Raw genomic sequence first — 56,183 nt, forward strand, 5'->3', positions numbered from 1 at the left:
GAAGCTGACGCGTGCGCCGACGCGGATCGAGTAGAGAGACGAACCGTTCACGGTGATCAGCTGATCAGCCAGGAAAGAGTCGGTGCTCGGCGCCGAATAGGTGTATTGCGCGCAGGCGTTGGTGCCGACCTGCTTGCACGCCACCTTAGTGACCACATCGGTGTACGGGAAGAAGTTGCGCAGCTGCTCGCCCCATTTGTGGTTGATGAGGTTGGGCAGATTTTCGATGTCGGCAAAAACCGAAATCCGCGACTTGCCAACGAACGTCGGAATTTCCTGCTCGAGGTGCAGATCGAGCTTCGTGAACCACTTCGAGTTGAAGGCATTTCGCGGCGCGATCTGACCACGGTACTTGGCCAGGCCGGTCGAATTGATGATCTGATCAATCCGAGCCGCCACCTGATCCGCCGTCTGCGTGACCACCCCACCGACGACCGTCGGCGCGTAAACGATCTTCGGGTCGTTAACCCCAGTCGGCACGTAGAACAGGAAGCGGCTGGTGTTGCCGGCCGTGCCGAACGTCTGACTACGCCCGCTGACCGTTCCCGCGTCCTGCATGGTGTAGCTGTATGGCGAGCCGATCCGGGTTTCGCCGAACAGGTTGACCCTGGTCTTGTAGTCGCCGAAGAAGGCATGCTCGAAGCCGAGGTTGTACTTGAACGAGTAGCGAACTTCGTCGTTCGAATGGCCGAATGCGGCGCCATTCGCGTCGAGATAAGCGGTGTTGCCATAGTTCGACGACGCGATCGACGAGGTGGTTGCTGTCTGGTCCCACACGTCCTGATAGGTGAAGCTGCCGAACAGGTTGAGGCCGAAGTCCCATTTCTTGGCGAGGCTGACGACGCCGATATAGCCATGGCCGCGCGTGGTGTTGCCAAGAATGGTATCAGCGTTGCCCGAGACGCCACCCTGGCTGACAGGGGTAATGTCGAAGTAGCGCTGGCGGCCGTCGGGCGTCAGCGCGCTGTCGCCGACGATCGGGTGATCGCGGCCATCCCTGTACAGAATGCCCTGGCGGGTCTTCGAGATGAGGACATTGGCCGCGAAGATCCAGTGATCGCCCATCCCGCCGAGGTTGAAATCATAGGTGGCTGACAGCGACCCGCGCCACTGCGACGCGATCTTGAAGTTCGGATCAAGGGCCGCGACCGGGGCGTTCTTCGTCCCGTTCAGCGCCGCGGTAGCACCTGCCGGGACCTGGGTGAGGCTCACATTGTTCAGATACGCGGGGTTGGTGGCGGTGCTGAACAGTACGGGCTGGACGCCGCTCGAGGAGAAGCTGTTGCCGATATACACGTCGGGCGTGCCGCCACCGAAGATGCCCACGCCGCCGTGGATGTTGAAGCGCGGTGTCGCCTTCCAGTCGAAGCCGACACGCGGCTGGAACAGGCCGCGCCCGCTGAGGAACGCGGTGTTCGCGAAACCTTCGCGGTCATAAAATGCCTGGTTGAACAGCGGACGATCATGGCCGGCAAACAGGTCGTAACGCGCACCGTAGTTGATCGTCAGCGTCGAGTTAACCCGCCAATCGTCCTGGAGGCCGAAGGTGTGCGTCGCATAGCTGAAGATCGCGGCGGCGTCGTTCGGATTGCCCGTCGTCGCGTTGGCATAGCCGAACTCCTGCGCGATGCCGGCCTGGAACGCAGCGATCGAGTCGAAGTAATAGGCGCCATAAGCACCGGACGAGATGCCGGTGCTGCCCGGGTTCGCCGTCTGGCCGATGAACAGATTATAGTTGGATACGTGCTGATAGTCGTACAGCAACCGGATATTGTGATCGCCGAGCGAGACGCGGACCAGTTCCTGTGCGTCGAATGTCTTGGTGCGCAGAATGTTGGTTTGCGCCGAGCCGAGCGGCCCGACGGCGAGCGTGCTCACGTTAGACGAACACTGTGTCGCGTTGGAGCCGACGGTGATCGCCCCGGCCGAGCCCGCGTCGGTGCAGATCAAGGCCATCGCCGTTTTCGCGAGGATAGGATTCTGGCCGCTCTGATAGTTCTTGTACATGACGCGGGTTTCGGTCGAGACGACGGGTGACCAGGTCGAGTTCAGCGTCGCGACGGCGGCCCAAAGGCGGTTCGGCTTCACATAGTCGTTCGATTCCGTCGACTGGGCAGTTGCCGAGTTGAAGCCCAGCGTGTTGATCTGGTCCTTCGTGTAGATTCCGGTGATCGAGAGACGCTGCCCATCGGTGATGTTGGCATCGATACGGCCGACGATGCGATCGTCCTTGTCACCCTGATTGGTCAGCTTGCCGCCGGCGTCCACATTGTACTTAGTCTTGGCAATGCTGACGATCTGGTCGAACTGCGCCTGAGTGATAGAGCTTGCGGCGACGTTGAATGGATTGTCCGCCCGCACGCGCTCGGCCGCCACCATGAAGAACAGCCGATCCTTGATGATCGGGCCGGACAGCTCGATGCCATAATCCTGGCTCTTGAACTTCGGTTGATTGGCGACGCCCGTAGGATTCGAGATGTAGGGCTTGAGTCGCGAACCCGTCAGCCCGTCCGTATTGATGCTGTAAAAACCCGTGCCCTGGAATGAGTTGGTGCCTGAGCGCAGAATGGCGTTGATGACACCGCCCTGGAAGAAACCTTCGCGGATGTCGTACGGCGCGACCTTGGTCTGGAACTCGCCGATGGAATCGATCGGCACCGGGCCACGGCGTGACGGCAGTGCGTCAGGGTTGAGGCCGAAGCTATCGGTGATCGGAACGCCGTCCACGGTGAAGCGGTTGAAGCGCGGGTTGGTGCCGGCGAAGGTGACCTGGCGACCGGTGGACTGTGACGTGTCGAGGGTCGCGAACGGGTCGCGGCGCATCAGGTCGCGGATGTCGCGGTTGACCGATGCGACATTCGCAATGTCGTTCGCCGTGAGAACGGTCGCGGGTCCGGAGCCGATGACGCCGGCGCCCTTGATGTGCGAGGCCGTGACGACGACGTCGGCGGTCGTCTGCGCAGCGATGTCGATCGGCAAGTTGAAGGGCTGGCCCGCGACCGTGTAGATATCGGTGACGGTGCTGTTGCCCTGGGTGCTCGTCACTTCGACTGTGTAAGGCCCACCGGGACGAAGGCCGGAAAAGGTGAAATTGCCATCGGTACCGGTTACGGTTTCCGACCTCGTGCCCGAGGGAACGTTGGTCGCGACCACTTTCGCGCCGGAAACGCCGGCGCCGTTCGCCGTGACTGCGCCGCTGATGACTGACGTTGTCTCCTGCGCGCTTGCCGCAGCCGGAATGACGAGCGCGGCGATAGCCACACCCAAGAAAAGATTATGTCGCATGGTTTTCCCCTTTGAGGCTCAGTCGATGGAACTGCGGTGATTTCACCGTTGCTGGCCCCATGCGACTCGAACATTTCGGATAAATGACAACGGGGAATCTTCAAGTAGTGCGCAGCATTCGCTCATGCTGCGTTGCAAAAAGGCATCACTCAGCAGTTGCGACGATCTGGGCCCATTCAGCCTCGTCGATCACCCTAACCCCCAGTTCTGCCGCCTTTTTCAACTTCGATCCGGCACCGGGCCCGGCGACGACGAGATCGGTTTTGGCCGATACGGACCCGGCCACGCGGGCACCCAGCGCCTCAGCTTGGGCTTTGGCCTCATCGCGGCTGATCGTCTCCAGCGAGCCGGTGAAGACAAGCGTCTTTCCGCTCACCTGGGACTCGCGGATTTGGGAAACATAGGGCGCCGGACTGACTTCGGAGAGCAGGTCGGCCCAAGCCTCGCGATTATGCCCCTCGGCGAAGAAATCGACCAGCGCCTCGGCGACGACGGGGCCGATCCCGTCGATCGCGATCAGCTCGGCACGCGCCTCTTCGTCGGTTGCGGCGCGGGTCGCGACCTCGGCGACGCGTTCGACCGTCCCGAATGCCTTGACCAGATCGCGCGCGGTGACGCTGCCGACATGGCGGATGCCGAGCCCGAACAGGAAGCGCGCCGGATCGGGCGTGCGCTTGGCCGCGATCGCGGCGAGCAGATTGGCCGACCAGACGCGCCCGTCCTTCTTGCGGGGGAGCAATTGCTCCTCGGTCAGGCGGAAGATGTCGGCCGGGCTGTGGATCAGGCCGTCGTGGAAGAAATCCTCGATCTGCTTGAGGCCAAGGCCTTCGATGTCGAGCGCGCCACGGCTGACGAAATGACGCAGGCGCTCGATGCGCTGCGCCGGGCAGATCAGCCCACCGGTGCAGCGGACATCGACCTCGCCCTCCTCGCGCACGGCGTCCGACTGGCATTCGGGGCAGACGGTCGGAAAGGGCCAGGTGCCGCGGCTCTCGTCGCGCGACAGATTCTCGGTGATCTGCGGGATGACGTCGCCGGCACGCTGCAGCACGACGCGGTCGCCGGGCCATACATTGAGCCGCTCGATCTCATGCTCATTGTGGAGTGTCGCGTTGGTGACGACGACGCCGCCGACGGTGACCGGCGTGAGCCGGGCAACAGGCGTGAGCTTGCCGGTGCGGCCGACCTGGATGTCGATCCGCTCCAGCGTCGTCTGGGCGCGCTCTGCGGGGAATTTATGGGCAAGCGCCCAGCGTGGTGCCTTGGCCACCGCGCCGAGCCGCGCCTGCCAGTCGAGCCGGTCGACCTTGTAGACGACGCCGTCGATGTCGAAGGGCAGGTCGGCGCGCTCTGCCTCGATGGTGCGATACTGCGCCAGCGCTTCAGTGATGCCGTTGACGCGGACGAGCATGTCGCTGACCGGCAGGCCCCAGCCGGCAATCGCCTGCATCACGCCATATTGGGTGTCGGCCGGCATCGCGCTCGTCTCGCCCCAGCCATGGGCGAGGAAGCGCAGCGGGCGGCTCGCGGTGACGGCGGCGTCCTTCTGGCGCAGCGATCCGGCGGCTGCGTTGCGGGGATTGGCGAACTGGCGCGCCTTGAGCGGATCTTCTGCCTCGGCCAGCAGTCGGGCGTTGAGCGCGGCGAAATCGGCCTTGGCCATATAGACCTCGCCGCGGATCTCGAAGAGGTCGGGCGCTGCGCCGACGAGCTGCGCCGGGATATCGGCGATGGTCCGCACATTCGCGGTCACGTCCTCGCCAACGGCACCGTCGCCGCGGGTGAGCGCCTGGACCAGCCGCCCGCGTTCGTAGCGCAGCGAGCAGGACAGGCCGTCGATCTTGGGCTCCGCCGTCAGCGCGACCGGAGTATCTTCGGGCAGGTTGAGGAAGCGCCGCACGCGAGCAACGAACTCGATCGCCTCGTCATCGGCGAAGCCGTTCTCGAGGCTCATCATCGGCCGGGCATGCGCCACCTTGGCGAGATGGGTCGAGGGCGCGGCGCCGACCTTCGCGTTCGGCGAGTCAGCGCGAATCAGGTGGGGAAAAGCCGCCTCGATCGCACTATTGCGGCGGACGAGCGCGTCGTAATCGGCGTCCGAAATCTCGGGCGCGTCGTCAGTATGATAGAGCCGGTTATGGTAGGCGATCTCTTCCGCCAGTCGCGCCAGTTCGGCGGCGGCTTCGTCGTCGGTCGTGGGCAGCGGCTCAGTCATCATCCCCGCGCTAGCGGAGCGCGGGGGATCGGATCAAGGCCCGCCCGAGCATTTTCCCGTCGGGTTGAAGTGCCTGACGATCGGGAAAAATGCGCAAGAAGCAACGGTCAGTCGTCGGCCATCATCTCGGCGATCATCTTCGCCTCTTCATTGACCGATCGCCGCTCGGCGGTCTTTTCCGCCCGGGTCGCCATCTCGTCCCAGGCCTTGGCGGCGCGCATCCAGCGCGTGCGCACATTGTCCAGGGTCGCTGCATTCGCATCGGCTTCCGCCTGACGGGCGCGATCGCGATAGAACAGGGCGGTGGTGTTCGTTGGACTGCTCCCAGGCGGAGGGGCGGGCTGGGAAGGGGCGCCGACTTCGTCGGCGCCCACCCCTGGCTTATGCTGCAGCGAGATTGACCGCGGACATCTTGCCGCGGCGATCCTGCTCGAGCTCATAAGACACGCGCTGCTCCTTATCGAGCGTGCGCATCCCGGCTGCTTCAACCGCGCTGATGTGGACAAAGGCGTCGTTCCCGCCGCCCTCAGGCGCGATGAAACCATAACCCTTGTCGGCGTTGAAGAATTTTACGGTGCCGATCGGCATAGTCATTTCCTTGGGTAGCCCGGTGGTGGCAGCGCCTTGCACCGGTTTGGGGCCGAGAAGAGAGAGCGGAGCACCGTCCGGCCCCGGCCGGCGCATCCGAACACGGTCGCGCTATTCCGCGAACACGGAAGCGGTGCGAAAAAGGACAGGGATGAGGACCAAAGGACGTTCCAGCAGCTTTACAAGCGGGAGCGCGAAGGTCTCTCAGTCACGCGATGCTTGTAGGGGAATCGCGAGATACAGGGATCTTAGCACGGTTCTGCGAAAAAGTCGCATTCTAAAAGGCCGCTCGATTGTCGCCACAATGCGCCGCTAGCAACGTTGGGCAAATTGGAGACGGGCCACATGATGGCGGCGACGCTGATAATGCTCCAGTCAGCGCTTCGGGCCTCGGTCGAGGAAGCAAAGCCCTATAGTCCGCGCGTGACTCACACCACGTGCTCGAGCCAGGGCGACGCGGGCAGCGATATCGTGGTCTGCGGTCATGTCGATGCCGATGAGCGATATCGGCTCGAGCCGCTCACCCATCAATATGATCCGGTCGGAGCCCCGGCCTCGGCACGCACGTCGGCGCCGGGCAGGCCAATCTTTACACGACCGGCCAGAAGAGCCCCGACGGCAAGCCCGACAAGCGCATCATGGTGACGCTGAAGCTGCCTTTCTAGCGGTGAAGCGGCTCGGCCCGGTTCGGTCGATTCAACCCATCCGGCGATCATGGGACGCAACGGGCTGGCGCACGGGTTGCGTCCGTCTCGCTCTTTGACATGACCGAAAGATATCAGGCCGCGGTCGCCGCTGTTATTCCGACAGGCTAGCTGTTCTTCCTGCTGTTCCCCGCTGTTTTTTCCGCTGTTCCGCCGCTGTTATTCAATAACAGCGAGATTTGCCGTAAGATACTTAGAAAAAAAGAAAAAATAGGCCGGTAAATCCAACATAACAGCGGCGAAAAAGTTTTTCCGGAATAACAGCGGGGAACAGCGGGAAAAGTGTCGCGGCGCCGTACCCGATGGCTGGCGGATGCCTTGCTCAGGCGGCTTCCAGCAACCGCTCCGCCTGCGCGCGGGCCTCGTCCGTAATCGTCGCGCCGGAAAGCATGCGCGCGATTTCCTCGCGGCGCTGCTTCTCGTCGAGCAGGGTCACGTCAGTGCGGGTGACGATGCCGTCATGGCTCTTGGCGATCAGCAGGTGATGCGCGCCGCGCGCCGCGACCTGCGGGCTGTGAGTCACCACCAGCAACTGGGTGTTCGCCGCCAGCCGCGCCAGCCGCTCGCCGATCGCGCTCGCGACTGCGCCGCCGACGCCGCGATCGATCTCGTCGAAGATCATCGTCGCGGCGCTGCCCTGCTCGGCGAGCGCGACCTTGAGGGCGAGGATGAAGCGTGACAGCTCGCCGCCGCTGGCGATCTTGGTGAGCGGCGCGAAGGAGGCGCCCGGGTTGGTCGAAATCTCGAACTCGACCCGGTCCTTGCCCGAGGCCGCCCAGTGATCGGCGCCCAGGTCCGCGACCACGGTGCGGAAGCGTGCCGCGTCGAGCTTGAGCGGCGCCAGCTCGCCCTTGACCGCGGCGTCGAGCCTTGCTGCCGCTTCGATGCGCGCCGCGCTCAGGGCGTCGGCCGCCGCGCCATAGGCTGAAGCCGCCTCAGCCACCGTGCGTTCGAGCGCCGCGATACCGGCGCCGCCGCTCTCGATTCGCTCGAGCCGTGCGCCGAGCTCGGCCGCCAGCGTCGCGAGATCGTCGGGCTGCACCCGGTGCTTGCGAGCCAGCGCACGCAGCTCGAACAGCCGGGTTTCGTCGGCCTCGAGTTGCGCCGGATCAAAGGCGAGCGCTTCGGCCGCTTCGTCGACCTTTTCCTGCGCGATTCCGCCCTCGATGATCGCACGGTCGATCGCGGCGAGCGATTCGGCCAGCGCTTCATGGTCGTCCGCGATTCGCTCGATCACACGCGCGGCCTGCCGCAACCGGGCGAGCCCGCCCTCGGAGCCTTCGAGCAGGTCAGCGATCGCCTGCAGATCGGCGGTGATCTTCTCGCCGCGCTGCATCGCCGCGCGCCGGGTCGCCAATATCTCCTCCTCGCCGGGCTCGGGGCCGAATCGCACAAGTTCCGCGACCGCATGCTCGAGCCATTCCTGGTCGCGCGCGACGGTGTCGAGTTCGGCCCGCGCCACCGCCAGCGCGTCCTCGGCCTCACGCCAGGCGCGATGCGCGCGCGCGACCGGGCCGGCATCGAGCCGGCCAAAGGCATCGAGCAACGCCCGGTGGCCACGCGGGTTGAGCAGGCCGCGATCGTCATGCTGGCCGTGAATCTCGACGAGATGCACCGCCAGCTCGCGGAGCAGGCCGGCCGACGCGGGCTGGTCGTTCACAAAGGCGCGGCTGCCGCCATCGGACTTGACGATTCGGCGGATGATCAGCGGCTCGCCCGGCTCGACGTCGAGGCCGTTCTGCGCGAGCAGCGATGCGATCGGGCCCTGCCCGTGCGGCGTATCGAAGCTGGCGCTCACCACGGCCTGGGCCGCGCCCTGACGCACCAGCCCGATCTCGCCGCGGGCGCCCAGCGCAAGGCCCAGCGCATCGAGCAGGATCGATTTGCCCGCCCCGGTCTCGCCCGTGAGCACGCCGAGACCATCGCCGAAATCGAGGTCGAGCGCCTCGATCAGGACGACGTCACGGATGGAGAGCGAGGTCAGCATTCAAGGCGGACCCGGGAGGCGAGAATGGGGTGCTGGAGGGGAAGCGGCATAAGCGCCGCGTCAGGCGCCCGTCTTGGCCGGTGCCGCCGCCGGCACCGGATGCTCCTGCATCAGCTTGTATGCGTGGCTGTACCAGTCAGTGCCGGGATAGTTCGCACCGAGCACGGCCGCTGCCTTGTTCGCCTCGTCGGGAACGCCGAGCGCCAGATAGGTCTCGGTCAGCCGCATCAGCGCCTCGGGCACATGAGTCGTCGTCTGATAGTCGTCGACCACGCGGCGGAAGCGCAACGTCGCCGCCAGCCATTGCCCGCGCTTCTCGTAGAAGCGGCCGATCTCCATCTCCTTGCCGGCGAGGTGATCGCGGACCAGATCGATCTTCAGCCGGGCATCGGCGGCATATTTGGAATTGGGGAAGCGCCGCGTCAGCTCGCCCAGCGCGTCGAGCGCCTGCTGGGTGATCTTCTGGTCGCGGGTGACGTCGCTGATCTGCTCATAATAGCCGAGCGCGACGAGATAATAGGCATAGGGCGCATCGCGGTTGCCCGGATGGACCGAGATGAAGCGCTGCGCCGACTGGATCGAGTTGGTATAGTCCCGGTCGAGATAATAGGCGAAAGCGCTCATCAGCTGGGCGCGGCGCGCCCAGATCGAATAGGGATGCTGGCGCTCGACCTCGTCGAAGATCAACGCCGCTTCCTTGTAGCGGTGCTGGTCGAGCCGCTTCTTCGCCATCGAATAGAGCGTGCCGACGTCGCGCGCGACATAGGGCAGGTCGGTCTTCTTGTTACGGCCGCCGGCGCAGCCGCTGACCGAAAAAGCCGAAGCGGCAATAAGCGCAAGCGCGATCGAGCGGGACATGGGGATACGCATCGCCGGCATCCTTAGCGCAAGGCTTCGCGCCCGAACAATGTTTTTCGCATGAACGCGTGCAGGGATCGGATGGCGCGATCGACGCGTTGGCGCTACCTTGCGCCATTCCGAGGGGACCGCCCATGACCGCCACCTTGCTCGCCACCAAGCGCGTCGAAAAGCCATGGGGCAGGCATGTTCTTTGGCCCGGTTTCGCCGACCCGGCAAAGGACGGCGCCGCGATCGGCGAGGTCTGGTTCCAGACGCCGCATGCAGCCGAGCCCGAGCTCCTGATCAAGTATCTCTTCACCAGCGAGAAGCTGTCGGTCCAGGTCCATCCCGACGATGCGGCGGCGCGGGCGGCCGGCTATGCGCGCGGCAAGGACGAGGCCTGGGTGATCCTCGCCGCCGAGCCGCATGCGACGATCGCGCTCGGCACCAAGGCGCCGATGACGAAGGAGGAACTGCGCGCGGCGTCGCTCGACGGATCGATCGAGCATCTGCTCGACTGGAAGCCGGTCAAGGCCGGCGACTTCTATTACTCGCCGGCGGGCACCATCCATGCGATCGGTCCGGGACTGACGCTGGTCGAGGTCCAGCAGAATGTGGATCTCACCTACCGCCTCTATGATTATGGCAGTGATCGCGAGCTGCATCTCGATGCGGGCGTCGCGGTTTCGAATCCCGTACCGTTCGTGCCGCTGCCGTCTCCGGGCAAGGTTTCGGACGATCGGACGATCCTTGCCGAGGGGCCGAAATTCGTACTCGAACGCTTGCCCGGCGGCCACCGCGTGGTGACGCTGCCGGCGGGCATGACAGGCTGGTTCGTTCCGCTGAGCGGCGAGGGCGCAGCTGACGGCGTCGCGTGGCGCGCGGGCGAGTGCCTGACGCTGGAGGGCAGGGTGGAGATCATGGCGTCAGTGGATAGCGATCTGTTGCTTGCCTATCCGGGCGACAAGCGGATCTGATCCCGTAGCGAGGATGGGCAGCGCGGCTTTAACCTTCGCACGCTAGAGGTGCGTCATGCTCCGCGTGCTGACCCTCTCGACCCTGTTCCCCGATGCGACGCGGCCCAATTTCGGGGTGTTCGTCGAACGGCAGACGCTTGGGCTCGCGGCGCATCCTGGCGTCGATCTGCGCGTCGTGGCGCCGCTCGGCTTGCCGCCCTGGCCGCTCGCCCTGCTCTCGCACCACCGCGCGCTCCGCACGGTACCCGAACGCGAGACCTGGAGGGGCCTTGATGTCCGGCGCCCGCGCTTCACCACCATCCCCGGCACCGGGGCGCGCTTTCATGGTTCGGCGCTCACCAGGCGCCTGATCCCCTTGCTGGCTGAAATGCGCGGCGACTTCGCCTTCGACGTGATCGATGCCGAGTTCTTCTTTCCCGATGGCCCGGTTGCGGTCGCGCTTGGCAGGCATTTCGGTGTACCCGTCTCGATCAAGGCGCGGGGTGCCGACATCCATTTCTGGGGTCACGCAGCTGGGACCGCCGCGTCGGTACGCAGGGCGGGGCTCGAGGCTGATGGCCTGCTTGCGGTATCCGAAGCGATGAAGGCGGATATGGTCGCGATCGGCATGCCGCCGGCCGATATCCGCGTCCACCACACCGGCGTCGACCTCGCCCGCTTCGCACCGCGCGAGCGCGAGGCGGCAAAGGCCGGGTTCGGCGTCGCCGGTCCGTTGATCGTTTCGCTGGGTGCGCTCATTCCGCGCAAGGGCCATGAGGTGGCGATTGGCGCCGTCGATGCGATCCCGGGCGCCACGCTGCTGATCGCCGGCGAAGGGCCGGTGCGGCCGGCGCTGGAGGCGCAGATCGCCGCCCAGGGGCTGTCCGATCGCGTCCGGCTGCTCGGCAGCATGCCGCATGCCGAGCTTCCCGCGCTGCTCGCCGCCGCTGACGTGATGGCGCTCGCCTCGGCGTCGGAGGGGCTCGCCAATGCCTGGGTCGAAGCGCTTGCCTGCGGCACGCCGATCGTCATCACCGATGCGGGCGGCGCGCGCGAAGTGGTCACCGAGCCGGCGTTCGGCCGCATCGCCGCGCGCGACCCGCAGGCCTTCGCCACCGCGATCAGCGCGCTACTCGATCATCCGCCGGCACAGGCTGATGTCCGCCGCGGCGCCGAACGCTTCACCTGGGAAGCGAACAGCGCCGCCCTGGTCGATCATCTGACCAGCCTGGTGGCTCACTTCTTGTAGGGCACCCCGCGCCAGGCAGCCGCCTGGTGGTCGGCCAGGTCGACGAGGTTGCCCATCGCGATCGGTATGTCGAGCAGGTGCAGCCCCCAGTCCTTCAGCACGGCGCCGCCCACTACCACGTCGCCGACGATGGTGTCAGTGCGCGGGTCCTTGGGATCAGCGTTCACGGTGACGGCGAGATAGTCGAAGCCGCCCTGCGAGACGCATTCGGCCGAGATCAGGCCCGGCACCTTGACGAAGTCGGTGGTGACCGGCGCATTGTCGGTCGTCCACGGCCCCATCGGCGCGCTGCCCGGGCCGGCGCTCTTTGCGCCGAGGATCGCATCGGTCACTGCCTTGCCGCCGCCGAGCGCGGCGGGATTGGTGCAGCCGGCGACCATCCCTGCATCGGGCACCTTGCCGAAGCGGCTGTTTGCCGGCGGCGGCGAATCCGCCCTGAAGGTGACATAGGTGACCACACAGCCATATTGCTGGTCGCTGCGGCAGAGCGGCATCCGCTTGAAATCGCCACCGACATCCTTGCCGGCGGGCACCGCGACATTGGTACCGAGCAGCATCACCGAGATGATGTTGCGCCGGATCGGCTGGGTCTCGATCGCCTGTGCCACCAGGGACTTCAGGACGAGCGACCCCTGGCTGTGCCCGATCAGCACGACGCCGCGCCCCCCATTGTCGCGCGCGAGGTAGTCGTTCCAGGCCGCGGTCACGTCGGCGAGCGGCGTGTCGCGGTCCATCGTCACCGGCTGGCCGGTGATGAACGCCTTCAGCGCGGTCAGCGTGACCTGGCGATAGAGGGGTGCGAACACCCGGCATTTCGACGCGAAGCGCGCCGCCTGGGTCGCGGCGACGAGATTCTCCTCGGGGCCGGGGTTCATGTCGCTGTTTGGCGTCGGGTCGTTCGAAACGGTCGGATAGACGTAGAAACAGTCGAACTGCGGCGCCACCGCCGGCTTGAACTTCTCGATCTTCCGCTTGCCGTTCGCCTGGATGACGGTGACGTCCTGGTTCGCGGAACAGGCATCGGTGCGACCGGGGCGGCAGAGCCAGGCGGAATCCTGCCTGTAATCGGGCGCCGGCGCCGTGCTTGCCGAGGGAGCGGCTTGCGCCGCGGCGGAAACGGGCAGGACGGGCACAATCAGGAGTGCCATCGCAGCGAGCAGCTTCATCTCATTCTCCCCCAGCTTTAAGCCGATGGCATGATAGGCCCGCGCCCCCTGGCGGTCAAAGCGGATAGAGCGCGGCGGCGATCCAGCGGCCCTCACCGCGCAGCACTGCCCAGGCGCGCGCCGCAGCACGGCTGTCCATTGCCTCGATGCCGAGCCCGCGAGCCTCGATCGCGCGGACGAAAGGCAGGGGCGGGCGGACCAGCAGCGGGCCGGTGCCGAGCAGCAGGAATTCGGGGAGCGGATCGAGCGCGAACAGCGGCGCCACATCGTCCGCGCCGAGCGCGGCAATGGGCGGCGGGGACCAGCCATCGGCCCGCTGCGGGGTGATCAGCAGGGCGCGGTAGACGCCGTCATCGACCTTGAACCCGCCGCCGGAAAAGCCCGAGATGATCGGGCCGTCGGTCAGCTGGTTCTTGTCCATCCTCACGATCGGTCCGCGCGCTCTTTACGGGATGTCCTTGAACGCCACCCGTTCGGCCTTCGCGGCGGCTGCGGTGGCCGTCGCTTCCCCCTTCGGCTCGGCGCGCAGGCCGAGGGAGATCAGCAGCGACGACGACACATAGATAGACGAATAGGTGCCGACGAACACGCCGAGGATCATCGCCGCCGTAAAGGCGCGCAGCACATGCCCGCCGAAGATCAGCAACGCGAACAGCGCGAGCAGGATCGTCAGCGAGGTCATGACCGTGCGGGGAAGCGTCTCGTTGACCGAAAGATCGATGATCTGCGGCATCTCCATCTTGCGGTAGCGGCGCATATTCTCGCGGATACGGTCGTCGATCACGATCTTGTCGTTGATCGAATAGCCGATGATGGTCAGCACCGCAGCGACGATGTTGAGATCGAATTCGAGCTGGGTCAGCGCGAAGAATCCGAGCGTCATCAGCACGTCGTGCACGATCGCGACCACGGTGGAGACGCCGAATTGCCATTCGAAGCGGACGATCGCGAACAGGCCGATGCCGAGCACCGCCAGCACCACCGCCAGAATGCCGTTCTGGATCAGCTCGCCCGAAACCTTGCCGCTGACCGCATCCTGCTTGGAGAATGTCGCGTCGGGATAGACCTTGTTGACGGCCACCTGAACTGCCTGGACCACCTTGTTGGTCGCGTCCTTCTCATTGCTCTTGGGCGGCGGCAGCTTGATCGAGATGGTCTTGCCGTCGGTCCCCACGGTCTGCAGGCGTGCTTCGCCGAGGTTGAGCCGGTCGACCGCCTGGCGCAATTTGTCGGTCGATGGCGGGCTCGAGAACTTCTCCTCGATCATCAGCCCGCCGACGAAATCGACGCCGAGATTGAGGCGCTGCGTGAACACCAGGGCGATGGCGGCGATGGACAGCAGCATGGTCAGCGCGAACGCCCATTTGCGCAGCGAGACGAACGGGAGGTTCGTGTTGTCGGGAACGATTTTCAGGAGACGCATATGCTGTCCGCCGATCAGATATTGAGGTGGGTGGGGCGCGTACGGCGGACCCAGAGCACGACCAGCATGCGGGTGAAGACCACGGCGGTGAACACCGATGTCACGATGCCGATCAGCAGCACCACGGCGAAGCCCTTCACCGGCCCGGAGCCGAGCAGCAGCATGATGACCGCCGAGATGGCGTGAGTCACGTTGGCCTCGAAGATGGTGCGGCTCGCTTCCTTGTAGCCGAGCTCGACCGACTGGATCACGGTGCGGCCGCGCCTTTGCTCTTCGCGGATCCGCTCGTTGATCAGCACGTTCGCATCGACCGCGGTGCCGATGGTCAGCACGAAGCCGGCGATGCCCGGCAGGGTGAGCGTGCCGTTCAGCAGCGCGAGCACGCCCATGATGACCACCACGTTGATCACCACCGCATAGTTCGCATAGATGCCGAACCGGCCATAGGTCACGAACATGAAGGCGATCACCAGCACGACCGCGATCGCCGACGCAGTGATGCCGGCATGGATCGAATCAGCGCCAAGTTCGGGACCGACGGTGCGCTCCTCGATCACCTTCAGCGCGACGGGGAGCGCGCCCGAGTTGAGCTGGATGGCGAGATCGGCGGCTGACTGGACGGTGAAATTGCCCTCGATATAGCCGCTGCCGCCGAGGATCGGCGTGTTGATCGTCGGCGCCGAGATCACCTTGCCGTCAAGCACCACGGCGAAACGCTTGCCGGTATATTCCTGGGTGATCCGGGCGAATTTCTTGCCGCCCTGGCTGTCGAACGTGAAATTGACGATCGGGCGGTTGTCTTCCTGCTTGAAGCCCTGGCTTGCCGAGACAAGCTGCTCGCCGGTCAGGATCGCCGGCCGCTTGACCAGGATCGTCCCGCCGCCTTCGACATAGGGAAGCAGCTGGGTGCCGAGCGGGGTGATTCCGCTCTTGATCTGGTCGGGGGTCAGGACGGTATCGTCGACCATCTTGAATTCGAGCTTGGCAGTTTCGCCGAGCAGCTTCTTCAGGGCGGTCGGGTCCTGCAAGCCCGGCACCTGAACGACGATCCGGCTGTCGCCCTGCCGCACGATGGTCGGCTCGCGCGTGCCGAGCTTGTCGATGCGGCGGCGGATGACGTCGGTCGCTGCGTCCATGGCGGTGCTGACCGCCTGGTTGAGGCCGGCCTGGGTCGGCGCGACGACGAAGCGGCTCCCGTCAACGACGCTGATATCCCAGACGCGCTTGCCGGTCAGGCCGACGCCGCTGCCGGTGATCGGCAGCAGCCGCTCGCGCGCAGCATCGACCTGGGTCACGTCGCGCACGAAGAAGCTGAGCTTGCCGCCTTCGCTCGAGATGTCGCCGATCTCGATCTTGGGATTGCCGCGCTTCATCTCGGCCGCGATCTGACCCTTCATCGAATCGAGCCGCGAATTGGCGAGATCGTTGGTGTCGGCTTCGAGCAGCAGATAGCTGCCGCCGGCGAGATCGAGGCCGAGATTGATCCGGGGGTGCGGAATCCAACCCCATTGCTTGGTCTGGCTCTCGGGGAAGAAGCTGGGGATCGCCAGCGTCATCAGCGCGGCGATCAGCACCAGGATCGAGACGACCTTCCAACGCGGGAAATCGAGCATGGGACTAATCGTTCGCCGGCTTGGTGGTGCCCGGGGCGGTCACCTCGGCGAGAGTCGACTTGACCACGCGCACCTTGACGGTGGGGGCGATCTCGACCTCGACGAACCGGTCGTCGACCTTGGTCACCTTACCGGCGATGCCGCCCGCCGTGACGACCGAATCGCCCTTCTTGACTGAATCGATCCTCGCCTGATGCGCTTTCATGCGCTGGTTCTGAGGCCGCCACAGGAGAAAATAGCCGACGAACGCCACGGCGATCATCGGAAGAAAGAAGTTCAGCGTGGCGGACAGCCCGGCCCCGGGGGCGGTGCCGGCGGTGGCTGCGGCAAGGGCGATGGTTGCGAACATGGCATCCTGAATGGCTTGGCCAAAAATGGCTTGGGGTGGCGGGACCGGTACGGCCCATTTCTACAAGGGCCGCGCGCTATCACTTGTCCGGTGGACGCGCAACAATCGCTTGGGTGCGGGGCGCTTGCGAGGGCGGGGATCTGCGGTCTCCTCCGGATTGGCATGAGCTTGTGTAGCGGCGCGGCGGTTGGGGTTGAATCAGACGATATCGTCAGGAATGTCATGAGGGTTGCTGACATTTTGCGCGGACGGCATGACCAATAATAAGTATTTATAATCAAATAATTATGAGAAAGTTGAAGCGAAACGGCCTCCTTTCGGTTCGCCCTGGCCTGACGGCCGTCCGCACTGCGCGTTGCGCCAATGGAGGCTGGACAGAGGAGCCCCGCGATCCGGAACCGGAATCTTGATCGAATGGGGTATGCTGGCCTCGAGCAGACCGAACATTGCGCACCCGCGCCACGGCGCTTGCATCGCGCGCGCCACGCGCATATGTGCCCCACCCTCGGTCGGGGCGTAGCGCAGCCTGGTAGCGCATCACACTGGGGGTGTGGGGGTCGCAGGTTCGAATCCTGTCGCCCCGACCAAGAATTTCCGCAGCGTTACAGCCACTGCTCCGTTGGCGGCGTCGATGAGCGGAGCGAACGGGGGGAAACCGCGCGTGGCCCCCGGCGACCGGGTGCCACTTTCTCCCCCGAGCGAGCCGCGCTACGAACCGGCAATGAAATCCGACACCTCCGACGACCTGTTGCGGCGCGCCGTCCTATGGGTCGCGATGCTCAACCTTGCCTATTTCGGCATCGAGTTCGCTGTTGCGCTGGATATCGGATCCGTGTCGCTGTTCGCGGACAGCGTCGATTTCCTCGAAGATTCGCTGGTGAATATCCTGATCCTCACCGCGCTTGGGTGGAGTGCGAGGAACCGGGCGCGGGTGGGCATGGTGCTTGCGGCGATCCTGCTGGTTCCGGGCCTGGCGACGCTCTGGACGGCATGGACGAAGGTCAATCTGCCCGTGCCGCCGGCCCCGTTCGCCTTGTCGATCACCGGAACAGGGGCGCTCGCCATCAACCTGTTTTGCGCATTCCTGCTGGCGCGGCACCGCCATCGCAGTGGAAGCCTTACGCGCGCCGCGTTCCTGTCAGCGCGCAACGACGCCTTTGCCAATGTTGCGATCATCGCGGCGGGGCTGGTTACCGCCTTTGCCTGGCGTTCGGCATGGCCCGATATCATCGTCGGCCTCGCTATCGGGGTGATGAATGCCGATGCCGCGCGTGAAGTGTGGCAAGCGGCGCGCGAGGAACATAGTGCGGCGGCTTAGGGCCGGTCGGATTTCGCCGCTCCGTCGCAGCGACACTTCGCGCCGGGCCGAGACAGGAAGAAACAACCTGGGAGTGGCCTACCGAAGGTCCCGGGAGCTTTGTTTCACCCCCGGTATAGGTATTTTCCCGATGCAGTGGCCAAAGGACTTCGCAACAGGTCTTCTCCTAGAAGGGGGAGCACAGTCCTGGCCTCGCCCCCCGAGGTCGAGGCTGCGCGCGTCTGTATCGTTCGACAGACTGGGCGACGGTCGATAATCCCCCCCATCGACCGTCGCCACCCTTCCTGCGAGACCCGATCTACGTCGCGCCGAAAGGCGGTGACATGAGCCGCGGTGAAGCAGTGAATATCCCGCAAGACAGCCGCGCGCCGAGTATGGCGGCCGCTTATCACGCCCGCGCCTGCGTGGCCTGGGTGCCTTGCCGAAAACATGATCAACGAATTGTAAACAAGTCGTTGATAAGAAGGGGGGGCGCAGCTTCAGACCCCACCCCCCTCGGGATCGAGGATGCGCGTGTCTGTGTTGTCATCAGACGAGGCGGCGGTCGATTGATTCCCCCCAAAAGGCCGCCGCCACTTCTCCGCGCCCATTTGGGAAATCCTCGTTTCCGGCCTGCTTCAACCTCGTGCGCCTTGCCGCGTGCGGCGCAATCGCTACAGATCGTCAGCGGGGGCTTGATGAGGGATGATCCGGGGCAATATGAACTGCGCTCCCCGGCCGCGGTTGCGCAACCGGGATCGCCGATGCCTGTCTATTTCCTCCATCTCTGGGAACTTGCCGCGACCCAGGCCGAATGGGCGGAAATCGTCGCGGGAGGGGCGCCGCGGGTCCTGAACGCGCTTCCGCCGCGGCGCCGGGCCGCGCTGTTCGGCCGCGCGCTGCCGTTCCGGGTAGTGGTCGTGAACGGAGATTGCTGCCCCGTCCTCTTCATTCAGTCCGACATAGTGACGGATCTCGCCGCGCATCATGGGCGGCTGAACGACAGGGAATCGATGCCGTAAAGGCTCCCCCTTTGGAGGGCGAGCCGGCCTCAGGGAATGGCGGGATCGCGCCGCTCCGGCGTCGGCGCGCCCTCCCAGCCGCCGCCCAGCGCCTTGAACAGACTGACCTGCGCATCGGCCACCGCAGCGTCCGACGCGGCAAGCGCGGCGCGGGCGTCGGCCCGGTCGCGTTCAGCTTCGATCAGCAGCAGGAAGCTGTCCGCGCCGTAATCGAAGCGCAGTTTGGAGAGCTTTGCCGCGTCGGTGCTCGAAGCCTCGGCGCGGCGGAGCGCTGCGTTGCGGTCGAGTGCACCGGCATAGCGTGCCAGTGCCTGCTCGACTTCCTTGAGCGCGGTCAGCACCGTGCCGTCGAAGCGGGCGAGCGATGCGTCCGCGCCGGCGCGGGCCTCACGGACCTTGGCGCGGGCGATGGTCTGGTTGGGGAAATTCCACGAGATCAGCGGCCCGATCGACCAGGACAGGCTTGGCGACTTGAACACATCGCCTGCCTTTGGCGCGCCGAGGCCGATCGAGCCGAGAAGCTGGATCGAGGGATAAAGGGCGGCGGTCGCGACGCCGACTCGCGCCGTGTCGGCCGCCAGGGTGCGTTCGGCAGCGCGGACATCGGGGCGGCGGGCGAGCAGCGCAGCGCCGTCGCCGACCGGCATGGTGGCGGCGACGCGCGGCGGGGCGGTGCATTTGTCCGCATCGGCATCGATCGCTTCGGGCGCGTGGCCGGTCAGGACGGCAAGCGCATAAAGCGATGCGCGGCGCTCCGCCTCGAAGGCGGGAATTTGCGCCTGGGTGTTGGCGAGCAGCACATCGGCGCGCTGCACGTCGCGGCGGGTGCCGCGGCCCGCGGTAAACAGGGTGTTGGTGAGGTCGAGCGTCTCTTGCTGCAGCGTGACCGTCTCGATCGCGACGGCACGCTGGGCCGCGTTGGAGCAGGCGCTGGCATAAGCGCGCGCGGTCTCGGCCGCGACCGAAACCCTGGCCGAGTCGAGCTCGGCGGCGGCAGCATCCCGGTCGCCGCGGGCGGCCTCGATCGCGCGGGTGACGCCGCCGAACAGATCGACTTCATAGGAAGCGTCGAAGCCGAGCTGAAAGAAGTCGGATTCGAAGGCTGACCCGGTCGCACTGGTCGTCGCCGAGGTGCGGCTGCGGGTATAGCCGGCGCTGAGATCGGTGCTGGGCAGCCGCTGGCCGCGCTGCTCCGAGAGCACAGCGCGGGCGCGGGCGAGATTGGCGGCAGCGGTGCGGATATCGGTGTTGTGGGCGAGCGCGTCAGCGACGAGCCGGTCGAGAACCGGATCGTTGTAGAGGCGCCACCAATGATCGGGGAGCGGGGTTGCGGCAGCGGCGGCGGTATTCGCGGTTTCGGCGAAATTGCCGGTGGCGACCGAGGGGGTGGCGGGACGAGTGTAGTTGGGGCCGACGGTGCAGGCGGAGAGGGCAAGGGGGATTAATCCCAGTGTCAGGCGCCTGGCCGAAATCAGCTTCTTCCCCGGCGAGGGCCGGGGCCCAGTCGGGCGAACCTCAGCGATCGATCGAGAGACCTTCCAAACTGGGCCCCGGCCTACGCCGGGGAAGAAGAGTAGGGAAGGCAAGGAGCCAGGGAGCCGAATCATGCCGGTTCCCCTTCAGGCGCGGCGAGCGGCGGCGCCGACTTTCCGCGCCGCCATTTCTCGCTCACCCAGTCGCCGAACTTGCGGCTGATCACATAGAAGCTCGGGGTGAAGAGCAGGCCGAAGCTGGTCACGCCGATCATCCCGAAGAACACGGCGACGCCGAGCGCCTTGCGCATCTCGGCGCCCGGGCCGGTGCCGATCACCAGCGGCAGCACGCCGAGGATGAAGGCGATCGAGGTCATCACGATCGGGCGGAGGCGCTGCTCGGCGGCGTGCTCGGCGGCTGCGTGCATTTCCATGCCGGCATCCTCATTCTGCCGCGCAAACTCGACGATCAGAATCGCGTTCTTCGCGGCAAGGCCGATCAGCACGACGAGCCCGATTTGCGTGAGGATATTATTGTCCCCGCCAGTCAGGTTCACGCCGAGAATGGCTGCGAGCAGGCACATCGGCACGATCAGGATGACCGCGAGCGGCAGCACCAGGCTTTCATAGTTCGCCGCGAGCAGCAGGAAGACGAACAGCACGGCAAGCCCGAAAACGAGCCCTGCCGTGTTGCCCGCTTGTTGCTGCTGGAAGGCGAGCTCGGTCCATTCGAAAGTCATGCCCTTGGGCAGGGTTTCGCTGGCAAGCTTGGCCATCGCGGTGAGCGACTGGCCCGACGAGAAGCCGCGTACCGTGTCTCCCTGGAATTCGGCCGAAGGATAAAGATTATAGCGCACCACCCGGTAGGGTCCGCTGTCGTTCTTCAGCGTCATCACCGCGTCGAGCGGCACCATCTGGCCCGATGCCGAGCGGGTGCGCAGATGGCCGACATCGGAAATCTGGTCGCGATAGGGGGCATCGGCCTGGGCGGTGACCCGGAAGGTGCGGCCGAGAAAGTTGAAATCATTGACATAGGTCGAGCCGAGATAGGTACCGAGCGTCGAAAAGACATTTTCCACCGGCACGCCGAGCTGCTCGGCGCGCTCGCGGTCGATATCGGCGAACAGGCGCGGCGTGCGCGTGTTGAAGGTGGTGAAGGCGCTCGTGATCCCGGGCGTCTGATTCGCCTTCATCATCATCTGGAAGGCAGCGCCCTCGAGCGCTTTCAGCCCGAGATTGGTGCGGTCCTCGATCATCATCTTCCAGCCGCCGCCGGTGCCGATGCCGCGCACCGGGGGTGGGGGCACGACGAGGATGTTGCCGCCATTGATCGCCCCGAACGCCTTGCGCAGCTCGTTCGCGACGAGGTCGGCATTTTCGCGGTCGCCGAATGCCTTCAGCGGCACGAACATCGCGCCGGCATTGGGTGCGGTCGAGAAAGTCGCACCGTCGAGCCCGGCAAAGGCGACCGTCGCAAGGGTCGCCTTGTTGGCGAGCGCGATCTTGGTCGCGCGCCCCATGATCTCGGTCGTGCGCTGCAGCGAGGAGCCGGGCGGCATCTGGATCACAGCGATCAGATAGCCCTGGTCCTGCGCCGGGATGAAACCGGTCGGGGTCGCAGTGAAGCGCCAGCCGGCGAGGCCGATCAGGCAGGCATAGACGATGCCGACCAGCGCAAGGGCTCGGACGGCGCGGGCGGTATATTTGCCGAAGCGGCGCCCGAGGCCGGCAAAGCCGTCATTGAACCAGCGCGCGAAGCGGGCCGGTGCGTGGAGGATGCCAGGGCGCGGTTCGGCATCGTGGCTCTTCGGCTTGAGGATCAACGCGGCAAGCGCCGGCGACAGGGTCAGCGAAACGAAGGCGGAAATGACCGCGGCCGACACGATCGTCAGCGCGAACTGCTGGTAGAATTGCCCCGAGATGCCCGGGATGAAGCTGGTCGGGATGAACACGCCGCACAGCACCAGGGCGATCGCGACCAGCGCGCCGGAGACTTCGTCCATCGTTTCATGCGCCGCCTGACGGGGGGTGAGCCCCTTTTCCTCCATCAGCCGCTCGATATTCTCGACCACGACGATCGCGTCGTCGACGACGATACCCACCGCGAGCACCATGCCGAACAGCGACAGGTTGTTGAGCGAGAAGCCGAACGCGGCGAGCATCGCCAGCGAGCCGACCAAAGCGACCGGGATGGCGACGATCGGGATCAACGCAGCGCGCCAGCTCTGCAGGAAGAGCAGCACGACCAGGGCGACCAGGATGATCGCCTCGAACAGCGTGTGATAGACTGCCTCGATCGATGCCTGGATATATTCAGTCGGGTTATAGGGAATGCTGTAGGTCATCCCAGGCGGGAAGCTCTTTGCCGCATTGGCGATTTCGGCGCGGACCGCGTCTGCTGTGGTGAGCGCGTTCGATCCCGGCAGCTGGGTGATGCCGATCGCCGTCATCGGCTTGCCGCTCAGCTGCGCATTGATCCCGTAATCCTGCGCGCCGAGCTCGATCCGCGCGACGTCCCGGAGGCGGGTCAACCGGCCCTCGGTGTCGCGTTTGACGATGATCTCGCCGAACTGGTCGGTCGTGGTGAGCCGGCCCTCGGTCTGGATGCCGAGCTGGAAGGCAGTACCGCCCTGGTTGAACGGCGGCTGCCCGACCGAGCCGACCGCGATCTGAGCGTTCTGGCCGCGGATCGCGGTGACGATCTCGTCGACCGTCAAATTGCGGGAAGCGGCGCGATCGGGATCGATCCAGACCCGCATATTGTAATCGCGCCCGCCAAAGCTGCGGACGCCGCCGACGCCGGGGATGCGGAGGAGCCGGTCGATCACCTGCGTCGTCGCATAGTTCGACACATATTGCTCTGACAGCGATCCGTCGGGCGAGGTCAGCGCGATCACCATCAGGATGTCGGGTGAATTCTTGCGCACCGTCACGCCGATCTGGCGAACCTGGTCGGGCAAACGGGGCTCAGCGGTGGCGACCCGGTTCTGCACCAGCACCTGCGCCTGGTCGACATTGACGCCCTGCTTGAACGTCACGGTGATCGCGATAACCCCGTCGCCGGTCGAGGAGGAGGACATGTAGATCATGTTCTCGACGCCGTTGATCGATTCCTCGAGCGGCGCTGCGACTGTCTCGGCGAGGGTCTCGGCGGTGGCGCCGGGATAGGTCGCGCTGACAACGACGGTCGGCGGCGCGATCTCGGGATATTGCGCGACCGGGAGCGACGGATAGGCGACGATCCCGAACACCACGATCAGGACCGAGAGCACTGCCGCGAAGATCGGCCGTTCGATGAAGAAATGCGGGAACTTCACGGGATCAGTTCGCTGTCGCTTCGGAGGCCGGCGGCGCGCTGTCGGGCTGCGAGGTCGGCGACGTGTCGGCGGCGCGGGGCTTCATCGTCACCAGATTGGCTTTGACCGCCATGCCGGGCTGAAGCGTGGTGATGCCTTCGATCACCACTTGCTCGGTCGGGGCGAGGCCGGTCCTGATGACTCGAAGACCTTCGACCTGGGGGCCGGTCTCGACCGGACGCGGGGTCGCCTTGCCGTCCTTGCCGACGACATAGACGAGCTTGCGGGTCTGGTCGGTGATGATCGCTTCGTCGGGGACGAGCATCGCATGATAATGGCCCGAGCCGAGCAGGCGCGCGCGGCCGAACAGGCCGGGGGTCAGGAAACCGTCCGGATTGGCGATGACGGCATGGGCGCGGATCGTGCCCGAATTGGTGTCGATCGCATTGTCGACGAACTCCATCCGGCCGTGCCAGCGATAGCCGCTCTCATCGGCGAGCTGGACCTGGACCGGGTTGGGCGTGTTGCGCGAGGAGCCGCGCTCGCCCTTCCGATCCTGGCGGAGATATTTGAGGTAGAAGCTTTCGGCGCCCTCGAACGAGAACCAGATCGGATCCGTCGAGACGACCCGGGTGAGGATAGTCGTGCCCTCCGTCGCGAAATTGCCCTTGCTGACCCGGCGATCCGAAACGAGGCCGGTGATCGGCGAGCGCACCGTGGTGAAGCCGAGATTGAGCCGTGCGGTGGCGACATTGGCCTGGGCGGCGGCGAGATCGGCGGCGGCGGTGCGGACGGTGGCCTGCTTGGTTTCCTCCTCCTCCTTGCTGATCGCCTGGGCGGCGAGCAGCTTTTCGGCGCGGGCGAGCTCGGAGCGGGCGTTGATCAGCGACGCGTTTGCCTTGGCGGACTGCGCCTGGGCCTGGGCGAGGGCGGCGGCATAGGGGCGCGGATCGATGATGAAGAGGGCTTCGCCCTGGTGGACATGCTGGCCATTCGCGAAGAGGATTCGATCAATCGTGCCGGAGACCCGGGGGCGCAATTCCACGTCCTGGATCGCCTCGAATCGGCCGACATATTCGTCCCAGTCGACGACGTCGCGCTGCAACGGAAGAGCGACGGTGACCTGGGGCAGTGGCGGCTGCGGCTTCGGAGCACCCGAGCAGCTCGATAGCGCCAGCGCCGTACCGGCGATCAGGAGAAGGCGCGAAGGAAAAAAGGCAGTCGGCATCAGCGGCTTCCCAAGTTTGCGCCAGTGCTCTCGGGCGTCCCCTCGAATGGCCCTGGGTCGTTCGCCCGGCGTGCGTCATTCAGCCCGTCAAGTGCGAGCGTCGAGGAGTCTTTGCAAGGGTGGTTCTCGGCTCCCGCGCGGGATGTTTCGTTAAACCAATAAAATTTCGTGATAATTTCTTTCCTCGTGAAACAGCCTTGCTACTTGGGATCGACAAAATTCGTCCGGAATCATCGGTCATGACAGCGGTTCAAATTTGCTTTTCCTATATCCTATATTTGATATAGATGGTTTCGAGAGCTGCGCATCGCGGCCGGCAAAGACCGGTGAAGCAGGAATAGCGGGGACAATCCGGCAAATGCCGGGCCCCTTAGGAGGAGAGAACTGAAATGCATCTCATGAAAGCCCTGGTGAGCGTGAGCATGTTCGCGGCCGCCGTGTCGATCGGGTCACCGGGCTTCGCGCAGGCAGCGCCGGCGCAGGCAATGCCGATGCCCGGCCCGGCGCGCGAACGACCGCCGCTGCTCTTCGGCTGGTCGCCCAAGAAAAATCCGGTCGATGCCTATGTCGCGCCCAACAAGCCGCTGTGGAAATTCGCCGACGTGCTCGCGCTGCACAGGGGGCAGCCGAACTGGATTCAGCCGGTGGTGCGCAACAAGGATCTCGCCGCCGACTGGCATCAGCTCGCGCCGGGCGGAAAGACGGTCGAGGTGCTGTATCCCGACAACCGGGTCGGCATGATTGTCTGGAGCGGCCAGGTCCGGGTCAGCATCAAGGGGCAGGAGCCGTTCGTCGCCTCGAAGGGCTTCGAGATCAACATCCCGCTGCGCCTGCCCTTCACCATGGAGACGGTGGGATCGGACCCGGCGCTCTGGCTCGAGATCCATCAGGCCAATGACACGCCGATCTATCCAGTCACCAGCTCGCCGACCAAGCCGAGGGACATTCCGGGCTACACCTATACCAAGGTCGTGCTGTCGGGCGGGGACGGCGCCTATGACGGCGCCAACAAGCCCTATCTCGATTATTACAAGGACGTGATCGGCGCCGATGCGCGGGCGGGCGCCTTCATCGCCAGCGACCATTTCTTCATGAACAATATTCGCGGCAAGGGCACGCCGACGCCGCCGCCGAGCAATCTCGGCCATTTCCATGTCGACTTCACTGAATTCTGGTTCGTGATGGAGGGCAATATCGACTATCAGATCGAAGGCGTGCCTTTCTTCACCGCTGCCCCGGGCGACATCGTCACCGCGGCAATGGGCCGCTGGCACCGCGCGAGCTTCGGCGGGCCGGTCGGGCAAATGGACACGCGGGTCGCGATCAACCCCTTCCCGCGCGGGCTGCACGATTTCGCGGCGGATTCCGGCGGTCGTCAGTAAGCGGACGATCCGAAGGGAAAGGCCCCGCCGGCGACCGGCGGGCAGGGCCTGCCCCGGATCAGCGCGCCACCACGAGCTGCCCCCTCATGCCGGGATGGAACCTGCAGAAAAAGGAAACAGCTCCAGGCTTTTCAGCACCAGCCTGGCGGTCCCGGCCGGCGACAGGTCGGGATCGAACCCGCCGTCGCGCGCCGTGGCCGTATGGCGGAAGAGATCGCGATTGACCCACAGGATCGTGTCGCCGACGTGCAGGTCCGGCGGCGGCGCACCGAACGCCACTCGAGGCGCTTTCGATATACCGGATCGTCCATCGCGCGTTCGTTCATCGGCGTCAGGATCATGCCAGGCTGGATCGCGTTGACCCGGATGCCCCGCGCGGCCTCCTCGATCGCCACGGCGCTTGCGACCGACGCTTCGTCGCTCACGTCGCACTGGACGATCTTCGCCCGCCGGCGGCGATTACCCCGGCAGCGACGCCCTTTGATTCGGCTTGGTCATTATGGAACAGGATGGCGACATCGTCCCCGATCTCGCCGAAGGCGACCGCACAGGCCGCCCCCGATTCCCGATTCCCCACCCGTCACCACCACGCACCGTTTCTTCGTCATGCCTGCTCCTCGACAGGAACGTAACGAAGTTCAGGTGGCTGGGTCCGCGCTATCCGGGGCAGCGTTATTTGGCGAGCGCCGCCAGCCTGCCGGTGTCGATCGACGCAACCGCCTGTTTCAGCGTCGCAATGTCAGGCGCACTGCCTTCGGCGGAGACCATGAAGCGGCTTGCCGCCATCGTTCCGTAGCTGCCGGAATGTGACTGATTGTCCCATTTTTCGGTGACCATTGCGCCGCCGACCATCTCGGTCTTTTCATAGCCGGTCGCTGTCTGTCTGCTCGACTGCATGTTCATCGCGCCGCCCAGCGACATGATCGAGCCGGCAGCGCTCATATCGGCGACCGACAGGCGGAAGCTCTGATCCCCCTGGGTATAGCGTGCCTCGGCATGGCTGCCATTGATCCCGCCGATGCCGCCGCTCTGGGTTTCGACATCGCCCCGGGTGAAACCGCCGATCGATGCCGGCAGCAGCGCCTGCAATGCCGCGACCGGTACGGCCGAGCTTGTTCCGTTTGCTGCATCGGCCTTCATCCTGTCGGTCGCCGCCTTCAGTCCGGCGACTGCCTCATTTGCCTTGCCGAGATCGACCGACCCGACGCCGGGTACAGTCACGGCTCCGCTCACGCTGCCTGAATCGGCGATGAGCGGCGGGCGGATAAAGGTCCCGCTGATCGACGAGGCCGCCAAATTGACGACTGCCATGGCGACGCAGCAGACGAGGATGGAAACGATGACATAAGCCGGGGCCTTGTCGGCGGGTGCCTTCATCAGCAGCGGTAACCCGATCCAGAGCAGATAGAGGCTGTAGAGTCCGACCAGGCCGAGCCAGCCCAGATTGGGGATGATCTGGAAAATCCCGGCGATCCACGCGGCCGTCATCGAAAAGGCGACCACCTTCATCGCCGAAACCGGATTCTTGGTCGCGCCGAAATTGGGCGCGAGCCAATCGATGACCAACGCCATCACGAACGTGCCGATCAGGGCCAGAACATACATGGTGATCGCGCTGCCAAGCACCACGCCGATCGGCGGGTGATAGGAGATGCCGAGAAAGCCGATCCCGAACACCAGCATGCCGATGAGATGCGCGACGGGTCCGATCGCCGCCAGCGGCAGGACCCAGGTCATGAAGATGCCCTTGACCGTCATCGGCTCGGCATCGATCAGCGGCCATTCCTGGGTCGGTGAAATCAGCAGTCGCTTGATGCGATCGATCATGCCCGCGGATTGATCGCCCGGTAATTGCGTGGCCATGGCTAGCTCCCTCTTGTTCCCCTCCGCAGCAGGCAACCTAAACCGGGCTCGCCCGAAGGATAGGACCAAGGCGACATGCGCCCGGGTTTGTCCCGCTACGGCCTTATCATAGTTCGCGATTGCCGGGCAGCCTTGTCATGCTATCCCGCCGCATCGATCCCTCGGAGAAACCGATGCGCCTTTCCCTGACCGCAGCCCTGCTCGCCGCCGCTGCGACCCCCGCCTTCGCTGCGCCGCTCCACCAATATGCGGGGCTCGCGCTCTCGCAAAAAGGGGATCGGATCGCGACGATCGAGAGCAGTGAAGGGAACCCGCACGGCGTGATCACGCTGCGCGATGCGAAGGAGGGCCATATCCTCCGCACGATCGATCCGTGTGCGAAATGCACTTATTCCGGGCTCAGCTTCGCTGCCGATGGCAGCCTGGCTTTCCTCGAGCGCGATCGGGCAGCGGCGACCGTCACCCTCCTGCTCGACGACGGCAAGGCGCAGCGGACGATCGCGACGATAGAGGGCGTCGCCCAGACTCCGCGTTTCTCGCGCGACGGCAAGCGGATTGCGCTGCTGGTGACGATCGGCGCGGCCAAGGAATCGGGGGCAACCCAGGCCGGCGTCCGCCAGGTGGGTGAGATCGGCGAGAAGAATGACGAGCAGCGGATCGCCGTGTTCGATGTCGCCGGCAGCCCGGTTGCCGCGGCCGAGGTGAAGCCGGTTTCGCCCGCCGATCGCTATGTCTATGAATATGACTGGACGCCGGACGGCGCCGGTTTCGTGGCGACGACCGCGCTCGGCAATGGCGACAATAACTGGTGGGTGGCGACGCTCGACGCGATCGACTCGGCGACCGGCGCGGTCCGCAATATTGCTGCGCCGAAGACGCAGATCAATTTCCCGCGGGTGTCGCCTGACGGGAAGACAATTGCCTATATTGGCGGCCTGATGAGCGATTTCGGCTCGGTCGGCGGCGATGTGTGGACGGTGCCGTTCGCGGGCGGTGCGCCGCGGGACGTGACCGACAAGAGCAACTACACGGTCACCTCGATCGCCTGGCCGGGTTCTTCCGTACGCGGGACGGTGCTGCGCGGCGATAGCGCCGGCCTGCTCAACGCGTCGGGAACGCGTGGGAGCGCCGTTGGCTGGAGCCGCCCGGCGAGCTTCGGCGCGGGCGATGGCCATGCCGTCTTCAGCGCCGATGGCAAGACGGTCGCGATGGTCGTCCAGGATTATACTCATGCGCCGGCGATCTTTGCCGGGCCGACGGACGCGCCGGTACAGATCACCCACGACAACGACGCCCAGCCGGCGCTGGTCAAGGCGACCAGCGTGACCTGGAGGAACGAGGGCTATAGCGTCCAGGGCTGGCTGCTCGCACCGGCCGATGCGGACCCGGCGAAGAAAGCGCCGATGATCACCGTCGTCCATGGCGGCCCATCGGCGGCGAACGTGCCGAACTATGTGTCGCGGGGAACCTTCACGGCCTTGCTCAAGGCTGGCTATTATGTGTTCTTCCCGAATCCGCGTGGCAGCTACGGTCAGGGCGAAGCGTTCACCGCTGCCAACAAGCGCGATTTCGGCGGCGGCGACCTCCGCGACATCCTGGCCGGCATCGATGCAGTCGAGAAAGTGGCGCCGGTCGATGATGCTCGGCTCGGCCTGACCGGCGGCAGCTATGGCGGCTTCATGGCGATGTGGGCCAACACCCAGACCAATCGCTTCAAGGCAATCGTTGCTGGCGCCGGGTTGTCGAACTGGATCAGCTATTACGGCACCAACGGCATCGACCAGTGGATGCTGCCCTTTTTCGGCAAGACGATGTACGACGATCCCAAGGCCTATGAGGATGTGTCGGCGATCTATTTCATGAAAAAGGCGAAGACGCCGACCTTCATCTATGTCGGCGAGCGCGACATCGAGGTGCCGCCGACCCAGTCAGTCGAATATTGGCATGCGTTGAAGGATCAGGGCGTCGACACGAGCCTGGTGATCTACCCCGAAGAAGGCCATGGCATCCGCAATCCCGCCAACGCGACCGATGTGACCAGGCGGACGATCGCCTGGTTCGACAAATATCTGGGCGAGAAGAAATAGGGCTCAGCGGAGCGGCTTGCCCGAGTCCTTCCAGCGGTCGAGAATCTGCGATTCTCCGCCGTCGGTCGTCGTCGCGATCGCGGGCTTGAGCATGCTGCTCTGGGCATAGGCCGGCTGGATCGCCGTAGCGGCGGTGCGCGGTGTCGGCATGGCAGTATCCGCCGAGGCCATCGCGATCGACGGCAAAGCGGGCCGGGCATGCGGGCCGGGGACGGGCTCACGTCCGGCATAAGACTGGTTGAAGGCGGCAGGCGTGCCCCACCAGCCCTGCCAGCGATGGAAGAAATGTGCGCCGATCGCTGCGGTCATCACCAGGCTCCTGTTCCAGGACGGGGTAACCGCATAGGTGTGGTAATGCGTGGCGAGGCCGACTGGGGCGAAGACCCGCCCGTTCAGTGCCGCCGCCGCGACCTTCATCGCGCGTATCCAGTAAGCGCGTGAGGGGATGCGCGCCATCGAGCCGTCACAGGCGAAGCTGAACTGGCAGCCGGTTGTGCGCTCGGAGCCCTGGTAGACGACGCCGCACACGGTCGCCGGGAAAGCGGGATGACGGACTCGGTTGAGGATCACTTGGGCAACCGCCTGCTGCCCCGCGTCGGGCTCGGTCGCCGCTTCATAATAGATCGCAGCGGTAAGGCATTGCAGTGCCCGGCCGCGATCGATCGCACTTGCTGCCGCGGTCGAAAAAGGCTGCGCCGGGTGGATCGAGGCATCGGTGGCGAGGGAAGCTGCCCGGGCCGGGACCGGCAGGTCGGGTAGGGCGGTCGTCCCGGTCGCGCCTGCGCCCGGGGCGGCGCTTTCCTCGGCCACGTAGAAATAGGCTGCGCCGGGGAAATGATCCTCGGCTTCATAGCCCGTGGGCTTCGCCGCTGCGCGGGCCGCCTTGGCCTGCTGGTCGACGATCGCGCGGATCGCGCCCTGTGCCGAAACGCCTGCGCAGATGAGCGCGACGATCCCGACGACACCGAGCTTGCCCAGCCGCCGTATCCGAAACCAGTTTCTGATCGCACCCCAGTTCACGCGCGTTTCATAGCGGGTTTCGAACACCGCCGCCGCCCCTGTTTTCGGGGTGTGTCGAAGCGAAACACTTGAAGGTTAACGTAATCTTCCCGCGCACCGCGCCGGGCGCTTATTTCAGCGCCGCGCTGTCCAGCTTCAGCGCGCTCGCCGGGATCAGTTCGAGGTTGGGATAGTCCTTCCTCAGCGCATCGATGAACAATTTCGCATCGCCGACCACGACGATGCTTGCCCGCGACGGATCGAGCAGCTTGGCCGCCGCAGCCTGGACCGCCGCCGGATCCACCGCCGAGACTGACGCAGTGAAGGTCTTGAGCTCCTCGAGCGGCACTCGCTCGACGACATAATCGCCGAGCACATCGGCGATGCCGCCGGTCGTCTCGACCCGTCGGCCGAAATCGCCGATCAGCGTCGCCTTGCGCGGCTCGAGCTCGCTCGCGGCGACGGGCTCGGTGCCGAGCCGCTTCATCTCCGCGATCATGATCGCAACCGTCTCGGGCGCGGTCGGGTTCTTCGTCTGCGTGCGCGCCGCGATTGCGCCGGGATCGCGCCGTGCCGAAAGCGAGCTGCCCGCACCATAAGCCAGGCCGCGCTTGATCCGGATCTCCTGGTTGAGCCGCGACGAGAAGCCGCCGCCGAGCACTGTGTTGGCGACGCTCGCCGGATAAAAGGCCGGGTCGCGCCGCGCGATGCCCGGCCGGGCGACGATCACGCCGGCCTGTCCCGCGTCAGGCATATCGACGACGATCACGCGCGGCGCGGGCGGGGTGAGAAGTGCGGCAGCGCCAGTCTTCGACCCCGTGTCGGCGGATTCCTTCCAGCTTCCGAAGTTCTTCTCGGCAAGCTCCCGCGCCGCATCCGGGGTGATGTCGCCGACGAGGATCAGCGTCGACTGTCCAGGCTGCCAGGTCGATTGATAGGCGGAGCGGATATCGCTCTGGGTGATCGCCTTGAGCGATTCGGGCGTGCCGGACAGCACATGGCCGTAGCTTTCATTGCCGAACACCGCCCGGCCTGCGACGAGGCCCGCAAGCTGGGCGGGATCCTTGAGGGTGACCGAGACGCCGTCAATCGCTAGCGCACGGGCGCGCTCGAGTTCGTCGGCGGCAAGTGCCGGATGGCGTGCGACATCGGCGAGAATGGCGAGCGCCGGTGTCGCCTGATCCGATTTCACCGTCACCGAAACCGACGACCCGTCCCAGTCGGCGCCGCTTTCAATCGAACCGCCAAGCGCCTCGATCTGCGCCGCGATCTGGGTTGCGGAGCGAGTCGCGGTGCCCTTGGTCAGCACGTCGGCGGTCAGGCTGCCAAGGCCGGCGCGGGCGGCCGGATCGGCTGCCCCGCCGACATCCGAGACGAGCGAAGCAGTCAGCAGCGGCAGGTCGCGCTTTTCCACGGTGACGACGCGCAGGCCGTTGGCGAGCCTGAAGTCGCGCGGCGACGGCATCGAGGCGGCGACTGCCGGCCCCGCTGCGGGCGGTTTCAGGCGATCGGCATCGCCGGCCGGCGTGACGATTTCAACTTTGGCAGGAGCGGCGAGCGGCGTGACCACAACGCTCGGGGCGACCTTGATCGTGTCGCCCTTGACGCCGGCGGGCGCGCTTTCGACGGGAAGATACTGGATCGTGGCCGAGCGTTCGTCGCGAAGATATTTCCGCGCGACGCGTTGCAGGTCGGCAGCCGTCACCAGCGCGATCTGGGCGAGCTGGCGATCGGACGCGCGGGGATCGCCGTCGATGATCACCGAAGCAGCAAGGGTGGAGGCCTTGCCCTCGGCGGTCTCGCGGCCTTTCAGCGCCCCGGTCAGGATCTCGTTCTTGGCCTCGGAAAGCTCGGCTGGGCTGACCGGTGCATCGCGCAACCGCGCCACTTCGCGACGCAGCGCCGATTCGCCGGCATCGGCGGTCTTGCCGCCGGCCATGATCGCCAGCACACCGAGATTGCCCGGACCTTGTTTGCTGTCGAGAAAGCTCTCGGCTGTCTGGGCGAGCTGGTCGCGATAGACGAGCGTCTCGTAAAGCCGCGAGCTCTCGCCCTGCGACAGCACGGCGTTGAGCACGCTGATTGCCGGGCTGTCGGGGTCATTGTCGGCCGGGATCGGGTAGCTGATCATCACCGCCGGCAGCGGCGTGTTCGGCTCATAAACCTTGTAATGGGTTGCGACGGTCCGCTCGGGCTCAGTCACCGACACCCGTGGGATCGGGCGGTCGGGCTTCGCGATACCGGCGAAATACTGGTCGACCCACGTATCGAGCTGCTTCGGATCGAAATTGCCCGAGACGACCAGGATCGCATTGTCGGGCCGGTAATAGGTTGCGTGAAAGGCGCGGACATCGTCGATCGATGCGCTTTCCAGATTCTCGATGCTGCCGATCGTCGACCGCGCATAGGGATGCCGACTATAGGAAATGGCCGAGAAATAGACCGAAAACAGCTTGCCGTAAGGCCGTGCGAGCGTGCTCTGGCGAAGCTCCTCCTTCACCACGTCGCGCTCCGAGGCGAAGCTTTTCGGCTCGACCACCAGGCTCGCCATCCGGTCAGACTCGGCGAAGAGCAGCCGCTGGAGGTGGTTGGCGGGAACTATCTCGTAATAATTGGTGTAGTCGTCATTGGTTGAGGCGTTGTTGTAGCCGCCGACATCCTCGGTCAGCCGGTCCATCTGCTCCGAGACGAGATTCTTCGTCGCCTTGAACATCAGATGCTCGAACATGTGCGCAAAGCCCGAGCGGCCGGCGGGATCGTCCTTCGATCCGACATCGTACCAGACCTGCACCGCGACGTTCGACGTGCCGGTATCGCGGATCGCGTAGACCTTCAGGCCGTTGGCGAGCGTGCGCTCAGTGAAGTCGATCGGCTTGACCGCAGCCGCCGCGACGGGCCCGGGGGCCGGCTTCGCCTGTGCGGTGATGGGAAGCAGGGCAGCGCCGAGCAGCAGGACGGCACGGGAAAGACGCATGAACAAGCTCCGGAACGGCAGGAAGGACTGGGCTTGTGTCGCGCCGGGCGTGGCCGCTGTCAAACGACCGATCCGGCCGCACAGGTTGAGCTTTTCTTGCCAAGCGGCTGAATCGGCACCCGCCAGTGCCCGGTGTGCGTGTGTCAGGCAGCGAGGCGGTCGTCGCGCATGCGGAGCGTGACGATCAAGCCTTCCTCGGCCCAGTCATAGCTGATCGAACCGCCAAGCGCCCCGGTGATGCTCCGCTGGACCAGCTTCGTGCCGAACCCGGCCAATGCGGTGGGCGCGACGACCGGCGGCCCGCCATGCTCGACCCATTTCACCACGACATCGTTTTCCTCAGTCGCACTCGAAACATCGAGCGTGCCGGTGTCGACCGAGAGCGCTCCGTATTTCACTGAGTTGGTCGCGAGCTCATGAACGATCAGGGCGAGGGTGGTCGCCGATTTCTCGCCTACGCCCATCCGCTGCACCGCCACGCGGATGCGGCCGCTGAAGGCGCCGCCGTCGTCATAGGGCGCAAGCAATACCGAGAACAGGTCGCCGAGCAGGGCGGCCCGCCCCTGCTCGCCGGGCAGCGGCCTGACGAGATCATGTGCGCGGCCGAGCGCGCTCAGCCGCTGGGTCAGCTCGGCTGCCATCTCGGCGGGAGTGCCGGTCGAGCGGGAGGTGATCGCCGTGAGCCCGGTCGCTATCGCGAGCAGGTTCTTGACCCGGTGGCTCATTTCGCCGGCGAGGAGTTCGTGCCCCTCTTCGGCCTGTTTGCGGCCGGTGACGTCAAGGAACACGCCGTACATGATCCGGTCGACCATTCCGGCGTCATTGCCCTTGCCGCGCGCCGAGATCCACCGCACCTCGTCACCGATCAGGATCCGGAAATCCGTTTCATAGGCGCCGTCCATTGATCGGGTCGCTGCGAAAGCGGCGCGCACGCGGTCGCGGTCGGCCGGGTGGATATGGGACGATAGCTGCTCGAAAGTGACTGACGGGCTCCACTCCATTCCCCAGAGCGCGAAGCCGGCCGGGTCCATGGTGAGGCCATCGTCATCGACGTTCCAGGACCAGAGCGCGACGCCGGCGGCCTCGATCCCGAGCCGCAAATGGTCAGGATGCCAGTGAAAGCTTTCGGGAGGAGTCGTCATTCTGACCGGTCTTTCTGCGGCTGCACCGGCAGGTTGGTGCTCGATCCGATCGACACGGGCGTGAGCCCGCGTTCGAGCGAACGGGCATTCATCATAGGGGCTTTTTCCGGCACGACCAGATTATCTGTGGGCGGCATCGCGCGTCGGATCGTTGTCGCCCGTATACGAGAGCTATGGCTTTAACCTTGAAAAATGCGTCATGGTCGATCGGGGCAAATTCGTCCCGCAGCCATCATTTCTCTTTCCAGCTGAGCGCGGCGCAGGTGGCAGCGCGCCCCCTGTCGGTCAGCGTCACCCAGGATCGGCGCCGGTCGCATGGATCGTCCGACCGCTCGATCAGGCCGCGCTCCTCGAGGATGGCGATCATGCGGAGCGCCGTGGTCGGCGGGACGTTCGCGGCACCCGAGGCGCTGGTGATCGAGATCCGGCGCCCGTCAGCATCGGCGACGAGGAGGTCGAGGAGGATATCCCAGGCGGGTTCTCCGAACAGATCCATGTCCTTGCCGAACGCTGCGTCGCGTTGCCGTCTGGCGCGATAGACGGCGCGGGCGCGAACCGGGCCGATATCGGCGACAGCGGGCAAGCCGTTTGCCGGGACGTCCGCTGCGGCTAGCGAGACCTCTCCGACGAGCTGCTGCAGCTCGGCATGGACCGCGCCCAGCGCCCGGCTGAGATCATGAAAGCCGCGACGCGGCGTGGTTGGATAAGGATTGGACATCAGATCAATCTCCTGCCGCGCAGGCTCGCATGGCCGGTTGCGCCGATAATCATGTGATCATGGACCGTGATGCCGAGCGGCGCCGCCGCCCGGGCCAGGGTCCGGGTTGCCGCGATATCCGCAGAACTCGGTGTCGGATCGCCCGACGGATGGTTGTGAACCAGGATGAGGCCGGTGGCCTGAAGTTCGAGCGCCCGGTAGACGATGTCGCGCGGTGCGATCAGCGCCTCGGCATTGGTGCCGGTCGAGAGTCGCTCGTCGCGCAACAGGCGGTCCGCTGCGCCGAGAAACAGGCAGCGCACCGTCTCGACTCGTTCATGCGCCATGGTGAACCACAAATAGTCGTGTAGGTCCCGGTCGCTGGCGATGACTGGCCCCGTCTCAAGCCGGTTGCGAAGCGCGAAGTGCATCGCGCGCCGGTTATTCTCGATACAGGCGGTGGCGTCCGCCGAAGCGTCGAGCAGGCGAAGCAGCCGGTCCCGAGGTGCCGAGAGCGTTGCTGCAAGCGTCCCGAACTCGGTAATCAGCCGCTCGGCCCACAGCGCCGCCGCGTCTGAATCTACCGGTGCGAGGAGGTCCGCCAGGATGGATCGACCCCGGTCGCCTTTAGTCGAACCCGGTGCCGCCAGGTCCCGAGCACAAGGAGCAACAATTGCGGGTAGAGCCAGAACGCCAGCATCACGAGATAGGCGGTCCGGATAAGGCGCGGATCGGCGAGCTTGAGCAAATGGCCGAGCACCGACATGCCGTGAAAGACGACGATCCCCATTGGCCAGAAGCGGTTCGCACTGAGCGCAATCCCCGTAAAGGCTATCAGGATCGCCACGTCGAGGACGAACACTCGCGTTTCGACCCCGTAGAAACGGGTCGCGACCGGATTTAGCAGTACCGGCGTGATCGCGATACCGACGATCATCACGATCGCCACCAGCCTCTCCGGCGCCCCACCATGCGCGAGCGCGTAGAAAGAACTGGCGGTAAAAAGCCCATAATAGATGAAGAGGTGAAGCATGGTTACATGACGCCACGTCGATCGCTCCTCGTCAACTCAAGCTTGGCCGATCTCTGGCCGCTGGTCTCAGGCGACTACGCGGAGCGCTGCGCGATCTTCGCCTGAGGGCGCATCGACCGGCGGACACCCGGAGTCGCCATAGGCCGAAACACCCAACTCGGCCGGCAGTGCTGCGAGCATCGGGTGCACCTTGATGAGCGAGGCGCGCGTTTCGATCGAGAGCGTGACTGCCCGCGACATGGCGGCGATCGCGTCGAGGCCGACGCCGAGCGGCAGATTGCTGGCGCGGCGCACCTCGAGCATCGTGGCGACGCAGCGAGCAACGGCGATGGCAGCATCGTCCTGGGCCCGCTCGGCTGTCAGGAATTCCCCTTTTACCGCTTTTACCGCGGCTAGACGTTTGTTGAGCATGGCTATCCCCCTCTCGCGAACCAACGGTCCACGATTGATTTCATTCACCCCGGATCAGGTGATCAGTTGGTGTGGTAGACGATCGACTGAAGCGTGCGCTGGATCGACTCGACCGCAGCCGCTCCCATGAAAGCGATGATCGCAACGGCGAGCATGCCGGTCGCGATCCAGAAAAGGCGTTCCGCCGGTGTCAGGTCATTGCGATTCTCCCCCGAGCCGGAGAGGGGCCATCGGACCGGAGGAAAGCGCCCGGCGAGGGGAAAGGCGTAAGCCGCCCATCGCTCGCCAAATGCGCTGTCCCGAACGCGGTTCCCGATCCCACCCTCAACGTTGCTCGCCCCGTGTTGCGACGTGCCCAACCTGCTCGGATCGTGGGGAAATTCGACCCCGAAAGGATAACCGGTTACGCTTTCGGGGGCATCGGGATGCTCGGTCGCATGAAGCTGGCGGGCCGCTTCGAGGCTGCTCGTCGCGCCCAGCTTCCGCATCGCCTGCTGGAGGTGACCGTTGACGGTGTGGTGCGATATGCCGAGCTCGCGCCCGATTTCCTTCGGCCTGAGGCGCGCGAACACCAGGCGAAGGCACTGCCTTTCGCGCTCAGTCAGCGCTTCTCGCGGGTCGTCATTCGCGGCAGCCGGCATTTCGTCGGAATATGATTATTGCACCAAAAAGGACATTATTTTCTCGGATAGGCGAGTCTGGGCATTTGACCGGACGCACAGCCATCTTCACTCTGTGTCGACGATCCTGGAAATGGGACGAGACGATATGCCATTGTCAACGGAGCGGGAGCAGGCACCGACAGACGCGGAACGCCGTCTCGAAATCCTCGATCTGATCGCCAGCCTCGAACGGTCGCTGGCGGCGGCCGATCATCTCGGGCTTTCGACGGTCGGCATCAGGCTCGACCAGGCGCTACTGGCGTTGAAGCGCGAATTGCCGGCCGAGCCCGGCCATGTGCGCGGTCCGACCAGCCTCAACGAATCACGGAAAGGCTATCAGGCCTGAGAATTCGGGTCCGGCCGGGCCCGCTATTTCTTCCGGTAGCGGTTCGCGTAGAGCAACGCAGCGACCACCGCCGCCGACCCGATCCCGAGGCCTAGGGTTGCGAGCGGCCAGCGTTTCGCCCTTGCCGCGTCGTCAGTCGCCGCAGCCGCCGCGCGTTGTTCCTTGGCGGCAAGCGTCTCGGAAACGATTTCGTTGGCGATTTCGTTGGCGGCATCCTGGTCGTCGGTCGGCAAATCACTCTCCCTTGGGCAATCCATAGTCTCGCCTGAACCCGTCGGCAAAGGCGGTGATCCGGCGATTCGCTATCGCGTCGCGAAGATCGGCCATCAAGAGCTGATAAAAATAGAGATTATGCTCGGTCATCAGCATCGCCCCCAATATCTCGCCCGCGCGAACGAGATGGTGGAGATAGGCACGGCTCCAGCCGGCGCAGACCGGGCAGGGGCAGGCAGGATCAAGTGGTCCGCTATCCTCGGCGAATTTCGCATTGCGGATGTTGATCGGCCCGGTTCGGGTGAAGGCTTGTCCGGTGCGGCCCGAGCGCGTCGGCAACACGCAATCGAACATGTCGATTCCGCGCTCGACCGCGCCGACGATATCGTCGGGCTTGCCGACGCCCATCAGATAGCGCGGCTTGTCGGCCGGGAGCTGGCCGGGCGCGAAATCGAGGCAGCCGAACATCGCCGCCTGCCCCTCGCCGACCGCGAGACCGCCCACCGCATAGCCGTCGAAGCCGATGTCGATCAGCGCCGCTGCGCTGTCGCCGCGAAGCGTCTGGTCGAGCGCCCCCTGCTGGATGCCGAAGATCGCCGCACCCTCGGCATGCGCGCCGCCGCCATCGAACGCATCGCGGCTGCGCTTCGCCCAGCGCATCGAGCGCGCCATCGCTGCGGCCTGAACCTCGGGGGTGGACGTGGTCGGCACCAGTTCGTCGAACGCCATCACGATGTCCGAGCCGAGCAGCCGCTGGATCTCGATCGAGCGCTCGGGGTTGAGGGTGTGGCGCGATCCGTCGAGATGGCTCCTGAAGGTCACCCCGTCTTCGGATCGGGTGGTGAGGTCCGACAGGCTCATCACCTGATAGCCGCCCGAATCGGTCAGGATCGGCCGGTCCCAGCCCATGAAGGCGTGCAGGCCGCCCAGTCGCGCGACCCGTTCGGCGCCGGGCCGCAGCATCAGGTGATAGGTATTGCCGAGGATGATGTCGGCGCCGCTCGCGCGTACATCGGCCGGCTTCACCGCCTTGACGGTGGCGGCGGTGCCGACCGGCATGAAGGCCGGCGTGCGGATCGTGCCGCGGCGCATCGCGATGGTGCCGGTGCGCGCCTTGCCGTCAGTGGCCGAGATGGTGAAGTCGAAGCGGGGAGCCATGGCCGGTCTCCTAGCGTCGCGGCGTGGCAGCTGTCGACACGCATCGCTCGCGCGCCCTATGCGTTGGCGGGTGATGGCGGATGAACGGGACGAAAAGCTGCGCGCCCTGGCGCTGCACCGGGGACTGAAGCTCCGCAAGTCACGGCGGCGCAAGGCCGGCGGCGATTTCGGGCTTTATGGTCTCGAGGATGCAGGCGGCAAAGCGGTGCTGGGGATCGGCGAGAAGGGGCTGGAGGCGACCGGGGACGAAATCGAGGCGTGGCTCCGCGATGCGGCGCGTTCGACCTGGAAGAGCTCGGCGGGCATGGTCAAGGCGCGAAAGAAGGCGACGCCTGCCGAGCCCGAGCCCGAGCCCGAGCCCGAGCCGGAACCCGAGCCAAAGCGGCTCGCCGTTCCGAAGCCAAAGCGTCAACCCAAGCCGAAAGCAAAGCCCAGGCCGAAACTCGCTGTCAGCAACCTGTTCGCGAAGCTCCCGGCGGCGCGTCGGGCGGAGGTCTTCACGACGTTGCTCGAACAGTCGGGCGTGCGCATCGAGCGGATCGTCTCGCGGGGACAGGCGACGCCCGAGGACGAGCCGATGATCCAGGAGCAGGATGAATGGGTCGTGTTGCTCAAAGGAGAAGCGGGGATTCGGGTCGAGGAGTCGGCGACCGCGACGTTGCTGCCCGGCGATCACCTGATGATCGCCGGCGGACAGCGGCATTGGGTGACCTATACCGCGAAGGATGAGCCAACCGTGTGGCTGGCGGTGCATCTGGGATAACCTGTTTCCCCTTTCCCGGCGCAGACCGGAGCCCAGTTGGAAAGGTTGGAGTGAAGAGGCTCAACGCTAACCAATCAGCCTTCCGAAACTGACCCGGCCTCCGCCGGGAAGAGCTTATTTAAGCGCCAGTTCCCAGATTTCCCCCTGTTCCGGGCGGCCGAATTCATGATGCACCTCGGTCGACACAATCCGGAAACCCGCGCCCGCATAAATGCGCCGCGCGCTTTCGAGCACGGTGTGAGTCCATAGCCTGAGCGTCGTGTACCCTGCCTCGCGCGCAAAGGAGACGCAGCGCGCGACGAGATCGCCGCCGATCCCCATGCCGCGCGCCCAGGGCTCGACATAGAGAAGCCTGAGCTGCGCAACCCCGTCGCCGGCATCGACGACGAACACCGATCCCGCCATCACGCCGCCGCTCTCCGCCACCCAGCACTGGTCTCGCCCATCGCGATAGTCGCGCAGGAAGCGGGCGGTCACTTCGCCGAGCAACACCTCCATCGGCGCGCCCCAGTCATTGCTCTCGCGATAGACGATCGCCTGGCGCGCCGTGATCATACCCATGTCGCCGGTCGTGAAGGTCCTGACTGTGTAGCCGCCCTTCGCCCCGTTCGAGAGCAGCCCCCGCGCGGTGTCGAGCGCGGTGACCAGCGTCCGCCGGTCGCTGTCGCCGAGCGGCCCGATCCGCGTCTCGAGCACGGCGCGCTGACGCGTATCGAGGTCGGCAAAGGCGGCGCGGCCAGTCGCGGTCAGCGCGATCGGCCGCCGCCGGGCATCCTCGCCGCGGCCGCGTTCGATCCAGCCCCGCGCCTCGAACTTGCGCAGCATCCGGCTGGCATAGCCGGCGTCGAGCCCAAGCACCTCCTGCAGCTCGACCGCGACCGGCTGGTCGCGGGTCGCGATCTCGTACAGCAACCGCGCCTCGGCGAGCGACATGTCGCTTCCCAGGAAGTGCGCATCGAGCGCGCCGGAGAAGTGCGTGTAGAAGCGATTGAAGGCGCGGAGCGAGAGCAGGGTCGTGTCCATCAGCACAGCCTGCAATCGATACTTGACTATGTCAAGTATCTCGGGCGACATTCAGCGTCCGCCGTCTTCCGACAGCACCAGCCGCACCACATCGTCCGGCGCCTCGAATACAGCATCCGGCTCGAGCCGCATCAGCGCTTCTCGGCTGGCATAGCCCCAGAACACCGCGCCGGCGGTGATGCCGGTCTTGCGGGCAGCGGTGATATCGCGCGTCTCGTCGCCGATCGAGATCACCTGGTGCGAGGCGAGGCCGGCGTTACGGAGCACCCGCCTGAACAATCGGGCCTTGCCGAACAGCGACGCCCCGCAGGCAAAGGTCTCGATCCGGGCCACATTGGCCGGCCCGAGCACTGCCCTGACATTGTTTTCAGCGTTCGAGCTGACGATCGCGATCCGTACGCCGTTCGCGGCAAGCGTTCCGATCAGCGCTTCAACACCCTCGAACAGGGCGATCCGGTCGATCTGCTCGGCCAGCAAGGTGCGGACATAGCGAGAGATCGCCGGGAGCTTCCAGCGCGGAATGCCGAGATACCGGATCACTTCGCGGCTGGAGAGCCCGCGCAGCATGTCGATCGCGTCGGCGCCGGGTTCGCGAAAGCGAAAACGGCGGGCGAGCTCGCCGGCGATCGACAGGAACCAGTCGCCACTGTTGGCGAGCGTGCCATCGAAATCGAAGATCACGAGGGAGTAGCGTGGACCGCCATCGCCTGAATCTCTCCCCGGCATGCGCTCAGGGCCGATCGCTGCCGGCACCGTGCCTGCCTTTCTTCCCGGATGGCCGGTCGCCGGTGGCGCTCGCCCGGATAGTGAGCAGCTCGGCGCGCGTCGCCGCGCCGTCCTTGTCGGTGTCGAACCGCGCGAACAGGATGGCGAACTGCGCCTGGAGCTCGGCGAGGGTGATTCGATTGTCGTTATCGGCATCGACGACGAAGGGGCTCGGTAGCGCGTTCCGGTCGCCGAGCCATTTGAGCGCCCAGTCGCTGTAGTCGATATAGCCGAGTGATCCCTTATGCGCCGTGTCGATCGCCTCGAAGCTGCGCGTGACGCAAGCCGTGAGCTCGTCGCGGGTGGTCTTGCCGTCGTCATTCGCGTCACAGGCGGCGATCATCATCGCCACCGGTTCAGCGACGATCGTCGCCGGCGGCTGACCAGTGGAGCCGCTGGCGACCGGCGGGCTGCCCTGCGCGCCGGGCGAGACGGGCAGCATCGTGCGCGTATTCTGTGCCGACGCAGATGTGGCAATCACGAGGATGGCGGCAAGGATCGGCATACGCATCGCGGGGAAAGCCTTTCAGGAACTGTCGTACCATAGTCATTGCGCGGTACCGGCACTCTGCCGATAATGCCCGCGCCGCGCTTCGGGGATGGGCATCCCGTATCCGGGGCGAGGGGACAAGAGATGGCCGAAAAAACCGCGTCGGACGAGGCCCTTTCGCCGAGGCGGGGCCTGTCGATGGGCCAGAAATATGTCGGCTTGAGCGTCACCCTGCTCCTGCTGATGCTGGCGGCCGCTGTCTATTCCTTCGTCCAGGCCAATCGGGCCAGCGATGAGACTCACCTCGGCAACGACGTGATCGAGCCGCTTGACCGCGAGCTGAGCGATCTCGCGCGGAACACATCGGGCGAGGCGCTCTCGGTCGAGCGGGCGCTGCGCTATGGCGGGCCGCAGATCAATGATCCGGTGCGCGCTAGGGAACAGCGAGGCCGGTTCGACGAGCAGTCAGTGCGTGTCGGGGCTGCCATCGCCAAGCTGGCCGGCCATATCGACGCCTATCAGGCCAGGACAGGCTATACTGACATTGCCGTGGCGCTTGGTCGGCTTGACCTCGAACTGCAGGCGGTGAAGCGCGAGCATCAGCGCTACCAGGAGTCGGTAAAGGCGCTGCTGAGTCCGGCGTCCGGCATGCGGCGCGACCAGATCGGCGTGCTCGAAGCGCATACCCAGCAACAGGAAGTCGCGCTGATCGCCGCGGTCGAGCGCCTGACGGCCGAGACCGGCAAGCTCGCCGTGATGAGCGAAGCCGGGGAAGGCAGGAGCATTTCCCGCTCGAAGCTGGCGTCACAGGAAAATCTGCTCCTGGCGATCGTCGCCTTCCTCGCCGGCTCCCTGCTGTCGCTCCTGTTCACCCGTCGCATGGTGGGGCGTGTCCACCGCCTGATCAGAGGCACCCATGAAGTCCGGCGCGGCAATCTCGATGTGAGCCTGCCGGCCACGGCGGGCGACGAGATCGAGCAGCTGACCAATGCCTTTTCGGCGATGGTCGACGAATTGCGCAGCAAGGTGACGATGCGCCAGACTTTCGGCAATTACCTTGATCCACGCGTGGTCGACCGGTTGCTCGGTGAGGATCGCGCAGTGCTCGAGGCGGGCGAGCGGCGGAACATGACTGTCTTCTTCGCCGATCTCCAGGGGTTCAGCGCGATCTCGGAAACCCTGACGCCGACCGCTTTGGTCAAGCTGATCAACCGCTATCTCTCGCTCGTATCGGAGCCGATCCATGAGCATCAGGGCGTGATCGACAAATATATCGGCGATGCCGTGATGGCCTATTGGGGTGAACCCTTCACCCAGGGCGACGCTGCGCTGGGCGCCTGCCGCGCCGCGCTCGCCCAAAGGCAGCAACTGGAGGTGCTGCGGGTCGAACTGCCAGAATTGCTCGGCCTGCGGCGCGGCGCTCCCGAAGTGAAAGCCCGGATCGGCCTTGCGACGGGCGATGTCGTCGTCGGCAGCATCGGCTCGTCGCGGTCCAAATCCTTCACGATCATGGGCGACACGGTCAATATCGCCTCGCGCCTCGAAGGGGCGAACAAGATCTACGGGACATCGATCATCGCCGACGAGGCGACGGTCGACCGGGTCCGCATGCATATCGAAGTGCGCGAGCTCGACATGATGGCTGCTCTCGGCAAGAGCGAGTCGGTCAGGATCTTCGAGATTCTCGGGGAGAGAGGCGAGGTCGCGCCCGGCCTGCTCGACATGCGCGACCTGTTCGAAGCGGGGCTGGCGGCCTATCGGGCGGGTGATTGGAAAACGGCCGCCGGCCGATTCGCCGAGTGCCGGCGGATTGCGCCTGCCGACGTCCCTTCGCAGCTTTTCCAGGAGCGCGTCCGCGTCTTTCAGGAGACCCCGCCGGCTGCGGACTGGGCCGGAGTCTGGGTGAACGACATCAAATAGCAGATTATCGCGGCAGGAGCAGCGACGCATCCCCATAGCTGTAGAAGCGATAGCCATGCTCGATCGCGTGGGCGTACGCCGCCTGCATCCGCTCCCGTCCCATCAGCGCCGAGACCAGCATGAACAGGGTCGATCGCGGCAGATGGAAATTGGTGACCAGGCCGTCAACACCCCGGAAGCGGTATCCCGGGGTGATGAAGATCGCCGTATCCCCTTCGAACGGCCGGATCACGCCATCCGCACCGGCCGCGCTTTCGATCAGCCTGAGGCTGGTGGTGCCGACGGCGATGATGCGTCTCCCGGCGGCGCGCACGGCGTTGAGCCGCTCGGCGGTGGCGGCGTCGATCCGTCCCCATTCGGCGTGCATCCGGTGGCTGTCGGTATCGTCGGCCTTGACCGGCAGGAAGGTCCCGGCGCCGACATGCAGGGTCAGCGTCGCATGGCCGATTCCGGCCGAGTCGAGTGCAGCCATCAGGCCGGGCGTGAAGTGCAGCGCCGCGGTGGGGGCGGCGACCGCGCCCTTCTCGGCGGCGAACATGGTCTGATAATCCTCGGCGTCGCGCGCATCGGCTGGGCGGCGCGCGGCGATATAGGGCGGGAGCGGCATCCGGCCGGCGCGTTCGAGCAGCAGTTCGACCGGCTCGTCGCCGGCGAAGCTTAGTGCGAAGCTGCCATCCTCGCCGCGATCGCTGACGATCGCGCTGACGCCGGCGCCGAAATCGATGCTGTCGCTGTCGCGCAGCCGCCGTGCGTTGCGGATGAAGGCGCGCCAGCGCCGCGGCCCCTCGCGCTTGTGGAGAGTCGCGCCGATCCGCGCCCAAGGCGCGCTCTGCGCGCCGTCAAACTCACGGGCCCCGCGTGTCCCTTCGAGCTGGGCGGGGATGACGCGCGTGTCGTTGAACACAAGCAGGTCGCCCGCCCGGAGCTGGCCGGGCAGGTCGGCCACCATCAGATCACGGGTCGCATCGCCGTCTAGCACGAGCATCCGCGCCGAATCGCGTGGACTCGCCGGGCGGAGCGCGATGCGCTCGGCCGGCAGATCGAAATCGAAGAGATCAACCTTCATGCCCGTCGCCCCCTCGCCAGCGAGGGAAGCAGCCTATTTCTTCGGCGCAGCCTTGGCGGGTTTCGCCGGCGCCGGCTTCACCTTCACCACCATCGGCGCCGGCTTGGCGCCGGGCAGCGTCAGGTCAAGCGTCGGCACGGGCGCCACCTCGACCGGCGGCGGCGTATAGGCCGGTGGATGATCGGCCGCGATATAGGCATGGAGAATCTTCGTCGGGTGCGCCGGCGGCTCGCCGCGGGCGATCGCATCGACATATTGCATGCCGTCGATCACCCGGCCGAACACGGTATATTTATGATCGAGACTGAGGCGCGGCGCGAACATGATGAAGAACTGGCTGTTCGCGCTGTCCTCCTTGTCGCCTTCGCGCGCCGAGGAGACGGCGCCGCGGACATGCGGCAGGAAGTTGAACTCTGCCTTCATGTCGGGGAGGGACGATCCGCCGGTGCCGTCGCCCTTGGGGTCGCCGCCCTGGGCCATGAAGCCGTCGATCACGCGGTGAAAGGTGAGTCCGTCATAGAAATGCTGGCGGGTGAGCGTCTTCACCCGTTCCACCATCAGCGGCGCGGCATCGGGCCGCAGCCAGATGGTGACCCGGCCGCCGTCGGAAAGATCGAGATAGAGCAGATTCTCGGGGTCGGTCTGCGATGGCAGGGGCGCGCGCCCCGTTATCTGGACGTCCATGATCTGCGCCGACGCGGGCCCAGCGAGAAGGGCGGATACACACAAGATCAGGCTGGCAATAAAACGCATCACGTCCCCACAGGTTCGGCCAGCAAGGGCCCGGGTATACAAGGGCGCTTAGAGCAAATCCGCGCTTGCGCCAATCTGAACGTCCCCACTCGAAAACCGGTCATCCGACCCAAGAGTGGCGCTCGTGTGGCAAAGCGGCGAATTGGCGTTTCAGCTCCCCTTGCGGCCAATCACTTTGACCCGCGCCGCCATGTCAGCCGCGACGGCGGGCGTCACGAAACGGTCGATCGGGCCGCCATAAAGGGCGATTTCCTTGACCAGCCGGCTCGCGATCGGCTGCAGCGAGACATCGGCCATCAGGAAGACAGTCTCGACGCGCGGATTGATCTGCTGGTTCATCCCCGCCATCTGATATTCATATTCGAAATCGGCGACTGCGCGCAGGCCGCGGATGATCACCCTCGCGCCCTCGCGCTCGGCGAAATCCATCAGCAGCGAATCGAAGCTGACGACATGGATCTCGCCGCCGATTCCGGCCACCTCGCGCTGGACCATCGCCATCCGCTCGTCGATGTTGAACATCGGCGATTTGCTCGGGTTGGTGGTCACGCCGATCACGAGCCGGTCGACGAGCTTCGCGCCGCGCCGGATGATATCCATATGGCCAAGCGTGACGGGGTCGAAGGTGCCGGGATAGACGCCGGTGCGGGTAGTCATGACGGGCTTTTCCCCTTGTCCTTCGGCACGATATCTCGAAGGCTCACCGGTCGCGTTCCAGCGTGAACCGGGCGATGTCACGCAGCAGATCCGCTTCGGGGCCGAAGCTCTGGAGGTGCTGGATTGCCTGGTCGACGAGCATCCGCGCCTGTTCGCGCGCGCGGGGCAGGCCGAGCAGCGACAGAAAGGTTTCCTTGCCCGCGCCTTCGTCCTTGCCCAGCTTCTTGCCCACCGCCGCTTCGTCGCCCTCGACATCGAGAATATCGTCGGCGATCTGGAAGGCGAGGCCCAGGTCGCGCGCATAGCCGCGCAAGGGGATTCGTCCCTCGGGCGGCACCCGGCCCAGGATCGCGCCCGCTTCGACCGAGCAAGCGATCAACGCGCCGGTCTTCATCGCCTGCAGCCGCGTGACGGTCGGCAGGTCGAAGCTCGTTTTTTCCGCCTCGATGTCCATCATCTGCCCGCCCGCCATGCCCGAGGGCCCTGCCGCGCGGGCGAGATCGAGCACCAGTTCGGCGCGGACGAAAGGGTCGGGATGCGTGGCGGGATCGGCCAGGATCTCGAAGGCTAGCGCATGCAGCGAATCGCCCGCGAGGATCGCGGTCGCCTCGCCGAATATCTTGTGCGCGGTAGGCTTGCCGCGGCGCATATCGTCGTCATCCATTGCCGGCAGATCGTCATGGATCAGCGAATAGACATGGATGCATTCGATCGCCGCCGCGGCGCGGCCGGTGCAGTCGCGATCCACCCCGAACAACCGGGCGGTTGCGAAAACCAGCAGCGGACGCAGCCGCTTGCCGCCGCCGATCGCCGAATGGCGCATCGCCCGATACAGATCGGCGCGGGGATCGTCCGGAACCGCGAGGAAGACATCGAGCCGACGATCGATATCGGCACCGACCTGGCTCAGCGCAGCCTGGAGCGACAGGGATGCAGCCGCCATCGGATCAGCCGGCGGCAAAGGGCTGGGTGCCTGTCGGCCGGCCCTCGCCGTCGAGCCTGATCGCCTCGATTCGCGCCTGTGCCGCATCGAGCCGGTCGGCGCATCGCCGCCTGAGTTTGTCGCCGCGCTCGTACAGGCCGATTGCTTGGTCGAGCGGCGCATCGCCACTTTCGAGCCGCGAGACAATTGCCTCGAGCTCTTTCAGCGCGTCCTCGAAAGACAGCTCTTCAACGGGAGTATCCATCGGCCCGCTATGCGGCACGCGGGCGAGGGGGGTCAAGAAGGGGTAGCATGGCCGCCCGCATCGCACGGGATGCGACGCCTTGTCAGGAGTGCGAAGCCTCGGCCATGACCTCGGCGACGAGATCCTTGCGGCTCAGCTTGCCGATCATCGTTTTCGGCATGGTCAGCCGAATCACGACCTGATCCACCCGCTCGTGCCGCCCAAGCTGCGGATTGAGCCAGTCGCGCAGCTCATCCGCGGTTGCGGCGGCGCCATCGTTCAGCGTCACATAGGCACGGGGATGTTCGCCGCGATAGGGGTCAGGCAGGCCGATCACCATCGCTTCCTTCACCGCGGGGTGGTGATGGAGTACCGCCTCGACCTGGCTCGGGAATACCTTGAAGCCGGATACCGCGATCATGTCCTTCAGCCGGTCGACGATCTTGATGAAGCCGTCGCTGTCGATCGTGCCGACATCGCCGGTGCGCAGCCAGCGCCCGCCCTGGGCGTCGGTGACGAACACCTCGACGTCGGCCTCGGGATGATTCCAATAGCCCTTCATAACCTGCGGCCCGGAGACGAGAATTTCGCCGGGTTCGCCTTCGGGCGCTGGCTGCGACGGATCGCCCTTGTCGACCAGCCGCACCCGCGTGCCCGGGATTGGCTGGCCGATCGTGCCCGATTTCCCTTCGCCTTCATACGGATTGGCCGAAATCACGCCCGAGCTTTCCGACAGCCCATAGCCTTCGACCACGGTCGCGCCGGTTGCCGCCTCGAACTTCGCCTTCAGCTCGGCGGGGAGCGGTGCCCCGCCGGAGATGCAGACCCTGAGCGACGAAAAGTCGGTCGCGCCGATCTTCGGATGGTCGAGCAGCGCCTGGTACATGGTCGGCACGCCGGGCAAGGCTGTCGCCTTGGTCCGGTCGATTGCTGCGAGCACCTGTCCCGCCTCGAAGCGCGGCAGCATCACGATGCAGCCGCCGTTGAGGACGGTTCGGTTGAGCACGCAGGTATTGGCGAAAACATGGAACAGCGGCAGCACGCCGAGGATTCGGTCGTGCATGTCCGGATGCGGGTCAAGCGCCATGACCTGGCGGGCATTGGCCGACAAATTCTGGTGAGTCAGCATTGCCCCCTTCGGCGTACCCGTTGTGCCGCCGGTATATTGGATCAGCGCAACGTCCTGCATCGGATCGATCGTCGGACTGGGGCAGGCGCCGTCATTGGCGATGAGCCGCGAAAAGGCGATGATCCTCGGGTCGTCCGGCCGTTTCGTCACCTCGCTGCGCTTGAACAGCCGGTACAGAACCGATTTTGCCGTCGGCAGCGCGCCCGCGACCGATCCGACCACCAGCCGTTCCAGCCTGCTCTCATTGAGCACCTTGAGCGCAGTCGGCAGCAGCGCGCTTGCCGAAAGGGTAAAGAGCAGCTTCGTGTCCGAATCGGCGACCTGATGCTCGAGCTCGGCCGCGGTATAGAGCGGCGAGAAATTCACCACCGTCGCGCCAAGCTTGAGAATGCCGTAATAGGCCGCAGCATAGTGAGGGACATTGGGCAGAAACAGGCCGATCCGGTCACCCGGCCCGTAGCCCAGAGCCTTCAGTCCCGCCGCGACCCGGTTGGCGCCGTCGCGCGTCTCGGCATAGCTGTAATGGCGGCCGAGAAAGTCGATCAGCGGCGCATCGCCGCCCCTCGACGTCGCACCGTCGAAAAGGTCGGTCATCGAAAGGGGCGGGAACGCGCTGTCCCAGCGCGTGGGGTGGCGATAGGAATCGTGCCAGGCGCTTTCGGGGTCGATCATTGACAGCGATGTAAGCAGGGCCTTCCCCGGGCGCAAGCCGAACTCAGCGAGCCGGCGCGAGCGTCAGGCCAGGCGCTTCGTCGTCCAGGTGACCAGCACCGTGATCGCGACCAGCCCCAGGTCGAACGCCGCCTGGAGGCGATGCGGCGCGCGATCGGCCTGATCATGCGTCAGGATACGGATGTCGGCAGAAGGATGACGTGCAGCGACGATCAGCAGCGCCGCTGCCGCCAGAATCAGGCCAAATCGACGATCACGCATGGGCGTTCCTTCCGCCCGTTCACCATAAGCGCCGACCGGGGCCGCGGCAAGCGAAGGTCAGGCCGCGATCTGGCCCGTCGTCACCGTGCCGCGCACCCGATCGCGTCCCGCCGCCTTGGCCTCGAACAGGGCCAGATCAGCGCAGCGGTAGAGCGTTTTCCAGTCGGCCTCCCTCGCCAGCGGTCCGGTGGAAGCGCCGATGCTCGCGGTTACCGAAATATCGAACGGCATCCGCCCGGCGCGAAGCCGCGCCAGGATATCCTCGGGCTCGACTGCAAGGGCCGCGGCGGTCACGATCGCGAATTCCTCGCCGCCGATGCGGGCGACCAGTGCTTCCGGCGGAACCGAGTTGCGCAGCGTCCGCGCGAACACACGCAGCACTTCGTCGCCACCGTCATGGCCGATCGTATCGTTGACGCGCTTGAAATGGTCGATATCGGCGAGGAGGAGAGTCTGCTCTCCCTCGCGCCCGATCGCGCTGCGCAGGAAGGCGCGGCGGTTGAGCAGCCCGGTCAGCGGATCAGTATCGGCGAGCAATCGCGCTGCAATCTCCTGCGCGCGCGCTTCGTCGCGCTCGCGGCTCAGCAAGCGGATCCGGTAGGCAATCGCCAGGCTCGAAAACAATGCCTCGACCGTCATGGTCACGATCGTCGAATTGTCGAGCCAGAAGCTCCAGGGGATTGCGTGCAGTGCGTTCGCCACCCGGAAGCAGGCGAGGATGATCGGGGCCGCCCACGCGATCGCGAACATCCACAGATAATTGCTCCGGGTCTGCCAGCCGCGCCAAAGGATCGGTACGACAATCGCGAGCTGGGTGATGAAGGCGACGGAGAAGACCTTGTCGAGCAGCGTGATCTGCCACGGCGCCAGCGTCACCAGCATCAGGACCGTGACGAGCATCGCGCCGCAAACCATATTGCTGGCGTGGGTGAGCCATCCCGCAAAGACGCGTGGCTCGAAGAAGCTGCGCGCGAACAACATCGCCGCCGTCGCCGACAGCCCCAGCATCGCATAGTTGATCCGCAACCGGTCATTGTTGACGATGTCGGGCCAGGCCCAGGCCAGCGCCCCCGAAGACGAGATGGCGTAGATCAGCAAGCTCAGGAGCATGGCACAATAAGCGAGCTGAAATCGGTATCGGAGCGCCCCCCAGAGCGCGAGGTTATATGTCAGCAGGGCGATGCATAGTCCGACGAAGCCGGCATAGATCACGCCCATCAAGAGGTTCGCATCGGCACTTTCGGCCGGCGTGGCGATTCTCGCCCCGTTCAGGATACCGCGCAGATTCGCCGCCCCCTCGACGTGCCAGAGCAGCCGGACGAGCGGTGACGATCGTGCGGGCAGGCCGCGCTCGATGATTGCGCCGAGCTGCAGATGGCGGGTCGCCGCCTTCCCGTCCGTTACCGCGGAGACGATCGCGCCATCGGCGTAGCGGGCATAGAGAGTCACGCGCTCCTGCCACAGGCTGCCGATGCGGATATCGGCTGGGCCGGTGACGCTGACAGGCTCCGAGAGCACCCAATAATCGCCGGAACCCATTGTGGTTTGCCGCGTCTTGCAATCGAAGCGGTCGGCCTGGCCGAACAACGTCCCAGGCTTCATGTCGGGCGCCGCGGGTGTGACGCATACGGCGACCGCGCGCCCGACGACGCCGACTTGCGCCGCCGCTGGCGCCGCGCCGATACCCGCAAAGGCGATCAGCGCGCCGATCAGCGCGAATAATATGGGTGCCCCCGCTCTTGGCATGGCTGCGGATGTAGGCCGCAGATGCCAAACAGAAGGTAAAAGTCGCTCCCTCCGGTGAAATTATCCGCCCGGAGGAGTCGCGATGCGAAACGGGCCGGGGCGGTTGAGTCCGTCCCGGCCCGATCGATCATTTTGCCGCCGTCTTGTCCGGGTCGGTACGGGTCGGTGCCGGCTCGCCGCCCTTGCCCTTCTTCCTCGGCTTTTTGGGTGGCGCCGAGACGATCTCGAAGGCGAGTGCTCCATCCTTGAGCTTGACGCTCACCTCGCCGCCATGGACGAGCTTGCCGAACAGCAATTCCTCGGCAAGCGGCTGCTTGATCTTCTCCTGGATCAGCCGCCCCATCGGCCGCGCGCCATACAGCTTGTCATAGCCCTTGGTGGTCAGCCACGCCTTCGCCTCGTCGTCGAGGCTGATATGGACGTTGCGGTCGGCCAGCTGCAGCTCGAGCTGGAGGATGAACTTCTCCACGACGCGCGCGACCACCTCGGTCGGCAGGTACGAGAAGGGCACGATCGCATCCAGCCGGTTGCGGAACTCGGGCGTGAACATCTTCTGGACCGCCTGCTCGTCCTCGCCCTCGCGGGTGAGGTTGCCGAAGCCCAGAGTCTCGCGCGCCATGTCCGACGCGCCGGCATTGGTCGTCATGATCAGGATGACGTTCCTGAAATCGACGGTCTTGCCGTGGTGGTCGGTCAGCTTGCCGTTGTCCATCACCTGCAACAGGATGTTGAACAGGTCCGGATGCGCCTTCTCGATCTCGTCGAGCAGCAGCACTGAATGCGGCTGCTGGTCGACTGCGTCGGTCAGCAAACCACCCTGATCATAGCCGACATAGCCGGGAGGGGCGCCGATCAGCCGCGAGACCGAGTGGCGTTCCATATATTCCGACATGTCGAACCGCTGGAGGGGGATGCCCATGATCGACGCCAGCTGGCGCGCGACCTCGGTCTTGCCCACGCCGGTCGGGCCGGTGAACAGGTAATTGCCGATCGGCTTGTCGGGATCACGCAGGCCCGCGCGGCTGAGCTTGATCGCCGAGCTGAGCTTCTCGATCGCGGCATTCTGCCCGAACACCACCCGCTTGAGATCGGTATCAAGGCTCTCAAGCGCCTTGGTGTCGTCGGCCGAGACCGATTTCGGCGGGATGCGCGCCATCGTCGCGATCACTGCCTCGATCTCGCGGGTGGTGATCGTCTTCTTGCGCTTGTTGATCGGCACCAGCATCTGCATCGCACCGACTTCGTCGATCACGTCGATCGCCTTGTCCGGCAGCTTGCGATCGTTGATGTAGCGCGCCGACAGCTCGACCGCCGACTTGATCGCATCGGGCGTGTACTTGACTGAGTGGTGCGCCTCGAAGGCAGTGCGCAGCCCGGTCAGGATCTTGATGGTGTCCTCGATCGTCGGCTCGTTGACGTCGATCTTCTGGAAGCGCCGCAGCAGCGCGCGGTCCTTCTCGAAGTGATTGCGGAATTCCTTGTAGGTGGTCGAGCCGATGCAGCGGATCGTGCCGCCCGACAAGGCCGGCTTGAGCAGGTTGGAGGCGTCCATCGCCCCGCCGCTGGTCGCGCCGGCGCCGATCACCGTGTGGATCTCGTCGATGAACAGGATCGCGTCGGGCAGCTTTTCGAGCTCGTTGACGACCGCCTTGAGCCGCTCCTCGAAATCGCCGCGATACCGCGTGCCGGCGAGCAGGGCGCCCATGTCGAGCGAATAGATGACGGCGGGCAGCAGCACCTCGGGCACGTCGCCCTCGACGATCTTGCGCGCCAGACCCTCGGCGATCGCCGTCTTGCCGACGCCCGGATCGCCGACATAGAGCGGGTTGTTCTTCGAGCGCCGGCACAGGATCTGCACCGTGCGATCGACCTCGGGGCCGCGGCCGATCAGCGGATCGACCTTGCCGTTCCTGGCCTTCTCGTTGAGATCGACGCAGAATTGCTTGAGCGCGCTCTCGCTCTTGCCCTTGCCGTCGTTCTTCGGCGATTTCTCCTCCTCGGCGCCCTTCACTTCGCGGGGTTCCGGGGCGGCGCCGCCCTTGCCGACGCCATGCGAGATGAAGCTGACGGCATCGAGACGGCTCATGTCCTGCTGCTGGAGGAAATAGACGGCATAGCTCTCGCGCTCGCTGAACAGGGCGACCAGCACGTTCGCGCCGGTCACTTCGTCGCGGCCCGAAGACTGGACGTGGAGGATCGCGCGCTGGACCACGCGCTGGAAGCCCGAGGTGGGCGAGGGGTCGGTCGCTGCGTCGACCTTCAGCGCCTCGAGTTCGGTATCGAGATAATGCGCGACGGTGGCCTTGAGTTCGCCGAGATCGACCCCGCACGAGGTCATCACCTTTGAGGCATGTTCGTCATCGACCAGCGCCAGCAGCAGATGCTCGAGAGTCGCATATTCGTGGCGTCGCGAGGACGCGGCTTCGAGCGCCTTGTGGAGGGTGGTTTCCAGCGCTGATGCGAAAGAAGGCATTAGGTTACTCCATGCGGGCCGCGACATAACGGGCGGCCCTTTCCTGCTATGTTGGAAGGCAGGTCGCCCGCATCAAGCACTTGACAGAAACCCCGGCCCGATCGGCATGCCGGAGCAAATATGCTCATCGCTTGAATAGTTCGTCTGCGCTTGCGCGGTGATTAACGGCGCGCTCCATTTTCCCACGCGTGCGGACCATTTCCGCCTCGAGCGCAGCGATGCGCGCCCCCAGCTCCGCCACCGACAACGGATCGAGATCCTGGCGCGCCAGTTCAGCGAGCGGATCGCCCGCTCTTTTCGGGAGAATCTCGTCCAGATCCATGAGAGCGAACGTTGACCGGTCGGCAAGCGATGTCAATAAGGCGCGCTATCAGGGGGCTGCCGACCAATGTACGAAATTCCGGATATGATGCGGGCGATCGACCCCGAGGCTCCGGGTGGGCCCGAGGTGCTGCGCATCGTCGAGCGGCCGGTGCCGAGGCCTGGCCCGGGCGAGGTGCTGATCCGCGTCGCCGCCGCCGGCGTCAACCGGCCTGAGGTAATGCAGCGCAAGGGCCAGTATCCGCCGCCGCCCGGCGCCCCGTCGATCCTCGGCATGGAAGTCTCCGGAACGATCGTCGCGGTCGGCGAAGGGGAACATCGCGAGGTGATCGGCCAGCCGGTCTGCGCGCTCATCTCGGGCGGCGCCTATGCCGATTTCGCGGTCGCGCCGTACGGCCAGTGCCTGCATGTTCCGGGGGCGCTGACGATGGTCGAGGCAGCGGCGATGCCCGAGACTCTCTTCACCGTCTGGACCAATTTGTTCGAACGCGGCTACGCGGCCGAGGGCGATGTGGTGCTGGTCCATGGCGGCACCAGCGGCATCGGCACGATGGCGATCGGCCTTGCCAATCTGTTCGGCCTGACGATCATCGTCACTGCCGGCTCCGACGAGAAATGCGCCGCCGCCAGGGCGCTGGGCGCCGATCATGCGATCAACTACAAGACTCAAGATTTCGTCGCCGAGGTGAAGACGATCACCGCCGGCAAGGGTGTTGCGGTGGTGCTCGACATGGTCGGCGGCGACTATCTGCCCCGCAACATGCAATGCCTCGCCGATGACGGCCGCCATGTCTCGATCGCGGTGCAGGGCGGGTTGACCGCGACGATCCCGATCTTCGAGATCATGCGCCGCCGCCTGACGCTGACCGGCTCAACCCTCCGTCCGCGCGACTCAGCCTTCAAGAGCCTCGTCGCCGATGAGCTCACGCGCACCGTCTGGCCGCATGTCGAGGCGGGCCGGCTGAAGCCGGTGATCGACCGGACCTATCCGCTTGCCGAGGCGCCGGCCGCCCATGAACGGATGGAAGCCGGCGATCATGTCGGAAAGATCGTGCTGGTGATGGAATAGCCGGGGGGCGAGCGCATGGCAGGTCAGAACCCTTTTCTCGCCGGTAAACATCCGACGATCAGGCGCGACGAGGCGATCAGGGCAGTGCTCCTGATCGTGATCGGATTGACCTTCGGAACCATTTTCCTGCTATCGGACCGGCCCCTCATCATCGGCGACCGCTCGGCTGTGGTGCGCGGGCCGGCGGTTACGGCGAGCGCTGCGTCAACGGGTTTCGTTCATGCCGTCGACGAATATGGCGTGCACATCCCC

Annotated in this window: 52 protein-coding genes and 1 tRNA gene (1 of these 53 only partly in view); 13 read left to right on the forward strand and 40 right to left on the reverse strand. The window is 65.4% G+C overall.

Annotated elements, in window-relative coordinates:
* The 4 genes from ABD050_RS22090 to ABD050_RS22105 form a co-directional block, all read right to left on the reverse strand.
* The coding region (locus tag ABD050_RS22090; protein WP_343891685.1) for a TonB-dependent receptor at positions 1-3,285 on the reverse strand (3,285 nt) is incomplete at its 3' end.
* A gap of 145 nt (positions 3,286-3,430) precedes the next feature.
* Positions 3,431-5,500 (reverse strand): NAD-dependent DNA ligase LigA, encoded by a 2,070-nt coding sequence (gene ligA / locus ABD050_RS22095; RefSeq protein ID WP_343891686.1) that lies wholly within the window; start codon positions 5,498-5,500, stop codon positions 3,431-3,433.
* A gap of 107 nt (positions 5,501-5,607) precedes the next feature.
* Positions 5,608-5,874 carry a hypothetical protein gene (locus ABD050_RS22100; RefSeq protein ID WP_343891687.1) on the reverse strand — a complete coding sequence of 89 codons (267 nt, stop codon included), beginning with the start codon at positions 5,872-5,874 and terminating at the stop codon, positions 5,608-5,610.
* Positions 5,875-5,881: 7 nt separating this feature from the next.
* A complete protein-coding gene (locus ABD050_RS22105) occupies positions 5,882-6,088 on the reverse strand; it encodes a cold-shock protein (protein WP_332719192.1) in 207 nt (68 codons plus the stop codon).
* A 330-nt stretch (positions 6,089-6,418) separates the two neighbouring features.
* Between ABD050_RS22105 and ABD050_RS22110 the strand changes: the two genes are divergently transcribed.
* Complete coding sequence (locus tag ABD050_RS22110) at positions 6,419-6,733, forward strand: hypothetical protein (RefSeq protein WP_343891688.1); 315 nt, start codon at positions 6,419-6,421, stop codon at positions 6,731-6,733.
* A gap of 381 nt (positions 6,734-7,114) precedes the next feature.
* Here the strand turns inward: ABD050_RS22110 and recN are convergent, their stop codons facing one another.
* Together recN and ABD050_RS22120 are read right to left on the reverse strand one after the other, a co-directional pair.
* Positions 7,115-8,779 carry a DNA repair protein RecN gene (gene recN / locus ABD050_RS22115; RefSeq protein ID WP_343891689.1) on the reverse strand — a complete coding sequence of 555 codons (1,665 nt, stop codon included), beginning with the start codon at positions 8,777-8,779 and terminating at the stop codon, positions 7,115-7,117.
* Between the two features lie 60 nt (positions 8,780-8,839).
* Positions 8,840-9,649, reverse strand: coding sequence for an outer membrane protein assembly factor BamD (locus ABD050_RS22120; protein WP_343891690.1), 810 nt, complete (start codon positions 9,647-9,649; stop codon positions 8,840-8,842).
* 122 nt (positions 9,650-9,771) lie between these two features.
* Between ABD050_RS22120 and ABD050_RS22125 the strand changes: the two genes are divergently transcribed.
* Complete coding sequence (locus tag ABD050_RS22125; protein ID WP_343891691.1) at positions 9,772-10,596, forward strand: class I mannose-6-phosphate isomerase; 825 nt, start codon at positions 9,772-9,774, stop codon at positions 10,594-10,596.
* Between the two features lie 55 nt (positions 10,597-10,651).
* Positions 10,652-11,824, forward strand: a complete 1,173-nt coding sequence (locus tag ABD050_RS22130) for a glycosyltransferase (protein WP_343891692.1) — start codon at positions 10,652-10,654, stop codon at positions 11,822-11,824.
* Here the strand turns inward: ABD050_RS22130 and ABD050_RS22135 are convergent.
* Genes ABD050_RS22135 through yajC form a run of 5 tightly spaced genes read right to left on the reverse strand, consistent with a single transcriptional unit; the run spans position 11,812 to position 16,375 of the window.
* On the reverse strand, positions 11,812-12,990 hold the full coding sequence (locus ABD050_RS22135) for a DUF3089 domain-containing protein (protein WP_343891693.1): 1,179 nt from the start codon (positions 12,988-12,990) through the stop codon (positions 11,812-11,814). The genes ABD050_RS22130 and ABD050_RS22135 overlap by 13 nt on opposite strands.
* Before the next feature lie 55 nt (positions 12,991-13,045).
* Entirely contained in the window at positions 13,046-13,411 is a 366-nt protein-coding gene (locus ABD050_RS22140; protein ID WP_343891694.1) for an Mth938-like domain-containing protein, read from the reverse strand.
* Between the two features lie 24 nt (positions 13,412-13,435).
* Positions 13,436-14,413 (reverse strand): protein translocase subunit SecF, encoded by a 978-nt coding sequence (secF, locus tag ABD050_RS22145; protein WP_343891695.1) that lies wholly within the window; start codon positions 14,411-14,413, stop codon positions 13,436-13,438.
* Positions 14,414-14,427: 14 nt separating this feature from the next.
* On the reverse strand, positions 14,428-16,026 hold the full coding sequence (gene secD, locus ABD050_RS22150; protein WP_343891696.1) for a protein translocase subunit SecD: 1,599 nt from the start codon (positions 16,024-16,026) through the stop codon (positions 14,428-14,430).
* A 4-nt stretch (positions 16,027-16,030) separates the two neighbouring features.
* Positions 16,031-16,375: a preprotein translocase subunit YajC gene (yajC, locus tag ABD050_RS22155; RefSeq protein WP_343891697.1), complete on the reverse strand. Its 345-nt coding sequence runs from the start codon at positions 16,373-16,375 to the stop codon at positions 16,031-16,033.
* Between the two features lie 510 nt (positions 16,376-16,885).
* Between yajC and ABD050_RS22160 the strand changes: the two genes are divergently transcribed.
* From ABD050_RS22160 to ABD050_RS22170, 3 genes are all read left to right on the forward strand, one after another.
* Positions 16,886-16,962, forward strand: a tRNA-Pro gene (locus ABD050_RS22160).
* 134 nt (positions 16,963-17,096) lie between these two features.
* Complete coding sequence (locus ABD050_RS22165; protein WP_343891698.1) at positions 17,097-17,693, forward strand: cation efflux transmembrane domain-containing protein; 597 nt, start codon at positions 17,097-17,099, stop codon at positions 17,691-17,693.
* A 677-nt stretch (positions 17,694-18,370) separates the two neighbouring features.
* On the forward strand, positions 18,371-18,694 hold the full coding sequence (locus ABD050_RS22170) for a hypothetical protein (RefSeq protein ID WP_343891699.1): 324 nt from the start codon (positions 18,371-18,373) through the stop codon (positions 18,692-18,694).
* Between the two features lie 29 nt (positions 18,695-18,723).
* Here the strand turns inward: ABD050_RS22170 and ABD050_RS22175 are convergent, their stop codons facing one another.
* From ABD050_RS22175 to ABD050_RS22185, 3 genes are read right to left on the reverse strand one after another with little or no spacing between them, the layout of a single operon-like run.
* Positions 18,724-20,301, reverse strand: a complete 1,578-nt coding sequence (locus ABD050_RS22175; protein ID WP_343891700.1) for an efflux transporter outer membrane subunit — start codon at positions 20,299-20,301, stop codon at positions 18,724-18,726.
* Positions 20,298-23,483 (reverse strand): efflux RND transporter permease subunit, encoded by a 3,186-nt coding sequence (locus ABD050_RS22180; RefSeq protein ID WP_343891701.1) that lies wholly within the window; start codon positions 23,481-23,483, stop codon positions 20,298-20,300. The genes ABD050_RS22175 and ABD050_RS22180 overlap by 4 nt, the downstream gene beginning before the upstream one ends.
* Positions 23,484-23,487: 4 nt before the next feature.
* Positions 23,488-24,690: an efflux RND transporter periplasmic adaptor subunit gene (locus ABD050_RS22185; protein WP_343891702.1), complete on the reverse strand. Its 1,203-nt coding sequence runs from the start codon at positions 24,688-24,690 to the stop codon at positions 23,488-23,490.
* A gap of 389 nt (positions 24,691-25,079) precedes the next feature.
* Between ABD050_RS22185 and ABD050_RS22190 the strand changes: the two genes are divergently transcribed.
* Positions 25,080-26,072: a cupin domain-containing protein gene (locus ABD050_RS22190; RefSeq protein ID WP_343891703.1), complete on the forward strand. Its 993-nt coding sequence runs from the start codon at positions 25,080-25,082 to the stop codon at positions 26,070-26,072.
* Positions 26,073-26,156: 84 nt separating this feature from the next.
* Here the strand turns inward: ABD050_RS22190 and ABD050_RS22195 are convergent, their stop codons facing one another.
* Together ABD050_RS22195 and ABD050_RS22200 are read right to left on the reverse strand one after the other, a co-directional pair.
* The gene (locus ABD050_RS22195) at positions 26,157-26,351 is read right to left on the reverse strand and encodes a cupredoxin domain-containing protein (RefSeq protein WP_343891948.1); all 195 of its coding nucleotides are present in this window, start codon (positions 26,349-26,351) and stop codon (positions 26,157-26,159) included.
* 393 nt (positions 26,352-26,744) lie between these two features.
* A complete protein-coding gene (locus tag ABD050_RS22200; protein WP_343891704.1) occupies positions 26,745-27,935 on the reverse strand; it encodes a Yip1 family protein in 1,191 nt (396 codons plus the stop codon).
* A 173-nt stretch (positions 27,936-28,108) separates the two neighbouring features.
* Here ABD050_RS22200 and ABD050_RS22205 point away from each other — a divergent pair, with 173 nt between their 5' ends.
* The gene (locus ABD050_RS22205) at positions 28,109-30,022 is read left to right on the forward strand and encodes a S9 family peptidase (RefSeq protein WP_343891705.1); all 1,914 of its coding nucleotides are present in this window, start codon (positions 28,109-28,111) and stop codon (positions 30,020-30,022) included.
* A gap of 3 nt (positions 30,023-30,025) precedes the next feature.
* Here ABD050_RS22205 and ABD050_RS22210 read toward each other — a convergent pair whose 3' ends face one another.
* From ABD050_RS22210 to ABD050_RS22250, 9 genes are all read right to left on the reverse strand, one after another.
* Complete coding sequence (locus tag ABD050_RS22210) at positions 30,026-31,069, reverse strand: cell wall hydrolase (RefSeq protein ID WP_343891706.1); 1,044 nt, start codon at positions 31,067-31,069, stop codon at positions 30,026-30,028.
* An 82-nt stretch (positions 31,070-31,151) separates the two neighbouring features.
* The gene (locus ABD050_RS22215) at positions 31,152-33,995 is read right to left on the reverse strand and encodes a M16 family metallopeptidase (protein WP_343891707.1); all 2,844 of its coding nucleotides are present in this window, start codon (positions 33,993-33,995) and stop codon (positions 31,152-31,154) included.
* A gap of 143 nt (positions 33,996-34,138) precedes the next feature.
* On the reverse strand, positions 34,139-35,137 hold the full coding sequence (locus ABD050_RS22220) for a sensor histidine kinase (RefSeq protein WP_343891708.1): 999 nt from the start codon (positions 35,135-35,137) through the stop codon (positions 34,139-34,141).
* A complete protein-coding gene (locus tag ABD050_RS22225) occupies positions 35,134-35,274 on the reverse strand; it encodes a hypothetical protein (RefSeq protein ID WP_343891709.1) in 141 nt (46 codons plus the stop codon). Before ABD050_RS22225 ends, ABD050_RS22220 begins: the two co-directional genes overlap by 4 nt.
* A gap of 95 nt (positions 35,275-35,369) precedes the next feature.
* Positions 35,370-35,855, reverse strand: a complete 486-nt coding sequence (locus ABD050_RS22230; RefSeq protein WP_343891710.1) for a MarR family transcriptional regulator — start codon at positions 35,853-35,855, stop codon at positions 35,370-35,372.
* The gene (locus ABD050_RS22235; RefSeq protein ID WP_343891711.1) at positions 35,855-36,265 is read right to left on the reverse strand and encodes a JAB domain-containing protein; all 411 of its coding nucleotides are present in this window, start codon (positions 36,263-36,265) and stop codon (positions 35,855-35,857) included. The genes ABD050_RS22230 and ABD050_RS22235 overlap by 1 nt, the downstream gene beginning before the upstream one ends.
* Positions 36,266-36,414: 149 nt before the next feature.
* Positions 36,415-36,867: a hypothetical protein gene (locus tag ABD050_RS22240; RefSeq protein WP_343891712.1), complete on the reverse strand. Its 453-nt coding sequence runs from the start codon at positions 36,865-36,867 to the stop codon at positions 36,415-36,417.
* A gap of 66 nt (positions 36,868-36,933) precedes the next feature.
* Positions 36,934-37,278: a hypothetical protein gene (locus ABD050_RS22245; protein ID WP_343891713.1), complete on the reverse strand. Its 345-nt coding sequence runs from the start codon at positions 37,276-37,278 to the stop codon at positions 36,934-36,936.
* 62 nt (positions 37,279-37,340) lie between these two features.
* Complete coding sequence (locus ABD050_RS22250; protein ID WP_343891714.1) at positions 37,341-37,919, reverse strand: helix-turn-helix domain-containing protein; 579 nt, start codon at positions 37,917-37,919, stop codon at positions 37,341-37,343.
* Positions 37,920-38,046: 127 nt separating this feature from the next.
* Here ABD050_RS22250 and ABD050_RS22255 point away from each other — a divergent pair, with 127 nt between their 5' ends.
* The gene (locus ABD050_RS22255; protein WP_343891715.1) at positions 38,047-38,286 is read left to right on the forward strand and encodes a hypothetical protein; all 240 of its coding nucleotides are present in this window, start codon (positions 38,047-38,049) and stop codon (positions 38,284-38,286) included.
* 23 nt (positions 38,287-38,309) lie between these two features.
* Here the strand turns inward: ABD050_RS22255 and ABD050_RS22260 are convergent, their stop codons facing one another.
* Both ABD050_RS22260 and tgt read right to left on the reverse strand, forming a co-directional pair.
* A complete protein-coding gene (locus ABD050_RS22260) occupies positions 38,310-38,519 on the reverse strand; it encodes a hypothetical protein (RefSeq protein WP_343891716.1) in 210 nt (69 codons plus the stop codon).
* 1 nt (position 38,520) lies between these two features.
* Entirely contained in the window at positions 38,521-39,657 is a 1,137-nt protein-coding gene (gene tgt / locus ABD050_RS22265; protein WP_343891717.1) for a tRNA guanosine(34) transglycosylase Tgt, read from the reverse strand.
* A gap of 73 nt (positions 39,658-39,730) precedes the next feature.
* Between tgt and ABD050_RS22270 the strand changes: the two genes are divergently transcribed.
* Positions 39,731-40,420 carry a cupin domain-containing protein gene (locus ABD050_RS22270; protein ID WP_343891718.1) on the forward strand — a complete coding sequence of 230 codons (690 nt, stop codon included), beginning with the start codon at positions 39,731-39,733 and terminating at the stop codon, positions 40,418-40,420.
* Between the two features lie 114 nt (positions 40,421-40,534).
* Here the strand turns inward: ABD050_RS22270 and ABD050_RS22275 are convergent, their stop codons facing one another.
* From ABD050_RS22275 to ABD050_RS22285, 3 genes are read right to left on the reverse strand one after another with little or no spacing between them, the layout of a single operon-like run.
* Entirely contained in the window at positions 40,535-41,443 is a 909-nt protein-coding gene (locus ABD050_RS22275) for a bifunctional helix-turn-helix transcriptional regulator/GNAT family N-acetyltransferase (protein WP_343891719.1), read from the reverse strand.
* 51 nt (positions 41,444-41,494) lie between these two features.
* A complete protein-coding gene (locus ABD050_RS22280) occupies positions 41,495-42,196 on the reverse strand; it encodes an HAD hydrolase-like protein (protein WP_343891720.1) in 702 nt (233 codons plus the stop codon).
* The gene (locus tag ABD050_RS22285; protein WP_343891721.1) at positions 42,174-42,719 is read right to left on the reverse strand and encodes an EF-hand domain-containing protein; all 546 of its coding nucleotides are present in this window, start codon (positions 42,717-42,719) and stop codon (positions 42,174-42,176) included. Before ABD050_RS22285 ends, ABD050_RS22280 begins: the two co-directional genes overlap by 23 nt.
* A gap of 123 nt (positions 42,720-42,842) precedes the next feature.
* On the opposite strand from ABD050_RS22285, the gene ABD050_RS22290 reads away from it, so the two are divergent.
* Positions 42,843-44,618, forward strand: coding sequence for an adenylate/guanylate cyclase domain-containing protein (locus tag ABD050_RS22290; RefSeq protein ID WP_343891722.1), 1,776 nt, complete (start codon positions 42,843-42,845; stop codon positions 44,616-44,618).
* Between the two features lie 4 nt (positions 44,619-44,622).
* Here the strand turns inward: ABD050_RS22290 and queA are convergent, their stop codons facing one another.
* The 10 genes from queA to ABD050_RS22340 all read right to left on the reverse strand — a co-directional run bounded on the left by queA (position 44,623) and on the right by ABD050_RS22340 (position 54,863).
* A complete protein-coding gene (gene queA / locus ABD050_RS22295; RefSeq protein WP_343891723.1) occupies positions 44,623-45,684 on the reverse strand; it encodes a tRNA preQ1(34) S-adenosylmethionine ribosyltransferase-isomerase QueA in 1,062 nt (353 codons plus the stop codon).
* 33 nt (positions 45,685-45,717) lie between these two features.
* Entirely contained in the window at positions 45,718-46,437 is a 720-nt protein-coding gene (locus tag ABD050_RS22300) for a peptidylprolyl isomerase (RefSeq protein ID WP_343891724.1), read from the reverse strand.
* A gap of 150 nt (positions 46,438-46,587) precedes the next feature.
* Entirely contained in the window at positions 46,588-47,094 is a 507-nt protein-coding gene (coaD, locus tag ABD050_RS22305; protein WP_343891725.1) for a pantetheine-phosphate adenylyltransferase, read from the reverse strand.
* A 43-nt stretch (positions 47,095-47,137) separates the two neighbouring features.
* Complete coding sequence (locus tag ABD050_RS22310; RefSeq protein ID WP_343891726.1) at positions 47,138-48,037, reverse strand: polyprenyl synthetase family protein; 900 nt, start codon at positions 48,035-48,037, stop codon at positions 47,138-47,140.
* Positions 48,038-48,041: 4 nt separating this feature from the next.
* On the reverse strand, positions 48,042-48,281 hold the full coding sequence (locus ABD050_RS22315; protein WP_343891727.1) for an exodeoxyribonuclease VII small subunit: 240 nt from the start codon (positions 48,279-48,281) through the stop codon (positions 48,042-48,044).
* 82 nt (positions 48,282-48,363) lie between these two features.
* Positions 48,364-50,061 carry a long-chain-fatty-acid--CoA ligase gene (locus ABD050_RS22320; RefSeq protein ID WP_343891728.1) on the reverse strand — a complete coding sequence of 566 codons (1,698 nt, stop codon included), beginning with the start codon at positions 50,059-50,061 and terminating at the stop codon, positions 48,364-48,366.
* 63 nt (positions 50,062-50,124) lie between these two features.
* Entirely contained in the window at positions 50,125-50,322 is a 198-nt protein-coding gene (locus ABD050_RS22325; RefSeq protein WP_343891729.1) for a hypothetical protein, read from the reverse strand.
* A gap of 57 nt (positions 50,323-50,379) precedes the next feature.
* Positions 50,380-52,068 carry a GGDEF domain-containing protein gene (locus ABD050_RS22330; RefSeq protein WP_343891730.1) on the reverse strand — a complete coding sequence of 563 codons (1,689 nt, stop codon included), beginning with the start codon at positions 52,066-52,068 and terminating at the stop codon, positions 50,380-50,382.
* Positions 52,069-52,195: 127 nt separating this feature from the next.
* Positions 52,196-54,541 (reverse strand): ATP-dependent Clp protease ATP-binding subunit ClpA, encoded by a 2,346-nt coding sequence (gene clpA / locus ABD050_RS22335; RefSeq protein WP_343891731.1) that lies wholly within the window; start codon positions 54,539-54,541, stop codon positions 52,196-52,198.
* Between the two features lie 124 nt (positions 54,542-54,665).
* Complete coding sequence (locus ABD050_RS22340; RefSeq protein ID WP_343891732.1) at positions 54,666-54,863, reverse strand: DUF1192 domain-containing protein; 198 nt, start codon at positions 54,861-54,863, stop codon at positions 54,666-54,668.
* A gap of 66 nt (positions 54,864-54,929) precedes the next feature.
* On the opposite strand from ABD050_RS22340, the gene ABD050_RS22345 reads away from it, so the two are divergent.
* Both ABD050_RS22345 and ABD050_RS22350 read left to right on the forward strand, forming a co-directional pair.
* Complete coding sequence (locus ABD050_RS22345; RefSeq protein ID WP_343891733.1) at positions 54,930-55,931, forward strand: NAD(P)H-quinone oxidoreductase; 1,002 nt, start codon at positions 54,930-54,932, stop codon at positions 55,929-55,931.
* A 15-nt stretch (positions 55,932-55,946) separates the two neighbouring features.
* A protein-coding gene (locus ABD050_RS22350) for a hypothetical protein (protein ID WP_343891734.1) crosses the window boundary here: on the forward strand, positions 55,947-56,183 show its start. 381 nt of this gene lie beyond the right edge of the window; only the first 237 of its 618 coding nucleotides appear in the window; the start codon lies at positions 55,947-55,949; the stop codon falls past the right edge of the window.

The organism is Sphingomonas oligophenolica (genome assembly GCF_039522915.1).
GTDB classification, from domain to species: domain Bacteria; phylum Pseudomonadota; class Alphaproteobacteria; order Sphingomonadales; family Sphingomonadaceae; genus Sphingomonas; species Sphingomonas oligophenolica.

What these genes read in the sequence shown, in the direction of transcription:
- ligA (WP_343891686.1), bottom strand. Translation starts at nt 5,500, where the DNA reads ATGACTGAGCCGCTGCCCACGACCGACGACGAAGCCGCCGCCGAACTG.
- ABD050_RS22105 (WP_332719192.1), bottom strand. Translation starts at nt 6,088, where the DNA reads ATGCCGATCGGCACCGTAAAATTCTTCAACGCCGACAAGGGTTATGGT.
- recN (WP_343891689.1), bottom strand. Translation starts at nt 8,779, where the DNA reads ATGCTGACCTCGCTCTCCATCCGTGACGTCGTCCTGATCGAGGCGCTC.
- ABD050_RS22120 (WP_343891690.1), bottom strand. Translation starts at nt 9,649, where the DNA reads ATGCGTATCCCCATGTCCCGCTCGATCGCGCTTGCGCTTATTGCCGCT.
- ABD050_RS22125 (WP_343891691.1), top strand. Translation starts at nt 9,772, where the DNA reads ATGACCGCCACCTTGCTCGCCACCAAGCGCGTCGAAAAGCCATGGGGC.
- ABD050_RS22130 (WP_343891692.1), top strand. Translation starts at nt 10,652, where the DNA reads ATGCTCCGCGTGCTGACCCTCTCGACCCTGTTCCCCGATGCGACGCGG.
- ABD050_RS22135 (WP_343891693.1), bottom strand. Translation starts at nt 12,990, where the DNA reads ATGAAGCTGCTCGCTGCGATGGCACTCCTGATTGTGCCCGTCCTGCCC.
- ABD050_RS22140 (WP_343891694.1), bottom strand. Translation starts at nt 13,411, where the DNA reads ATGGACAAGAACCAGCTGACCGACGGCCCGATCATCTCGGGCTTTTCC.
- secF (WP_343891695.1), bottom strand. Translation starts at nt 14,413, where the DNA reads ATGCGTCTCCTGAAAATCGTTCCCGACAACACGAACCTCCCGTTCGTC.
- secD (WP_343891696.1), bottom strand. Translation starts at nt 16,026, where the DNA reads ATGCTCGATTTCCCGCGTTGGAAGGTCGTCTCGATCCTGGTGCTGATC.
- yajC (WP_343891697.1), bottom strand. Translation starts at nt 16,375, where the DNA reads ATGTTCGCAACCATCGCCCTTGCCGCAGCCACCGCCGGCACCGCCCCC.
- ABD050_RS22165 (WP_343891698.1), top strand. Translation starts at nt 17,097, where the DNA reads ATGAAATCCGACACCTCCGACGACCTGTTGCGGCGCGCCGTCCTATGG.
- ABD050_RS22170 (WP_343891699.1), top strand. Translation starts at nt 18,371, where the DNA reads ATGAGGGATGATCCGGGGCAATATGAACTGCGCTCCCCGGCCGCGGTT.
- ABD050_RS22175 (WP_343891700.1), bottom strand. Translation starts at nt 20,301, where the DNA reads ATGATTCGGCTCCCTGGCTCCTTGCCTTCCCTACTCTTCTTCCCCGGC.
- ABD050_RS22185 (WP_343891702.1), bottom strand. Translation starts at nt 24,690, where the DNA reads ATGCCGACTGCCTTTTTTCCTTCGCGCCTTCTCCTGATCGCCGGTACG.
- ABD050_RS22190 (WP_343891703.1), top strand. Translation starts at nt 25,080, where the DNA reads ATGCATCTCATGAAAGCCCTGGTGAGCGTGAGCATGTTCGCGGCCGCC.
- ABD050_RS22200 (WP_343891704.1), bottom strand. Translation starts at nt 27,935, where the DNA reads ATGGCCACGCAATTACCGGGCGATCAATCCGCGGGCATGATCGATCGC.
- ABD050_RS22205 (WP_343891705.1), top strand. Translation starts at nt 28,109, where the DNA reads ATGCGCCTTTCCCTGACCGCAGCCCTGCTCGCCGCCGCTGCGACCCCC.
- ABD050_RS22215 (WP_343891707.1), bottom strand. Translation starts at nt 33,995, where the DNA reads ATGCGTCTTTCCCGTGCCGTCCTGCTGCTCGGCGCTGCCCTGCTTCCC.
- ABD050_RS22220 (WP_343891708.1), bottom strand. Translation starts at nt 35,137, where the DNA reads ATGACGACTCCTCCCGAAAGCTTTCACTGGCATCCTGACCATTTGCGG.
- ABD050_RS22225 (WP_343891709.1), bottom strand. Translation starts at nt 35,274, where the DNA reads ATGCCGCCCACAGATAATCTGGTCGTGCCGGAAAAAGCCCCTATGATG.
- ABD050_RS22230 (WP_343891710.1), bottom strand. Translation starts at nt 35,855, where the DNA reads ATGTCCAATCCTTATCCAACCACGCCGCGTCGCGGCTTTCATGATCTC.
- ABD050_RS22235 (WP_343891711.1), bottom strand. Translation starts at nt 36,265, where the DNA reads ATGCACTTCGCGCTTCGCAACCGGCTTGAGACGGGGCCAGTCATCGCC.
- ABD050_RS22240 (WP_343891712.1), bottom strand. Translation starts at nt 36,867, where the DNA reads ATGCTTCACCTCTTCATCTATTATGGGCTTTTTACCGCCAGTTCTTTC.
- ABD050_RS22245 (WP_343891713.1), bottom strand. Translation starts at nt 37,278, where the DNA reads ATGCTCAACAAACGTCTAGCCGCGGTAAAAGCGGTAAAAGGGGAATTC.
- ABD050_RS22250 (WP_343891714.1), bottom strand. Translation starts at nt 37,919, where the DNA reads ATGCCGGCTGCCGCGAATGACGACCCGCGAGAAGCGCTGACTGAGCGC.
- ABD050_RS22255 (WP_343891715.1), top strand. Translation starts at nt 38,047, where the DNA reads ATGCCATTGTCAACGGAGCGGGAGCAGGCACCGACAGACGCGGAACGC.
- tgt (WP_343891717.1), bottom strand. Translation starts at nt 39,657, where the DNA reads ATGGCTCCCCGCTTCGACTTCACCATCTCGGCCACTGACGGCAAGGCG.
- ABD050_RS22270 (WP_343891718.1), top strand. Translation starts at nt 39,731, where the DNA reads ATGGCGGATGAACGGGACGAAAAGCTGCGCGCCCTGGCGCTGCACCGG.
- ABD050_RS22275 (WP_343891719.1), bottom strand. Translation starts at nt 41,443, where the DNA reads ATGGACACGACCCTGCTCTCGCTCCGCGCCTTCAATCGCTTCTACACG.
- ABD050_RS22285 (WP_343891721.1), bottom strand. Translation starts at nt 42,719, where the DNA reads ATGCGTATGCCGATCCTTGCCGCCATCCTCGTGATTGCCACATCTGCG.
- ABD050_RS22290 (WP_343891722.1), top strand. Translation starts at nt 42,843, where the DNA reads ATGGCCGAAAAAACCGCGTCGGACGAGGCCCTTTCGCCGAGGCGGGGC.
- queA (WP_343891723.1), bottom strand. Translation starts at nt 45,684, where the DNA reads ATGAAGGTTGATCTCTTCGATTTCGATCTGCCGGCCGAGCGCATCGCG.
- ABD050_RS22300 (WP_343891724.1), bottom strand. Translation starts at nt 46,437, where the DNA reads ATGCGTTTTATTGCCAGCCTGATCTTGTGTGTATCCGCCCTTCTCGCT.
- coaD (WP_343891725.1), bottom strand. Translation starts at nt 47,094, where the DNA reads ATGACTACCCGCACCGGCGTCTATCCCGGCACCTTCGACCCCGTCACG.
- ABD050_RS22310 (WP_343891726.1), bottom strand. Translation starts at nt 48,037, where the DNA reads ATGGCGGCTGCATCCCTGTCGCTCCAGGCTGCGCTGAGCCAGGTCGGT.
- ABD050_RS22315 (WP_343891727.1), bottom strand. Translation starts at nt 48,281, where the DNA reads ATGGATACTCCCGTTGAAGAGCTGTCTTTCGAGGACGCGCTGAAAGAG.
- ABD050_RS22320 (WP_343891728.1), bottom strand. Translation starts at nt 50,061, where the DNA reads ATGATCGACCCCGAAAGCGCCTGGCACGATTCCTATCGCCACCCCACG.
- ABD050_RS22325 (WP_343891729.1), bottom strand. Translation starts at nt 50,322, where the DNA reads ATGCGTGATCGTCGATTTGGCCTGATTCTGGCGGCAGCGGCGCTGCTG.
- ABD050_RS22330 (WP_343891730.1), bottom strand. Translation starts at nt 52,068, where the DNA reads ATGCCAAGAGCGGGGGCACCCATATTATTCGCGCTGATCGGCGCGCTG.
- clpA (WP_343891731.1), bottom strand. Translation starts at nt 54,541, where the DNA reads ATGCCTTCTTTCGCATCAGCGCTGGAAACCACCCTCCACAAGGCGCTC.
- ABD050_RS22340 (WP_343891732.1), bottom strand. Translation starts at nt 54,863, where the DNA reads ATGGATCTGGACGAGATTCTCCCGAAAAGAGCGGGCGATCCGCTCGCT.
- ABD050_RS22345 (WP_343891733.1), top strand. Translation starts at nt 54,930, where the DNA reads ATGTACGAAATTCCGGATATGATGCGGGCGATCGACCCCGAGGCTCCG.